The sequence below is a fragment of the Photobacterium alginatilyticum genome, assembly GCF_009910675.1.
In the GTDB taxonomy this organism is placed as follows: Bacteria; Pseudomonadota; Gammaproteobacteria; order Enterobacterales; family Vibrionaceae; genus Photobacterium; species Photobacterium alginatilyticum.
In genome coordinates this window covers 57,672-115,342 of record NZ_RSEJ01000005.1, presented here as the reverse complement: position 1 = coordinate 115,342, position 57,671 = coordinate 57,672, and the positions used below count along the sequence as shown (strand labels likewise).

Annotated in this window: 43 protein-coding genes and 1 other annotated feature (1 of these 44 only partly in view); of the genes, 15 read left to right on the top strand and 28 right to left on the bottom strand. The window is 52.2% G+C overall.

The features are described 5' to 3' along the window. A protein-coding gene (gene ptsP, locus EIZ48_RS06945) for a phosphoenolpyruvate--protein phosphotransferase (RefSeq protein WP_160649610.1) crosses the window boundary here: on the bottom strand, window positions 1–1,004 show its start. It extends 1,252 nt beyond the left edge of the window; 1,004 of the gene's 2,256 nt are visible here — the first part of the coding sequence; the start codon lies at window positions 1,002–1,004; the stop codon falls past the left edge of the window. Between the two features lie 26 nt (window positions 1,005–1,030). Then, entirely contained in the window at window positions 1,031–1,552 is a 522-nt protein-coding gene (gene rppH / locus EIZ48_RS06940; RefSeq protein WP_160649608.1) for an RNA pyrophosphohydrolase, read from the bottom strand. Window positions 1,553–2,361: 809 nt separating this feature from the next. On the opposite strand from rppH, the gene mutH reads away from it, so the two are divergent. After that, on the top strand, window positions 2,362–3,033 hold the full coding sequence (mutH, locus tag EIZ48_RS06935; RefSeq protein WP_160649606.1) for a DNA mismatch repair endonuclease MutH: 672 nt from the start codon (window positions 2,362–2,364) through the stop codon (window positions 3,031–3,033). On the opposite strand, the gene EIZ48_RS06930 is transcribed toward mutH, so the two are convergent. Continuing rightward, on the bottom strand, window positions 3,025–3,327 hold the full coding sequence (locus EIZ48_RS06930; RefSeq protein WP_075762552.1) for a DUF6482 family protein: 303 nt from the start codon (window positions 3,325–3,327) through the stop codon (window positions 3,025–3,027). The genes mutH and EIZ48_RS06930 overlap by 9 nt on opposite strands. Before the next feature lie 192 nt (window positions 3,328–3,519). Between EIZ48_RS06930 and EIZ48_RS06925 the strand changes: the two genes are divergently transcribed. Continuing rightward, window positions 3,520–4,554 (top strand): NADP(H)-dependent aldo-keto reductase, encoded by a 1,035-nt coding sequence (locus EIZ48_RS06925; RefSeq protein WP_160649604.1) that lies wholly within the window; start codon window positions 3,520–3,522, stop codon window positions 4,552–4,554. 114 nt (window positions 4,555–4,668) lie between these two features. On the opposite strand, the gene EIZ48_RS06920 is transcribed toward EIZ48_RS06925, so the two are convergent. The 9 genes from EIZ48_RS06920 to xerD form a co-directional block, all read right to left on the bottom strand. Beyond that, window positions 4,669–4,914 (bottom strand): hypothetical protein, encoded by a 246-nt coding sequence (locus EIZ48_RS06920; protein ID WP_160649602.1) that lies wholly within the window; start codon window positions 4,912–4,914, stop codon window positions 4,669–4,671. A gap of 465 nt (window positions 4,915–5,379) precedes the next feature. Further along, a complete protein-coding gene (locus EIZ48_RS06915; RefSeq protein ID WP_160649600.1) occupies window positions 5,380–6,717 on the bottom strand; it encodes a sigma-54-dependent transcriptional regulator in 1,338 nt (445 codons plus the stop codon). 228 nt (window positions 6,718–6,945) lie between these two features. Beyond that, entirely contained in the window at window positions 6,946–8,220 is a 1,275-nt protein-coding gene (locus EIZ48_RS06910) for a dicarboxylate/amino acid:cation symporter (protein WP_160649598.1), read from the bottom strand. A gap of 431 nt (window positions 8,221–8,651) precedes the next feature. Then, entirely contained in the window at window positions 8,652–9,065 is a 414-nt protein-coding gene (locus EIZ48_RS06905) for a hypothetical protein (protein WP_160649597.1), read from the bottom strand. A 157-nt stretch (window positions 9,066–9,222) separates the two neighbouring features. Next, a complete protein-coding gene (lysS, locus tag EIZ48_RS06900; protein ID WP_160649595.1) occupies window positions 9,223–10,731 on the bottom strand; it encodes a lysine--tRNA ligase in 1,509 nt (502 codons plus the stop codon). A gap of 31 nt (window positions 10,732–10,762) precedes the next feature. Then, a protein-coding gene (gene prfB, locus EIZ48_RS06895) for a peptide chain release factor 2 (RefSeq protein WP_160649593.1) occupies window positions 10,763–11,861 on the bottom strand; the annotation gives its coding sequence in 2 pieces (ribosomal slippage) (window positions 10,763–11,785 and window positions 11,787–11,861; 1,098 coding nt in all). A 235-nt stretch (window positions 11,862–12,096) separates the two neighbouring features. Next, a complete protein-coding gene (recJ, locus tag EIZ48_RS06890) occupies window positions 12,097–13,821 on the bottom strand; it encodes a single-stranded-DNA-specific exonuclease RecJ (protein ID WP_160649591.1) in 1,725 nt (574 codons plus the stop codon). A gap of 252 nt (window positions 13,822–14,073) precedes the next feature. Next, a complete protein-coding gene (gene dsbC / locus EIZ48_RS06885; protein ID WP_160649589.1) occupies window positions 14,074–14,796 on the bottom strand; it encodes a bifunctional protein-disulfide isomerase/oxidoreductase DsbC in 723 nt (240 codons plus the stop codon). Between the two features lie 163 nt (window positions 14,797–14,959). Next, complete coding sequence (xerD, locus tag EIZ48_RS06880; protein ID WP_160649587.1) at window positions 14,960–15,856, bottom strand: site-specific tyrosine recombinase XerD; 897 nt, start codon at window positions 15,854–15,856, stop codon at window positions 14,960–14,962. A 252-nt stretch (window positions 15,857–16,108) separates the two neighbouring features. Here xerD and fldB point away from each other — a divergent pair, with 252 nt between their 5' ends. Next, window positions 16,109–16,627, top strand: a complete 519-nt coding sequence (fldB, locus tag EIZ48_RS06875; RefSeq protein ID WP_160649585.1) for a flavodoxin FldB — start codon at window positions 16,109–16,111, stop codon at window positions 16,625–16,627. A 62-nt stretch (window positions 16,628–16,689) separates the two neighbouring features. Here fldB and brnQ read toward each other — a convergent pair whose 3' ends face one another. Next, window positions 16,690–18,000 carry a branched-chain amino acid transport system II carrier protein gene (gene brnQ, locus EIZ48_RS06870; RefSeq protein ID WP_160649583.1) on the bottom strand — a complete coding sequence of 437 codons (1,311 nt, stop codon included), beginning with the start codon at window positions 17,998–18,000 and terminating at the stop codon, window positions 16,690–16,692. A gap of 359 nt (window positions 18,001–18,359) precedes the next feature. Here brnQ and EIZ48_RS06865 point away from each other — a divergent pair, with 359 nt between their 5' ends. Beyond that, window positions 18,360–19,076 (top strand): tRNA1(Val) (adenine(37)-N6)-methyltransferase, encoded by a 717-nt coding sequence (locus tag EIZ48_RS06865; RefSeq protein WP_160649581.1) that lies wholly within the window; start codon window positions 18,360–18,362, stop codon window positions 19,074–19,076. A 183-nt stretch (window positions 19,077–19,259) separates the two neighbouring features. Next, entirely contained in the window at window positions 19,260–20,516 is a 1,257-nt protein-coding gene (gene srmB, locus EIZ48_RS06860) for an ATP-dependent RNA helicase SrmB (RefSeq protein ID WP_160649579.1), read from the top strand. Between the two features lie 71 nt (window positions 20,517–20,587). Here the strand turns inward: srmB and yaaA are convergent, their stop codons facing one another. Together yaaA and EIZ48_RS06850 are read right to left on the bottom strand one after the other, a co-directional pair. Next, window positions 20,588–21,361, bottom strand: coding sequence for a peroxide stress protein YaaA (yaaA, locus tag EIZ48_RS06855; RefSeq protein ID WP_160649578.1), 774 nt, complete (start codon window positions 21,359–21,361; stop codon window positions 20,588–20,590). A 109-nt stretch (window positions 21,362–21,470) separates the two neighbouring features. After that, complete coding sequence (locus tag EIZ48_RS06850) at window positions 21,471–22,901, bottom strand: alanine/glycine:cation symporter family protein (protein WP_075762566.1); 1,431 nt, start codon at window positions 22,899–22,901, stop codon at window positions 21,471–21,473. A 682-nt stretch (window positions 22,902–23,583) separates the two neighbouring features. On the opposite strand from EIZ48_RS06850, the gene EIZ48_RS06845 reads away from it, so the two are divergent. Continuing rightward, complete coding sequence (locus tag EIZ48_RS06845) at window positions 23,584–23,766, top strand: DUF3545 family protein (RefSeq protein ID WP_160649576.1); 183 nt, start codon at window positions 23,584–23,586, stop codon at window positions 23,764–23,766. Between the two features lie 83 nt (window positions 23,767–23,849). Here the strand turns inward: EIZ48_RS06845 and EIZ48_RS06840 are convergent, their stop codons facing one another. The 4 genes from EIZ48_RS06840 to nfo form a co-directional block, all read right to left on the bottom strand. Beyond that, the gene (locus EIZ48_RS06840) at window positions 23,850–24,383 is read right to left on the bottom strand and encodes a hemerythrin domain-containing protein (protein ID WP_160649574.1); all 534 of its coding nucleotides are present in this window, start codon (window positions 24,381–24,383) and stop codon (window positions 23,850–23,852) included. 122 nt (window positions 24,384–24,505) lie between these two features. After that, entirely contained in the window at window positions 24,506–25,186 is a 681-nt protein-coding gene (gene ung, locus EIZ48_RS06835; protein ID WP_160649572.1) for a uracil-DNA glycosylase, read from the bottom strand. Between the two features lie 103 nt (window positions 25,187–25,289). Next, window positions 25,290–25,424, bottom strand: a complete 135-nt coding sequence (locus tag EIZ48_RS29680) for a hypothetical protein (protein WP_275690359.1) — start codon at window positions 25,422–25,424, stop codon at window positions 25,290–25,292. 206 nt (window positions 25,425–25,630) lie between these two features. Beyond that, the gene (gene nfo / locus EIZ48_RS06830) at window positions 25,631–26,476 is read right to left on the bottom strand and encodes a deoxyribonuclease IV (RefSeq protein ID WP_160649570.1); all 846 of its coding nucleotides are present in this window, start codon (window positions 26,474–26,476) and stop codon (window positions 25,631–25,633) included. Window positions 26,477–26,837: 361 nt separating this feature from the next. Here nfo and grcA point away from each other — a divergent pair, with 361 nt between their 5' ends. Further along, complete coding sequence (gene grcA / locus EIZ48_RS06825; RefSeq protein WP_075762571.1) at window positions 26,838–27,215, top strand: autonomous glycyl radical cofactor GrcA; 378 nt, start codon at window positions 26,838–26,840, stop codon at window positions 27,213–27,215. A gap of 289 nt (window positions 27,216–27,504) precedes the next feature. Then, the gene (locus tag EIZ48_RS06820) at window positions 27,505–28,689 is read left to right on the top strand and encodes a dicarboxylate/amino acid:cation symporter (RefSeq protein WP_160649568.1); all 1,185 of its coding nucleotides are present in this window, start codon (window positions 27,505–27,507) and stop codon (window positions 28,687–28,689) included. Between the two features lie 131 nt (window positions 28,690–28,820). Here EIZ48_RS06820 and thrC read toward each other — a convergent pair whose 3' ends face one another. Genes thrC through thrA form a run of 3 tightly spaced genes read right to left on the bottom strand, consistent with a single transcriptional unit; the run spans window position 28,821 to window position 33,528 of the window. Then, window positions 28,821–30,107 (bottom strand): threonine synthase, encoded by a 1,287-nt coding sequence (gene thrC, locus EIZ48_RS06815; protein ID WP_160649566.1) that lies wholly within the window; start codon window positions 30,105–30,107, stop codon window positions 28,821–28,823. 2 nt (window positions 30,108–30,109) lie between these two features. Next, the gene (gene thrB / locus EIZ48_RS06810; RefSeq protein ID WP_160649564.1) at window positions 30,110–31,066 is read right to left on the bottom strand and encodes a homoserine kinase; all 957 of its coding nucleotides are present in this window, start codon (window positions 31,064–31,066) and stop codon (window positions 30,110–30,112) included. A gap of 2 nt (window positions 31,067–31,068) precedes the next feature. Beyond that, entirely contained in the window at window positions 31,069–33,528 is a 2,460-nt protein-coding gene (gene thrA, locus EIZ48_RS06805) for a bifunctional aspartate kinase/homoserine dehydrogenase I (protein ID WP_160649562.1), read from the bottom strand. 84 nt (window positions 33,529–33,612) lie between these two features. After that, window positions 33,613–33,726, bottom strand: a sequence feature (Thr leader region). 288 nt (window positions 33,727–34,014) lie between these two features. Here thrA and aceK point away from each other — a divergent pair. Continuing rightward, entirely contained in the window at window positions 34,015–35,730 is a 1,716-nt protein-coding gene (gene aceK, locus EIZ48_RS06800) for a bifunctional isocitrate dehydrogenase kinase/phosphatase (protein WP_160649560.1), read from the top strand. 190 nt (window positions 35,731–35,920) lie between these two features. Then, entirely contained in the window at window positions 35,921–36,382 is a 462-nt protein-coding gene (locus tag EIZ48_RS06795) for a hypothetical protein (protein ID WP_160649558.1), read from the top strand. A gap of 86 nt (window positions 36,383–36,468) precedes the next feature. Here the strand turns inward: EIZ48_RS06795 and EIZ48_RS06790 are convergent, their stop codons facing one another. Continuing rightward, on the bottom strand, window positions 36,469–36,972 hold the full coding sequence (locus EIZ48_RS06790) for a putative 4-hydroxy-4-methyl-2-oxoglutarate aldolase (RefSeq protein WP_160649556.1): 504 nt from the start codon (window positions 36,970–36,972) through the stop codon (window positions 36,469–36,471). Between the two features lie 37 nt (window positions 36,973–37,009). After that, on the bottom strand, window positions 37,010–37,414 hold the full coding sequence (locus EIZ48_RS06785) for a DUF3293 domain-containing protein (RefSeq protein ID WP_160649554.1): 405 nt from the start codon (window positions 37,412–37,414) through the stop codon (window positions 37,010–37,012). A gap of 391 nt (window positions 37,415–37,805) precedes the next feature. Between EIZ48_RS06785 and arcA the strand changes: the two genes are divergently transcribed. Continuing rightward, on the top strand, window positions 37,806–38,525 hold the full coding sequence (gene arcA, locus EIZ48_RS06780; RefSeq protein WP_036816827.1) for a two-component system response regulator ArcA: 720 nt from the start codon (window positions 37,806–37,808) through the stop codon (window positions 38,523–38,525). Window positions 38,526–38,579: 54 nt separating this feature from the next. On the opposite strand, the gene EIZ48_RS06775 is transcribed toward arcA, so the two are convergent. From EIZ48_RS06775 to mnmL, 4 genes are all read right to left on the bottom strand, one after another. Next, window positions 38,580–39,182 (bottom strand): hypothetical protein, encoded by a 603-nt coding sequence (locus EIZ48_RS06775; protein ID WP_160649552.1) that lies wholly within the window; start codon window positions 39,180–39,182, stop codon window positions 38,580–38,582. Next, window positions 39,179–41,545 (bottom strand): aerobic respiration two-component sensor histidine kinase ArcB, encoded by a 2,367-nt coding sequence (gene arcB, locus EIZ48_RS06770; protein WP_160649549.1) that lies wholly within the window; start codon window positions 41,543–41,545, stop codon window positions 39,179–39,181. The genes EIZ48_RS06775 and arcB overlap by 4 nt, the downstream gene beginning before the upstream one ends. Before the next feature lie 134 nt (window positions 41,546–41,679). Continuing rightward, window positions 41,680–43,560: a diguanylate cyclase domain-containing protein gene (locus EIZ48_RS06765; RefSeq protein ID WP_160649547.1), complete on the bottom strand. Its 1,881-nt coding sequence runs from the start codon at window positions 43,558–43,560 to the stop codon at window positions 41,680–41,682. A gap of 146 nt (window positions 43,561–43,706) precedes the next feature. Then, window positions 43,707–44,639: a tRNA modification radical SAM protein MnmL/YtqA gene (gene mnmL / locus EIZ48_RS06760; RefSeq protein ID WP_160649723.1), complete on the bottom strand. Its 933-nt coding sequence runs from the start codon at window positions 44,637–44,639 to the stop codon at window positions 43,707–43,709. 615 nt (window positions 44,640–45,254) lie between these two features. Here mnmL and gltB (EIZ48_RS06755) point away from each other — a divergent pair. From gltB (EIZ48_RS06755) to EIZ48_RS06740, 4 genes are all read left to right on the top strand, one after another. Beyond that, window positions 45,255–49,802, top strand: a complete 4,548-nt coding sequence (gene gltB, locus EIZ48_RS06755) for a glutamate synthase large subunit (RefSeq protein ID WP_075762583.1) — start codon at window positions 45,255–45,257, stop codon at window positions 49,800–49,802. Continuing rightward, a complete protein-coding gene (locus EIZ48_RS06750; protein ID WP_160649545.1) occupies window positions 49,795–51,267 on the top strand; it encodes a glutamate synthase subunit beta in 1,473 nt (490 codons plus the stop codon). Before gltB (EIZ48_RS06755) ends, EIZ48_RS06750 begins: the two co-directional genes overlap by 8 nt. A gap of 445 nt (window positions 51,268–51,712) precedes the next feature. Further along, the gene (gene gltB, locus EIZ48_RS06745) at window positions 51,713–56,176 is read left to right on the top strand and encodes a glutamate synthase large subunit (protein WP_160649543.1); all 4,464 of its coding nucleotides are present in this window, start codon (window positions 51,713–51,715) and stop codon (window positions 56,174–56,176) included. 14 nt (window positions 56,177–56,190) lie between these two features. Beyond that, entirely contained in the window at window positions 56,191–57,603 is a 1,413-nt protein-coding gene (locus EIZ48_RS06740; RefSeq protein ID WP_160649541.1) for an FAD-dependent oxidoreductase, read from the top strand. The last annotated feature ends 68 nt before the right edge of the window (window positions 57,604–57,671 follow it).

Genomic DNA, 57,671 nt, shown 5'->3' with positions numbered 1-57,671 from the left:
AGCATAGCCGCTGTCAGTTCACGGGTCAGCAGAACAACCGGTTCATCCCACTGGTGCTCGGCAACATCATCATTATGGAGGAAAAACAACAGGCGCTGGCCCAGCTCGCGAATATCCTGCGCCCGCTCTTTAAGGTAGTCGTCTTTCATATTGGCGAAGCGATCGGAATATGCCTCGACCACCTGACGGATCGCCCACTCGGCCTGATCGCCGGCGGCAATTTTGGCAAACAGATCTTTGCGCAGCATCGGATCATTGAGCAGGTGGCTGAACAGGTCGAAAATCGCCAGCGTCTCTTTGTGCAACTCGCTGTCAAAACGCTTACGCAGCCGGCGGAATTCGGCACTGGCAAGCTCAATCGCGATGCTCAGCCTTTCCTGCTCTGCCTCCAGATCGAGACAGGACGCCGGTGATACCTGTTCCAGTCGCGGCTGGTTATCATCCCACCAGGCACGGGCTACCGCGACCCCGGTCGAGGCAGCCGAACCAATCAGGTGCAGGCCGTCACGTTGATCCGGCCACATCCCCTGGGCCTTGGCATGGGCAAGGATCACCGCCAGCTGCGCCGCCAGCGTAACCATAAAGGACTCTTCGCTTTCATCGAACTCGCGTCGCTGCCGCTGCTGGATAACCAAAACACCCAGCACCTGGCGCTGGTGAATAATGGGAGTGCCAAAGAAGGAGCCGAAAGACTCTTCGCCAATACCGGGAAAATGTTTGAAATGGGGGTGATGCCGGGCATCGGCAACATTGATAGGCTCTGCGCGATTGCCGACCAGCCCCACCAGCCCTTCACCAAAAGCCAGCTGAATCTGGTAGTGGGGTTTGGTGAGTCCCTGCGTCGCCATCAGGGTAAACTGCTGTCGTTCGTGATCGGCAATATAGACAGAGCAACAGTCTGTCTTCATTGCCCGGCAGGTACTGACAACAAGCTGATCCAGCGCTTCAATTAAATTTGGGGCGCTTGCGACTTTTTCAACAATTTCTCTTAGCTGCGTCAGCATAGTAAACCTTATCCGGTAATCCTGAGTTATCCCCGCTTGCCTCTGCGCTTTATCTTGCGCTCTTTTCTCTCTTTGAAAGGCATGGCCATAGCCGCGAACTCCTTTAGTGCCCGCCGGTAGACATCACGCTTAAAGGACACGACCTGACGCACCGGGTACCAGTAACTCACCCAACGCCAACCATCAAACTCAGGCGTGCTGCCACGCTGCATATTCACCTTTGACTCATCACATTCCAGGCTGAGCAAAAACCATTTTTGCTTTTGCCCGATACAAACAGGTTTAGAGTCCCACCTTACAAGACGCTTCGGTAATTTATAACGTAGCCAATGCCGGCTTGACGCCAAAATTCGGACATCTTTCTTGGTAAGCCCTACTTCCTCATACAGTTCGCGGTACATGGCTTGTTCCGGGGTCTCCCCCTCATCAATGCCGCCTTGCGGAAACTGCCAGGAGTGTTGTCCATATCGTCGAGCCCAGAATACTTGGCCATGGCTATTACAGATCACAATCCCTACATTAGGGCGGTATCCATCGCCATCAATCACTGGACGACCTCAAGTATAAATCTCTATTAACAGTGATTTTTTCACAGACGATGCAACGGGTAAACAAACATTCTAATTAATAACCGTTTTTTCCTACCTAGCACTCAGTTTCTGGATAACTTCGAATGGCCGACGACTTTATAAACAGACAAATGAGACCTATGCCACATTTATACACGCTTTCTGTGGATAGATTTGTGCAGAAGCTCTATTTCAGCCTAATTCAAGCCAGTTTTTGTTTCGTGCCATTTCAAATGGCACATCAGAAACAATAGATAAAAACATATAAAAACAATAAATTAAATCATCACACAAAATAATTAACCCATGGTATTGAATGATCATCCATACCAAAAAAACAGATCGGTCAAAGATCAACCAACAACGCGTTTATCCACATCACTCATAGCCAACTGCTGATTTATCACTCAGCACAACGGATAAAATACCAACAAACACCTGGATAAATAACCAGATAGCGAGAAATTAAAATATTTATCCAATTATCCTGTGGATATCTTTGTGAAAGATCCTTACATTTTGCTTGTATAACCCTCTTCCTGCTAAGCCAAGCAGCAATTTGCAATCAATAAAAATGACTTTAAAATGATATTTTTCAGCACCTTAAAAGGAAATCTCATAATCTTCCGTGATGATCATCCACTCCGTGCAATTAGGATCGTGCATAAATTGACCACCCATTTATTCACAGCTGTCCCATCATTTCCCATACTCTTATCAGCATAGAGGGGCTATGCTAGTATGCTCGGCATCAGCGACTATTCACCTTAGAGTACCTTCGTACCGATATGCGTCCAACTCCCCAAACAGAGCAAGAGCTCCTTAGCCGCGCCCATGAACTGGCAGGATTGTCACTCGGCGAACTCGCCCAGGAGGCAGGTATTGTCACCCCTCCCGATCTAAAGCGGGACAAGGGCTGGGTCGGTCAATTGCTGGAGTGGCACCTCGGCGCCACCGCAGGCAGCAAGCCCGTACCGGACTTTATCGAGCTGGGTATCGAGTTGAAAACGATCCCGATCGGCTATAACGGCAAGCCGCTGGAAACCACTTTCGTCTGTGTGGCACCGCTCATTGGCCTTCAGGGACTCAGCTGGGAAAATAGCCATATCCGCCATAAGCTGGCCAAAGTACTGTGGATCCCTGTGGAGGGTGAGCGGGATATTGCCCTGGCCGATCGCCGCGTTGGCTCTCCCTTGCTATGGAGCCCGTCCCCGGATGAAGAACAGCGCTTGCGCCGGGACTGGGAAGAGTTGATGGATATGATCGTGCTCGGCCATGTCGAGAAAATTACAGCACGCCATGGCGAGATCCTGCAGCTTCGGCCAAAAGCAGCCAACAGCAAGGCGCTAACCGAGGCCTATGGTGCCGACGGACAACCGATAAAGACCCTGCCTCGCGGCTTTTATCTCAAGACCCACTTTACAGCAGAGCTGCTGGAGCGTTATTTCATCTTACAGTGAAATCGTCATGTCTTCCCGGCAGTCAGAGACCTTTCCGTCCGGAGAGAACTCATCATAGGGATCCGTCACCCGCAGTATCACCGAGGTGATCCCCAGCGGACGGAGGAGATCCTTGACCTGCTCGATGGACTGAAAGCGGACCATTTCGTCGTTGTCGTCCTTCAGCGGCTCAAGTTGGTGCTTAAACTCCACTTCCATCAGATAGTCCGAGCAACCGGCATAGCTGGTCACAATGCATTTAGGGACTTTGCCATCATCAACTTTAAGCCAGTGCTTCAACTGCGATAGTTTCATTATAGCTCCTCGGATCCTTACCCTGACGATCAAACATTATTGTTATATCAGTCTATAACTATGTGCCACGTTAACCATATCGGCAAGGTGAAACCGATAGCTTCCCCAACAAGCCCAGCATCAATGCCGGCCTTCTCACCCACGGACAGACAGGTTATATTCAATAGATAGCAATCAGTCCAAGGAGGGCTTATGGAATATCATCGACTCCCCCACTCATCGCTCGACGTCAGCAAAATCTGTCTCGGCACCATGACGTTTGGCGAGCAGAACAACGAATCGGAAGCGCACAGCCAGCTAGATTTCGCGTTTGAACGCGGTGTCAACTTTATTGATACCGCCGAGATGTATCCGGTTCCGCCGACGGCCGACACGCAGGGACTGACCGAAACCTATATCGGTAACTGGCTAGCCAAATCCGGCAAGCGAGACAAAGTGGTACTGGCAACCAAAGTGGCCGGCCCAAGGGGACTTCCTTATATCCGTGACAATATGGCACTGGACCGCCGCAATATTCACGACGCTGTCGAAACCAGTCTCAACCGGCTGCAAACCGATTATATCGACCTCTATCAGCTTCACTGGCCGCAGCGGGAAACCAACTGCTTCGGCAGCCTTAACTACCAATATGCGGATGATCATTCCGGCGTGACGCTGACCGACAGCCTGGAAGCCCTGGCCGAGCTGGTGCGAAGCGGTAAAATTCGCTATATCGGGCTCTCCAACGAAACACCGTGGGGCGTTATGTCATTTCTTCGCCTTGCCGAGAAACACAACCTTCCTCGGGTCATTACTATCCAGAATCCGTATAACCTGCTCAACCGTAGCTTCGAGATCGGGTTGTCGGAAATCAGCCATCATGAAGGCGTCGAACTGCTTGCCTACTCCCCCTTGGCATTCGGAACGCTAAGCGGCAAGTATCTCGATGGTGCCCGGCCGGACGGTGCCCGTTGCACCCTGTTCGAGCGATTCTCACGCTACTTTAATTCGCAGGGGCTGGCCGCCACCCAGGCCTATATCGATGTCGCCAACAGGCACGGTCTGGATCCGGCCAGGATGGCGCTCGCCTTCGTCAATCAGCGTCCTTTCGTCGCGTCGACAATTATAGGAGCCACCAACCTCGATCAGCTGGAAGCCAATATCGACAGTGTCAACCTCACGCTCGACAGCGAGGTGCTGGCCGATCTGGAAGCTGTCGGCGTCACCTACTCCAACCCTTGCCCGTAGGCACCTCCGTATAATCCTTTGAAAAAGCAAAGCCCCCGTCAGACGGGGGCTTGATAGTATTGTGCTTTATCCATTACGCCTTGCTCGCTACGTATTAAGAGCAAGGCGTTACGATTATGTCACGAGTCTAGACTTATACTCTCGCCTTAGGTGACGGATCATACGACCGGCTTTATCGGACAACAAGTAGTTTTCCACCCGGTAGTCTTTACCCACACCGATATCTTGCAGCAAGTGCTCAGACAGGTGAGGGATATCCAAACGGATCCGGCGGTGTGCGCGACGCCATGCGGCATCCTCGCGATGGACGTCAAGACGAACTAACAAGACTGCGATACGTAAATAGACAGATTGGCGCATAGTAGTGCTCTCCATTAATTAGATAATAAGAGGGACACGGATACTGCCGTAGTAAGCTGACAATTTGACTCGCCGCGACAGATATCCGCGGCCCATTTACACAGCGAATTGCTGTTAGTGGTTGGTGTACTTCAAGAGATCACCAGCAGGACGCAGACATTTCAAGATACTGATAGTCATCATGTTTTCCTCCTGGTAATAAATAAGAAAGGGATAAAGCTGGGGTAATTTTAACCAGCAGAACGAATAAAACAAGCATATATTAGCACTTAATTGCATAAAAATACTTTATGCTGAGATAACAGGTCCAAACATGGATATCCGCCGGAGATAGCGCCTTTCTGATGAATAATGCAGCATAAAACAATCACTGATTTTTATACAAAAGGGACGTTTGTCTTTATTCTCAATCGATTAACGCTAGCCGCAAACAATAAAAGCGCCCAGAGGCGCTTTCGGCAATCATCAGCTTTGTCGGAAATGCCGGGGGGGCGGTACAAGATCATGCTTATTCAGCAACCGGTACATCGTCGCCCGCGATACGCCCAGCTCACGGGCGGCAGCAGAAATCTGGCCTTTGTTATTCTCCAGTACCGATAGCAACGCACAGCGCTCAGACTCCTCGCGAATCGTCTTCAGACTCTGCTTGTCATCGCTCAGCCGCGGGAGATCCAGGTGATCGGCTTCGATCACCTTGCTCTCCGCCAGCAATATCGCTCGCTTCAGCTGACTGATCAGTTCACGGACATTACCCGGCCACGGGTAGCTCAATATCAGTTTCTGCGCTTCGTCCGACAGGGACTTGGCCATACTGTTATATTGGCGGGCAAACTTCAGCAACAGGTACTCTGCCAGCAGCACGATATCTTCTCCCCTATCCCGAAGAGCCGGTACAGCCAAGCCTAAGACGTTCAGGCGATAATACAGATCCTCGCGTATTTTACCTTCGGCCAGTAACTCTTCGAGCGTATGACGGGTTGATACAATCAGGCGAAGATCCGATGTTACCTGCCGCCCGCACACTGTCGTAAAGCAGCCATCCTGCAACAAGCGCAATAGCTCTTGCTGGCGTTCATCATCCAACATGGAGATTTCATCAAGAAATAATACCCCTTTATCGGCGGCCCCAAAGCAACACCGGCCGGCATTGCTCAGGCTGCCCTCGTCAATCAACCAAGAATCATTAAGTGCCTCGCAGCTAACAGTGACGAAGGCCCCCTTGGCCCGAGTCGAGGCCTGATGGATCGCCTGAGCCACCAGCTCTTTGCCCGTCCCGATTTCACCCTGTACAAATACCGGCATATCAGCGGCAGCCATACGTTTCACCTGATGGCGAAGCTTTTTCATGACAGTGGTATTGCCCTGCAGCCCATGCTGACCGAACTGCCCAAGCTCCGGCCACACCTTGCGTTCCAGCCTCAGCATCCCCAACTGGTGACCAATGGTTTTGAGCAACTGGGACTCAGGTACCGGGGAGGTAAAATAATCGATACAGAAGTTGACGATAAACTGACAGGTCGCCTCGGTATCCAGTTGCTCCTCGCGGACCAGTGCCAGCCAGCGTGCCTGCTTGTTGCGGTTAACCACCCCGGCAATACCATTGAGGCTAAAGTTATCCTGCGTCAGGTCAACCACACCGATACAGGGGCCAACCTCCAATAGCAGCGACTCGGCAGTTCGAAGATCACTGCAGCGATAGCAACGCCACCCCGCCTGTTCCAGTGTCGTTATCCAGGGTATATTGTCGCCCCCTAGAACGATTAATGTTCCCAGGGCTGAAGCTCGCTTCAATTCTGTCTTCATTCCGTTACCGCCTTTCCATCTGCCAGTACTCAAACATCAAATCCGGTTGCGAACGGCTTTGGCCTATCGTTGTAAAAATTCTGCTTATTTGATGATAAGTCGCTCTCGCAAAATAATGCAACTCGTTTACTATTATAATCAATATCTTGGTAATGGTTTCACATTATTTATCGTCCCAAAACGCAAAAAGCGCCCGAAGGCGCTTTTAAATCATCATCTTACTGTGAGTTAACTCACTGTTGCCGTTGCAGGCTGGGCATCGTTTTCCTCAACACCAATTTCGTTTTCACTCTTAGCAACAATGGTGTTGACTGCGGTATCACCGACTACGTTCGAGCTGGTACAGAACATATCATTGATACGGTCAACAGCAGCAACAATCGCCAGACCTTCTGGTGGCAAGCCCAGTTGGTGAAGCAGCACGCCAACCATTACTACACCGCCGCCCGGTACACCACCAGCACCGATAGACAGAAGCAAAATGGTCAGTCCGAGAGTAAACAGGTCAGCACTGTTGATTGGCTGGCCGAATGCATTTGCGACAAAGATAGTCGCCAACGCAATGTAGATGGATACACCAGACATGTTCATGGTCGCACCCAGCGGCACACCGAAACCTGCCACTGACTTAGAGACGCCAATTTTGTCTGTCAGGGTACGCATTGTCACCGGAATCGTCGCGTTAGAGCTAGCCGTTGATAGCGAGAACAGGATCTGCTCGCGAGTATGACGCAGGAACTGAGCCGGCTTGATGCCCGTTGTCAGGCCAACCATCATTGGGTAGAAGAAGAAAATCCAGAATACCAGCATCGCAACAACCAGCGCGACATAACCCGCAACCGACATCAGCGTATTGGCATCCAGCGTTGCACCTAGCTGAATCATCAGGGCAAATACACCATATGGTGCCAGACCCATTACCAGGCCAACCAGCTTCATCATGATTTCGTTTGCCATCTTGAATGTCTTGATGGCAGGGCCACCACGGCTATCAAGCGCCTGAATTGCAAGACCTGTCAGAATCGCCATGAAGATAATCTGCAGCATATCTCCACTTGCAAAAGCTTGTACTGGGTTACTTGGTACGATGTTAACAATCAGTGAGAAAATATCCGGTGTTTCAGTGGTTGTCAGAGTAACCGTTTCTGATACCGTCCCGGCAAGGTTCGCGTCAGCGCCTGGCTGGAAAATCATCCCAACCGTCAGTGCTGCGGTGATCGCAATAATGGTATTAATAATGTAAAGACCAAAGGTTTTACCACCCAAGCGACCAAATGCCGTAATGTCTTTCAGGTCAACGATACCGCAGACGATCGAGACATATACCAATGGCACAACCAGTAGTTTGATCAGTGATACGAACATACCGCCAGCACCTTCAGCCAGGCCAAGTACATAAGTATCCATCAGTGTCACGCCGTTAAACAGGTACTGAATCGCGGTACCTATAATCAGACCAGCAAATAGGCCTGCGAATATTTTTCCTGATAGCGATTTCTTCATCGTCCATCTCCAGTAGGTTGTGCTTGTTAATGTTTCGCTTACTTCCTGTTCCCACTGTTCCTCGTGGGTTGGGCGACATTTTACACAGTTAAATTCGACTGGAAAGAACAAATTTTACAAATAAACTACAATTAAAACACAAAATTAAACACTATTAGATCAGACAAATCACAGCACAACAAACTAATTCATTTAGATATCTGTAACTTATAGACACGAGGAATAGAATAAAATTCGCAGAATATCATTCTGTTAAGACGGTTGAAAAATACTGTTAATGTGAATCCAATCACACACAATAATCCACTATAGGAATAAAAAGTGAACATTTTCCACTATTGGAAATTGGAGAGGAGGGAGGAGAAAAAACAACATTTCCAATGCCGAATGAATACACCTCGGCAAGGGAAAGGTAGGCAGTATTAGCTGTTCTAAGACTGCTCTAGCTGATGACAGGTGCCTTTTGTAACAATATCAGTAGTGAAACCGCCATTGCCGGCATACCAGTAACGCACACCCAGACCATTGTCAATCTCATGGCCAAAGGTCTCACAAACATACGGAAAAATATCCTTTTCCGCTTCCGATTTTCGCACATCCCAATACCAGCGCGGATTAGGTAAGCGATAGATAACCGTCAGCAGGGACGTCTCTTCCTCAAACTGGAACGTCTGGACGCCACCACGAAACGGCGTAGAAGGTAGATCATTTAGATGCTTAAGCTCCTCCTTGTACGCATCAGGCAGATTACCACTGTAATCCGATGGCGGCGGAACCAGTTTTGTCGACATACAGCCAGACAGCAAGACGGCAGAAATAGCCAATGACGCTATACGGAATTTCATGAGGATCCCTTTTAGTTATTGATTGCGTGTATCATTTGAATGCAATGATACACAAACACAATGCAACAAGGGACACTTGACAGTATAAATTGCTGATACACTACATAAAAAAAGCCACCTTTACGGTGGCTTTCGATAATTAAGCTCAGCTTAGCGCTTACTGGCCGTTCTGCGGACGCATTGCCGGGAACAGGATCACGTCACGGATGGTGTGCGTGTTGGTAAACAGCATCGCCAGACGGTCGATACCAATCCCCTGGCCCGCTGTCGGCGGCAGACCGTGCTCCAGTGAAGTGATGTAATCGGCATCGTAGAACATTGCCTCGTCATCACCTGCATCTTTCGCTTCAACCTGTGCCTTGAAGCGCGCATCCTGGTCTTCAGCATCGTTAAGCTCAGAGAAACCATTCGCCACTTCACGGCCACCAATGAAGAACTCAAAGCGGTCAGTAAAGAACGGGTTGTCATCGCTACGGCGTGCCAGTGGCGAAATGTCTGCCGGGTAGCCCGTAATGAAAGTCGGCTGGATCAGTTTCGGCTCAGCCGTTTCACCGAAGATTTCCTCAAGCAGCTGACCACAGGTCCAGAAATCTTCTACTTCAACGTAAACTGACTTGGCAATAGAGACCATCAGCTCGCGGTTCTGCAGATCTTCTTCTGTCAGCGCCTGGATTTGCTCGTGGTTCGGGTTATAGTGCTTGATTGCCTCGAACATGCTCATACGAGTGTATGTGCCGCCAAACTCAACCATTTCGTCACCGTAAGGCATAGACGTCGAGCCCAGTACCTCTGTCGCAACGGCTGACAGCATCTCTTCGGTCAGATCCATCAGATCTTTATAGTCCGCGTACGCCATATAGAATTCCATCATTGTGAATTCCGGGTTGTGACGTGGCGACAGACCTTCGTTACGGAAGTTACGGTTGATTTCGAACACGCGCTCAAAGCCACCTACAACCAGACGCTTCAGGTACAGCTCAGGAGCAACACGCAGATACATATCGATATCCAGCGCATTATGGTGAGTGATAAACGGACGTGCTGTTGCACCACCCGGGATCACGTGCATCATCGGTGTTTCTACTTCCATGAACTGCTTAGAGACCATGAAGTTACGGATAGCCGTTACCAGCTTAGAACGGATGATGAAAGCGGTACGAGACTCATCGTTCACAATCAGGTCAACATAACGCTGACGGTAACGCATTTCCTGATCGGTCAGGCCGTGGAATTTCTCAGGTAGAGGACGTAGCGCCTTAGTCAGCAACTCGTACTCGTTCATGTTCACGTAAAGATCACCTTTACCTGACTTATGAAGCTCACCTTTCACACCGATGATGTCACCGATATCCAGACCCGAGTATTTCTCTTTCAGCGCTTTCTGAACCGTTTTATCTGCATAAGCCTGAATGCGGCCAGACACATCCTGAATCGCCAGGAATGGGCCACGTTTAGCCATTACACGGCCAGCAATCGCAACCACGTTGCCCGCTTCTGCCAGTTCTTCTTTAGATAACTCGCCGAATTTAGCCTGCAGGTCTGCCGCTAGGCTATCGCGACGGAAATCGTTCGGGTGGCCGTTTGCCTTACAGTTGTCGCGGATCATATCCAGTTTCGCGCGACGTTCGGCTATCAGCTTATTCTCATCTTGTACTTGATCTGTCATGGTGAACCCTTAAATAGTTAACCGAATTCGGTTACAGACCTGATTTCAGGCTAGCTTCAATAAAACGGTCTAAATCGCCGTCAAGTACCGCTTGGGTATTTCGATTTTCTACCCCGGTACGTAAATCTTTAATTCGGGAGTCATCCAGAACGTATGAACGGATCTGGCTGCCCCAGCCGATGTCGGACTTGGAGTCTTCGTTGGCTTGCTTCTCAGCATTTTGCTTTTGCATCTCAAGCTCGAACAGCTTCGCTTTCAGCTGTTTCATCGCCTGATCTTTGTTCTTGTGCTGAGAACGGTCATTCTGGCACTGCACCACGGTATTAGTCGGAACGTGAGTAATACGCACCGCCGACTCGGTAGTGTTGACGTGCTGACCACCCGCACCTGACGCACGGTATACATCAATACGCAGATCGGAAGGGTTGATCTCGATAGCGATGTTGTCATCCACTTCTGGATAGATAAACGCAGAGGCAAACGAAGTATGACGGCGGCCGCCTGAATCAAATGGCGATTTACGGACCAAGCGGTGAACACCGGTTTCCGTGCGCAGCCAGCCGTAAGCGTACTCGCCGCTGATGCGGACAGTCGCAGACTTCAAGCCCGCCACTTCACCTTCAGACACTTCAATCACTTCCGTCTTGAAGCCCTTGGCATCAGCCCAGCGCAGGTACATACGCAGCATCATCGACGTCCAGTCTTGCGCCTCGGTACCACCCGAACCCGCCTGAAGATCGATATAACAATCTGATTCGTCGTGATCGCCGGCAAACATACGTCGGAACTCCAGCTTGGCCAGCTTGGCTTCCAGTTCTGCCAGTTCCGGTTCGATCTCGTCAAACGTCTCCTGATCGCTCTCTTCTATCGCCAGCTCAAGCAGACCTTCGACGTCTTCAACGCCCTGATCCAGCTGATCGATAGTATCAACTACAGCCTCAAGGGCTGCGCGTTCTTTACCCAGAGCCTGAGCACGTTCTGGCTCATTCCATACATCTGGTTGCTCTAGTTCTGCATTGACCTCTTCTAGACGCTCACTTTTGGCATCATAGTCAAAGGTACCCCCTAAGGACATCAGTACGTGCTGACACATCCTCAAGTCGGTTTTTAATAGGATTAATCTCGAACATTGCCACTCTTCATAGCCGAAATGGACGTAACCGGAGGATTCTATCGAATTGTTGATAGAATATACAGAGCGGAAGAAAGGTTATCGGTGAATTTATTTTATAAGCACGGTCACAGAAACAGTGTCGTCACCAACTTGAAATATTTTCTTTACCCGCTAGGGCATCAGATAAAGAGTGAATGGGATCACAGGGCAGACAACCGGCTTTCTGCCCCAGGCTAATTACGACTGCAATGCTACTGCGCTTCGATATGTTCAACCATCAGCTGGGCGCTGCAGTTTCCCCGGAACTCATTGACATCCAGACGATATACCAGCTGAACCTGCTGGACAGAGGCATCCGGCCAGCGACGGATATCGATATTGAAGGCAATCCCGTCGATAACATTGCCACCGTCAATGGGCTCCAGCATCATCTTGAGGTGCTTGCCCCCCACCAGCTTCTGGTGCAGAAGGCGAAACTTACCGTCAAACATCGGCTCGGGAAACTGCTGTCCCCAAGGGCCGCCCGAACGCAACAGCTCGGCCGTTTGCAGGTTGAGCTCGTTACGATCCAGCTCGCCGTCAGTCAACAACACACCTTTAAGGGCATCTTCATCCAGCTCGTTACGCACCGCCTGATCAAACGCCTTGCTAAAAGCCGCCAGCTTGTCTTCGGGAATGGTCAGCCCGGCCGCCATGGCGTGGCCGCCGAACTTGGTGATCAGTCCCGGGTTTTGGGTATCAATCAAATCAAGAACATCGCGCATGTGCAGGCCGGGAATCGAACGACACGACCCTTTGATATCGCCGTTTCCGGCATCGGCAAAGGCAATCACCGGCCGGTGGTACAACTCCTTGATCCGGGATGCCAGGATCCCTATCACGCCCTGGTGCCAATCGCGCTGGAACAGCGCCAGGCCATAGGGCATATCTTGCTGGTTGAATTTAAGGCGCTCACAAATAGCCAGAGCCTCTTCTTTCATACCATGTTCGATTTCCTTGCGGGTCTGGTTGAGGGCATCCAGCTCCGAGGCCATTCGTCGCGACGCCTGGATATTGTCGCAAAGCAACAGCTCGACCCCGAACGACATATCATCGAGCCGGCCTGCCGCGTTGATCCGCGGCCCGAGGGCAAAGCCCAAATCACTCGAGACCAGCCTGGCCGGATCCCGGTTGGCCACTTCAATTAGCGCCCGGATACCCGGTCGGCACTTTCCGGCACGGATACGCTGCAGCCCCTGATGGACCAAGATACGGTTGTTACCATCCAGCGCCACCACATCGGCCACTGTCCCCAGAGCCACCAAATCCAGCAATTCGGCCAAGTTAGGCTCTGCAATTCCCTGTTGGGCAAACCAGTCCCCCTGGCGCAGCTCGGCCCGTAAGGCCAGCATCAGATAAAACGCCACCCCGACGCCGCAAAGTGACTTGGACGGAAAATCGCACTCGTGCAAATTGGGATTAACAATCGCATCGGCCTGCGGCAACTCACTCCCCGGCAAGTGGTGATCAGTCACCAGCACCTGTATTCCCTTGGCCTTGGCCGCAGCGACTCCCGAAATCGACGAGACGCCGTTATCTACCGTCATGATCAGCTCGGCCCCCCGGTCCTCGGCCTGGGCCACCACCTCCGGACTTAGCCCGTACCCGTCATCAAAACGGTTAGGCACCAGGTAATCGACGTTACTACAGCCCAGCATCTTTAGCGCCAGTACCGACAATGCCGAACTGGTTGCGCCATCAGCATCAAAATCACCGACGATAATAATTCGACGGTTATCTGCCAGTGCCGACACCAACAGCTTGACCGCCGGCTCAATACCGTGGAGCTGGTTAAAGCCCAGCAGTCCCCGGGCACCTCGCTCGAGATCAGCATCTCCGGCCAAACCTCGGCTGGCGTAAATTCGCTTTAGCAGCGGGTGAATAGCATCGGAAAAACCGGCGGTATCAGCCGGGGGACGGCGTTTTATTTCAATCATAACAGGGCTAAGTCTATGCTGGGTAAGTACCCTGTGCTAAGCACGAGGGATAAGGGTTCTAGGTTCTAGGTTCTAGGTTCTAGGTTCTAGGTTCTAGGTTCTAGGTTCTAGGTTCTAGGTTCTAGGTTCTAGGTTCTAGGTTCTAGGTTCTAGGTTCTAGGTTCTAGGTTCTAGGCATTATAGGCGCTACACCAAATATAAAAAACCCGAATTCGATTTCTCGAATTCGGGTTGTTTATTGAAGTACAAAAGTTAGCTACGGCTGTCCAGCATCTTACGTAACATACCCGCTGGCTGATAGCCCGGGAGCATTGTACCGTCTTCCAGCACCATTGCCGGCGTACCGCTGACGCCCATCGCCACGCCTAGCTGGTAGTGCTTACGTACAAGATCTTCGCGCTGGGCAATGCCGGTAATATCGAACTGGCCGTTCTTCGCCTCGTCCATTGCCTTGGCGGTATCTTTGGCTCCCCAGATAGCACTCATCTCTGCAAAGTTGCGCGAACGCTCGCCACCGCGTGGGAAGGCCAGATAACGAATAGTGATACCGGCATCGTTGTAGGACTGCATTTCGTTATGTAGTTTGCGGCAGTAGCCACAACTGGTATCGGTAAATACAGTAACGACATATTTCTCGTCTTTGGCCGGGTAGACAATCATCTCGCCTTCCATGCCTGCCAGCTTGGCCTTGTTCAACTTGGCCATTTTCTGCTCGGTCAGGTTGACTGGCTGAGCACTATCATTTTGGTATAACTGACCTGCCAGGAAATAGTTACCATCATCAGAGACATAAATAATTCCGCGGTCTGTCACTACCTCATTCAGACCGGCTAGTGGCGATGGTGTAATTGAGACTGGGGCCAGCCCAAGGCCACTGAGTTTCGTCTTGATTGCAGCATCATCAGGTTTAGCCGCTGCTGTAAACGCAGTCAGTGCTACAGCAGTTGCAAGAATCGTACGGCCAAAAAAGTGCATTCGACTATTTCCTTTCAGCAAAATTATGGATAACCAATAAGACCTGTAAGAGTCCAGAAATCTTTCAGAGTTCAAATAATAAATCGACTCTTCCAGTATAACGACCCCAAGTGATAAGCAACCAGTATATCGTATTTTACCGCTTTCCCCCTACGGATGATTATTATGCCCGCGGGTGATGGGTTTCATGCAGTTGCTTGAGTCGCTCCGTTGCCACATGGGTATAGATTTGTGTCGTCGAGAGATCGCTGTGACCAAGCAACATCTGAACTACCCGCAGATCTGCCCCGTAATTGAGCAAGTGTGTGGCAAAAGCATGGCGCATTACATGGGGTGACAACTTATCCGAGTCGATACCCGCCAGTACGGCATAGTGTTTGATCCGGTGCCAGAAAGTCTGCCGCGTCATCTGCTTGGCACGCTTACTGGGAAAGACGACATCGGAGCTTTTCTCGCCCAGCAGCTGCGGACGACCACTCTCGATAAACTGTTCAATCCAGTCGACAGCATTTTCCCCCATCGGCACCAACCGCTCTTTGCCACCTTTACCGGTGACGCGCACCACGCCCTGACGCAGGCTGACATTTTCCATCGTCAGGCTGACCAGCTCGGTCACACGCAGTCCGGTAGCATAGAGCAACTCCAGCATCGCCTTGTCCCGCAGTTCTATCGGATCGTTGGGATCGGGCGCATCCAGCAGTGCATCCACCTGTTCTTCGCTAATATCTTTCGGCAGGCGCTTGGGCAGTTTCGGACTGACCAACATCGCGCTGGGATCATCCTCGCGAATTTTCTCCCGGTGGAGGTATTGGTACAGCCGCCGAATGGCAGACACCATCCTCGCCCTGGAAGTCTGCTTATAGTCAGCATCAAACAACCATTGCTGGTAACGCTGCAAATCATCGACCGACGCCTTTTCCAGGCTCAGTTTTTCCTGCTCGATCCAGCGGCATAGTTTGCTCAGGTCATTGCGGTACGAAGCCAGGGTATTGTCAGATAGCCCCCGCTCCATCCACATTGCATCAAGAAAGCGTTCAATGAGCGTTTCGTCGTTTTCCACCACAACCTCTAACCAATCGACTAATCCATCCAGCTAACACATGGATAAATACACAGTAGTTTGTGCCATAGTAGTCTATTTCAGGACAAAAGTAACTTGTCATTTAACCACGAATTGCCAGGCACCTAGATTGACAAAACCGCTTATTCCCAGCCTGACGCCGGCAGGCCCTACACAGAATTAGTCAACGGGCGTTAACCTAGGTAAAATCCACGCTATTGTTCTAATGCAAAAACCAACTGGACTAGCAGCATGAAAATTGGCTTATTCTACGGCTCAACCACCTGTTACACCGAAATGGCATCAGAAAAAATCCGTGACTGTATCGGCGCGGAGCTGGTCGAACTGCATAACATCAAGGAAGCAGCGCTCAGCACCATGAACGATTTCGACATGCTGATCCTGGGTATCTCGACATGGGATTTCGGTGAGCTACAGGAAGACTGGGAAGCGGTCTGGGAGCAGCTTGACGGGCTGAGACTGGAAGGCAAGACAATTGCCCTGTTCGGGCTCGGCGATCAGGAAGGCTATACAGAGTGGTTCCTCGATGCTATGGGCATGCTGCACGACAAGCTGGTTCCTACCGGTGCACACTTTGTCGGCTACTGGCCCAACGAGGGCTATCAGTTTGAAGCCTCAAAGGCCCTGACCGAAGACCACAAGTTCTTTGTCGGCCTGGCCCTGGACGAGGACAGCCAGTATGAGCTCAGCGACGATCGCATTACCCAGTGGTGCGAGCAGATCCTGACCGAGTATAGCGAAACCCTATAACCTTTTACTTCAGATACTAAAACGGGATGCCATGGCATCCCGTTTTTTAATATCGCTAGCAGTTAAGCCGTCTGGACATTCTGCTGCTCGGCCTCGCCGCCGACAAAGCGGGAGATCACCAGCGCGGCAAAGGTCGGAAGTACCCAGGCCATACCGAAGTCAAACAGTGGCAGTACGTTCAGCGCCGACATGTCGAATCCCATGAACTTCGCTGCATCAATCAGGCTAAAGATAAAGGATACCAACAGTACGATGCGGTACGCGGCACGTGGATTTGGCATCCACTTGCGAACGAACGTCAGCGCAACCAAAGCGACCGCTACCGGGTACAGCGCAAACAGTACCGGAATTGACAGCGCAATCAGCTGGTTCAGACCAACGTTGGCAATCACGGCACACACAACAGCCAGGATCACAGCCCACTTCTCGTAAGACAGCTTGGTCAGCGAGCTAAAGTAGTCAGAACACGCACTGATAAGGCCGATAGCCGTTGTCAGACAGGCAAGCAGTACAATGGTAGACAGGATCATCTGGCCAACCGGACCAAACAGCGCCTGAACATACACCGCCAGGATAGCGCCGCCGTTATCCGCACCCGCTGCAACAGCCGAGCTGGTTGCGCCCAGGTAAAATAGTGAGATGTAGACAAACGCCAGACCTGCCGCAGCAATCACGCCAGCGTAAATCAGGTAAGTACAGGTTGCCTTCTCGTCAGTAACACCCTTCTTGCGGATAACATCGACAATCAGCATACCGAACATCAGTGCCGCAAAGGTGTCCATGGTGTTGTAGCCTTCAAGGAAACCCTTGGTGAATGCCATATCGGCGTAGTCACCCTGCGCCGCCAGGATCTCGCCCTGCGGGTTAACAAACACAGCAATTGCCAATACCACCAGCACAGCAAACAAGGCCGGCGTCAGGAATTTACCGATCATGTCAATCAACTTGCCGCGAGACCATGCAAAGAACAGTGCAACAGCAAAGAAAATCACGGAGAAGACAGTCAGGCTAGCCTGTCCGGCGTCGGCAATAAACGGCTTAACCGCCATTTCGTATGCCACAAGACCTGTTCGCGGTGCTGCAAAAGCGGGACCAATAATAATGAAGATCAGCACGGCCATCAGGGTTGCCACTTTCGGTGGCAGGTCACGAGTCAGTCCTTGCCAGCCACCACCGGCAACTGCAACTGCAATGATACCAATCAGCGGCAGACCCACCGCGGTAGATAGGAAACCGAACATAGCCGGTAGCATGTTTTCACCAGCAGACAAGCCTGCCTGAGGTGGGAAAATGATGTTACCTGCGCCTAAGAAGAACGCAAAGGTCATAAAACCCAGCGCCAGTATATCTGTAATCTTGAGTGATTTATTCAAACTGCACCTTCCACTCGATGTTTGTATGATGTGTTTACATATTTAGAATTATTTGTCACAAATTACTTATTGCTAAATGTGACATGTATCGCAGCATAATGAAGAAAAAGAGAACAATAAGCAACCACCCAGTGAAAAACACCACAATCTTTGGCTATCAACCTTGAAAACCAGCACAACACACCAAAATCAAAAGCCAGTAAGGCATATAACCCTAACAAAATAAGAATATAAAAAAGATAAAAAATAGCATTAATAGCTAAGCAACAACAAATTAACAAAATTAAAAAATTCTGCCGATGCACACTTACTGGCTATAATGCTGCTCAGGTGAAATGACTTAACTTAGCGGAGATAAAATGGCGAAGGGCTTTACTTTCAAACAGTTCCACGTTGATGATTTTGGCTGCGGCATGCCAGTCAGTACCGACGGGGTGCTGCTGGGAGCCTGGGCAGAGCTCAGCCGGCACGGCCAGATCCTCGATATTGGCACAGGCAGCGGCCTGCTGGCACTGATAGCCGCCCAGCGCACCGCCGCTACCGCACCACAGGTCGTGGCTATCGAAATTGATCCTACAGCCGCTAAGGCCGCCAATCAGAATTTCACCCAGTCGCCGTGGTCAACGCGTCTGGAGTGCATTGAGCAAGATGTCGAGAGCTGGGCAGCCCGGCAACCAAGCGGCAACTTTAATACTATCGTCTGCAACCCGCCGTATTTTAACTCGGGCTTGAAAGCTGACAGCCAATCCAGAGCGACAGCCCGTCATACCGACAGCCTGTCCCATCCTGCACTACTGGCTACGATCCGCCACTTGCTCTGTGATACCGGCTCGGCCAACCTGATCCTTCCCGAGTTCGAAGGCCGGCAGTTAGTCAAACTGGCACCGGCATACCAACTCTCCTGCCGCCGGTTATGCGAAGTCCGCAGTACGGAGAAAAAGCCTGTCAGCCGTCTGCTCATCACCCTTTCTCGCCAGCCGGGCGATCGGGAGACTGAGCAGCTCTCCATCCATCACCAGGGGCAGTATTCCGAGCAATTCTCCGCCCTAACCCGTGATTTCTACCTTAAGCTTTGACCATATTGCCGGGGCGCCCTGTGGCAAGATGACTTTATTCCGAAGTTTTTATACTTTAATCGGTGATACTTGCGGCAATAATCTCTATAATGCCGCCCCTTATATCAATGCCTCGTACCATTACTCTCCGCATGTTTTCGAGTAATGGCTGGCGTTAGTCTTAGTCCCGAGGAGAGATGACTGGTGAGAGACTTTACCGAATTAGAGTTAGATAGCGAGCTATTAACAGCGATTGAAGAAATCGGCTATAACCGTCCGACCGTAGTTCAAGCCCAGGCCATCCCTCATGCCCTGGACGGTAGAGACGTTCTTGCTTCCGCTCCGACCGGTACCGGAAAAACGGCCGCCTTTCTTCTGCCTATGCTTCAGCACCTTCAGGACTTCCCGCGCAAAAAACCGGGACCAGCTCGTGTACTGGTACTAACCCCGACCCGAGAGCTGGCGATCCAGGTAGCCGATCAGGCCCGTGCCCTGGCGAAATATACCAACCAGAAAATCTTCACCATCACCGGCGGTATCTCCTACGACGAACATGCGGAGCTGCTAGGCAAGACCCAGGACATCGTGGTAGCCACACCGGGACGCCTGATGGAATACATCGAGGCCGAACGCTTTGACTGCCGGGCAATTGAATGCCTGATCCTGGACGAAGCTGACCGAATGCTGGATATGGGCTTCGGCAAAGTTGTCGAGCGCATCAACAATGAATGCCGCTGGCGTCGCCAGAGCCTGTTGTTCTCGGCCACCCTCGAAGGCAAGGGCGTACGCGAGTTTTCGACCACGATTCTGACCGATCCCGTGGAAGTCAACGCCGAGCCGTCTCGCCGTGAGCGCAAGAAAATTCACCAGCTCTACCTGCGCTGTGATGATATGCCTCACAAGCTGGCATTGCTTGAGAATATCCTCAGCCAGCAGGCCGAGCGCAGCATCGTCTTTATCAAAACCCGTGAGCGCCTGGCTGCATTGCGTGATCAGCTGGCAACCATGAATATCAAATGCAGCTGGATCCAGGGTGAAATGGCCCAGGCTTCGCGCAACAATGCGATTGCCCGCTTCCGCGATGGCGAAGTCAACGTTCTGCTGGCAACGGATGTCGCCGCCCGTGGTATCGACCTGCCGGACGTAAGCCATGTCATCAACTTTGACATGCCGCGTACTGCCGACGTCTACCTGCACCGTATCGGCCGTACCGCCCGCGCAGGTAAGAAAGGCAATGCGATCTCGCTAATTGAAGCGCACGATCAGCCAATGATCGAGCGTGTCAGTCGCTATATGAAAGAAGAAGTGCCGGAGCGATTTATCAGCGGATTACGCCCTGCGAGCAAAAAGGCGAAAACGGTGAAGAAGAAAAAGGTGAAAGTCGACAAGAAGCTCAAGGCAGCCAAACAGAAGAAAGTGGCCAAGAAGAAAAAGAAAGCGGCCAAGCCAGACAGCAAATAAGCCAGATAGATACAGAAAAGGCAGGGAATTCCCTGCCTTTTCTTTACCTGGCGAGTCATCGAGGCTGCTCGCTACTGCTCCTCGCGCTTGAAGACCAGCTCTTTGTCTGTCGATTCCGCCGGTACAAAATAATACCCCGCCACATCAAACTGCTTCAGGTCTTCCACCGAGTTAATCTTATTATCAATAATATAGCGGGCCATCATGCCACGCGCTTTCTTGGCATAGAAGCTAATCACCTTGTAATTGCCGTTCTTGCAATCCTTGAATACCGGGGTGATCAGCTGGGCATCCAGCTTCTTCGGTTTCACCGACTTGAAGTACTCATTCGAGGCCAGGTTAACCAGTATCTTGTCACCCTGCTCGGCCAGCGCGGCATTCAGTTTGTCGGTAATGATATCGCCCCAGAACTGGTACAGGTTGGTGCCTCGCGGGTTGGCAAGCTTGGTTCCCATTTCCAGGCGATACGGCTGCATCAAATCCAGCGGGCGCAGCAACCCGTACAAGCCTGATAGCATGCGAAGATGCTGCTGGGCATAGGCAAAACCTTCTTCAGTCAGGGTTTCTGCTGCCAGTCCGGTATAGACGTCGCCTTTGAAGGCCAGAATAGCCTGACGCGCATTCTCGGTCGTAAACTCTGGCTGCCACTCAGCAAAACGAGCCGCATTCAACCCGGCGATTTTGTCACTGACCTTCATCAGGCTGGCTATGTCCATCGGTGTCAGTTCCCGGCACACCTCGATAAGCTCTGCTGCGTGCTCAGTCAGCGCTGGCTGGGTATAGGTCTGTGTTGCCAGAGGCGATTCGTAATCAAGTGTTTTTGCTGGAGAAACCACAATTAACATAAGGCTTTATTCCCATTAAGGCTAACTGCACGAAAGATTAACACTGATGCAAAAAAAAACCACGCGATAGTCGCGTGGCTGTGGTTATTTTTCTGATAGGCAGGACCAATCAACGTTTGTCAGACTGATCCCAAATCCCTTCTTCCAACTGGGCATGCAGCTCCGGATAGTCGTTGCTATCAAACGTCGGCACTTTACCCAGCGACAACTGCTTGTTGTAGTCCCGGGCCAGCTTTACCACGGTGCCCGACAACAGCACGATAGCAATCAGGTTGATGATCGCCATCATCCCCATCGAGACATCGGCCATCGCCCACACGGTCGGAAGATCCGCCACGGCACCAAACATCACCATCCCCAGCACCACGATCCTAAATACTGTCAGGCCCGCTTTATGGTTATGCTCGAGGAAGATCAGGTTGGTTTCGGCATACGAGTAATTGGCGACCAGCGAGGTGAAAGCAAAGAAAAAGATCGCAACGGCAATAAAGACCGAGCCCCAGCTTCCGACCTGCGAGCTAAGCGCACGCTGTGTCAGCTCGATACCGGTGATCTCGCCGTGTGGTACATACTCGCCAGACATCAGAATAATGGCGACGGTTGCCGAGCAGATCACTATGGTATCCATAAAGACCCCGAGCATCTGCACATAGCCCTGCGAGGCAGGGTGAGGCGGATAGGGTGTCGCCGATGCTGCTGCATTGGGCGCCGAGCCCATCCCCGCTTCATTGGAGAACAAGCCACGCTTCAGGCCATTGATCATGCCCTGGGCAATGGAGTAGCCCAGCGCGCCCGAGGCCGCTTCTTCGAGGCCAAAGGCACTGCGGAAAATCATCAGCAAGACATCTGGCAGCTTGCCCAGGTTGGTAAACATAATAAAGAGTGCCAGCACCAGGTAACACAGCGCCATTGCCGGTACCAGGATCTCTGCGGTACGTGCGATCGCCCGCAGCCCGCCAAAAATAATCACCCCGGCCATCAGCACCAGCACCACACCGACATAAGTCGGGTTCCAGCCGAACGCCACATTCATCGCCAGGGTAATGGAGTTGGCCTGCACCGAGTTAAACACCAGCCCGAATGCAATGATCAGGAAAATCGAGAACACCACACCCATCCAGCGCATGCCGAGGCCTTTTTCCATATAGTAGGCTGGCCCGCCCCGGTAGTTACCGTCATCATCACGAGTCTTGTACAGCTGCGCCAGCGCACTCTCGGCAAAGGCCGTCGCCATGCCCAGCATGGCAATCAGCCACATCCAGAAAATAGCCCCCGGCCCCCCGAGGGTCAGAGCCACCGCAACCCCGGCCATATTGCCAGTTCCCACCCGTGCAGCCAAACTGGTACACAGTGCCTGAAAGGAAGAAATCCCGGCCTTGTCCGATTTACGGCTGTTTTTCATGACGCTGAACATATGGCCGAAATGCCTGAACTGAATAAACCCCAGGCGATAGGTGAAAAAAATACCCACCCCAATCAGCAAGTAAATGAGCACGGAGCCCCATAACAGATCGTTTAGAAAATTAATCTGGCTTGACACGTATACCCCTCGAAAATGATACAAAGGACTATTTCCAGCACATTTTCCAATGGTGCTGAATATAATCAAAAAATAATAGGGTTGCCTGTTGTTACAACCTTAGACGTTCTTTTTTATGTGGTAAATGACAGGTACACGATTCGCTAAACCTCACGATTATGTGCTACCTGAATGCAGCTTATCAGTGTTGTATCACTGCAGATGGCATATGATCATGCAAAGATATTGGCTAAAAATCAATATGCACAAATGGAATATAAGCACATTTACGCCTTGCCGATACGCATTATATTCAAGTGCTTAAATGAAAATTATTAACAATTTCAATGAATAGTGACAACACCGTTACCCTGGCCTAGCACACTATTTTCGCCCTCTCGTTATCCTGTCCGCATATTCTTCTACCCGGCCCCGGTTAAACCTTCTTGTCCTATCAATATTGGCTGAGAAAGCGATAATGCTCTTCAGGAGCAGCCCGATTTGGACAGCCTGAAAAGCGCTTCTTTTCCTTCGAGCATTTGAGTTTAAAATCGACCATTTTTTAATCAACCAAGTGCTAACTGCGAAGTAGCACTCATAAAAAGTTCATAATTAGATAACAAATGCGAAACAGGTCAATTTTATTTTAATTGCCGATATGATATTTAATTAGTGACCAATCTGGTAAGGAAAGAGGTGCTCTATGGATAGCTTTGCATTCGATGACATTCTTGCAACAGATACACCGCGCCGTGCTGCACGCAGCAAACCCGTCAAGCGTAAGTGGCGTGAAATTGAAGCTCTCAAGGACAAGCAGAGACTTCGTAAAGAATTAGAAGATATTGATATGTTCCGCGACTATTCCGACGATATCGATATCGGTTAATTCACTCATCAACGCTAAAAAGCACCGGTGTTATACCGGTGCTTTTTCTATCCGCTCAGGGAACCTGCCTGAATTGTCGCGAGCTATACACTCAGTCGTTCTGCCAGGTTACGGTAACGCTCTGACACCTTGTCTCCGAATAGCGGATCACAATCGCACTCTTGGTATTCAGCCGATACGGCAATCCAGTCTTCGGCCGTAAACGTTTTGCGGATCAAAGGAAGAACATGCTTTTCCTCAAACTCCAGGTGGGCTTTTTGCCTTGCCACAAAAGTGTTGAGCTTCTCGGCAAAGACATCAAGGGGGATGACCGCATCCATCAAGATCATGTCCACGGCATCGGCGAACTCATGGGTTAGCTTGGCCAATTCCTTATGTTCGGCCTCCAGGCTTTGCATTTCGCCACAATGTGCATAATGAGACTGATAATAGCGATACAGCAGATCTTCTTTCGGGTGATGGCAACACTCAGCGTGCTTTTGCAAATATTCGACGATGTCTTTAATCAAACTGTAATTCACCGGCTTGCCATTTTGAATCGCAACCAGCTTTTGCTTCAGGATGTTCAGCAACCGGTTAATATAGCCATGCTCAGTGTGAATACTCTCCAACATCATAGCTCCCTCCCAAATATTCTTCCTTAAACATTATTTTGAGTGTAAGCCGAACAGGGCAAAGTCGCTTTGATCCTGATTACTTAACATTCATTTTAGTTACAAAAAGTTCACATTCCACCCAATCAGATACAATCTTCTAACTTCCAATCTATTGCTGGTTTATTCATCTGCTCAAGTAACATATTGGTCTGGGAGAAATGCTTGCAGCCAAAGAATCCGCGATAAGCTGACAACGGAGAGGGGTGAGCAGAGGTCAGGACATGGTGTTTGCCAGTGTTTATTTTCTTTCCCTTTTTCTGTGCATGCGATCCCCATAACAGAAAAACCACCCCGTCAAGCTGTTGATCCAACTCTTCAATCACCCGGTCGGTAAACGTCTCCCAGCCAATTTTGGCATGTGAATGCGCTTTGCCCTGCTCGACGGTAAGGACAGTGTTCAGCAGCAACACACCCTGGCGTGCCCAGTGCTGAAGATAACCGTGCTGCGGTATCGAAAAGTCCGGAAGATCGGTGGCCAGCTCTTTATACATATTGGCCAAGGAAGGCGGTGTCTTGATACCGGGGCGCACAGAAAAACTCAACCCATGAGCCTGATCCGGACCATGATATGGGTCCTGCCCGAGTATAACCACTCTGACATCTTCAAACGGGGTGGTATCAAAAGCACTGAATACATCTTGTTCTGGCGGGAAGATCACTTTACCCGCTGCGCGCTCGGCGGCGACAAACTGCTCGATATGTTGAAAATAAGGCAGCTCCCGCTCTTGGCGGATAAGCGCCTGCCAGGTCATCACTTGGCTCATTGCTTGCTCCTGATACTAAACTAAGCCGCTTATTTTAATCCCCTTTCAACGAATAATGAAATACGGCCTGCCCTCAGGAGCAATCACTCTGACACCTCACAGCCTACTTCTGCTCGGGCGTATGATGGTTATGGTGCTGAGTCGGTGTCCGCCAGTGACCTCGCCCTTGAACAGGGCGATTCGCCTGGGGAAACCGCATTGCATAGCCAATATACAAGATCATCATGTCGGTATTCATAATAGCCTCCAAGGCCTTTCTACAAATAAAATTAGGTTCATACCAAGCTATGAAAGATCGATGCCAAAAAATCAACAACGAGAAATAACACTTAATAATCAACAAATTATATTTATGGCAACTATATTATATACCGAAGAGAACCGCACCCAATACGGGCAGATGCCCAGTTTAGGTGCGACCGCGTACTGCGAAAAGATGCCGGCCTATTGCGGCACAAACGAACGAAGCGTATTGATCTCTTGCTGCCAGATCTCCGGATTAATGGTCTCCAATACCAGCGGAATACCGTCAAAACGCTGATCCTGCATCAGAAACCGAAAACAGTCCCAGCCAATCTCTCCTTCACCCAGGCTATGGTGGCGATCAAGTCGGCTGCCCAGCCCTCCCTTAGAGTCATTCAGGTGCATACCGCGCAGATAATCCATGCCAACCACCTGGTCAAACTCAGCAAACGTTGCCTCGGTCGCCGCTTCAGTACGCAGATCGTAACCGGCGGCAAACGTATGGCAGGTATCGATACACACCCCGACCCGTGTCTTGTCTTCGACCTGCTCAATGATTTCGGCAAGGTGTTCAAATCGCCAGCCCAGGTTGCTGCCCTGGCCAGCGGTGTTTTCAATCACAGCAACAACCTCCGGTACCTCTTGGTGGGCCAGATTAATCGACTCGGCAATCAGTGCCAGGCAATCACGCTCGGAGATCTTCTTGAGATGGCTCCCCGGGTGGAAGTTAAGCAGGGTCAGCCCCAGTTGCCGGCAGCGCTGCATTTCATCAATAAACGCATTACGCGACTTTTCCAGCTTCTCTGCTTCCGGTGATCCCAGGTTAATCAGGTACGAGTCATGGGGCAAAATTGCGTCCGGTGAAAACCCGTATTGCTGACAGCGCGCCTTGAACGCAAGGATCACATCTTCCTCCAACGGCTTGGCAACCCACTGGCGCTGATTTTTGGTAAAAAGTGCAAATGCATTTGCACCTATGCTGGCGGCATTTTGCGGGGCATTAAATACCCCACCGGCGGCTGATACATGCGCCCCAATTAACTTCATTGCTCTACCTTCTGCTACTGCGTTGTTGTTGGCGGACAGCGTTATTTTCAAACGTTTTCCACTACAAAATGATCTGATATCGGCCACATTATTGCGACCAGCCGTGATTGTACACGCAATAAATTGTTGTAATTTTACTACATTTGATCAATTCAAATATTTTTGAATATATAAAATTCAGATAAATAACCAATAAATATAAAGCTTAGTTGACCTAGCTCAAGAAAACAGCCCTAGTTAATTAAAGGTTTTTTGTTGTTTTTTGATCTAAATCAATACCAATCTCGGGTTAACGAGATATATAATACCCAGCTCGACACAAAATCGAAAAAATTAACGACATCCTTCGGAGGAGTAAGTCATGATCACAGGTATTCAAATCACCAAAGCTGCAAACGACGATCTACTGAATTCAATTTGGCTGCTGGACGGCGAGAAAAATGAAGCGCGTTGCGTAAGTGCAAAAGCGGGTTTCGAGGCCGATCAAATCGTAGCTACTTCTGATCTGGGCGACATCGAGTACCGCGAGCTGCCAATCGAAGCACCTGCAAAAATCGAAGGCGGTCAGCACCTGAACGTTAATGTTCTTAAGCGCGAAACACTGGAAGATGCTGCCAAGCACCCAGAAAAATACCCACAGCTAACTATCCGTGTTTCAGGCTATGCGGTACGTTTCAACTCGCTGACAACTGAGCAGCAGCGCGATGTTATCGCTCGTACCTTTACTAACAGCCTATAATCGCTGGTAAGTAATCGATAATAAAACGGCACTTCAGGTGCCGTTTTTTGTCTCTGCCGATAAGCCATTTCTGCCCCAAATTCATCAATTCCCCTTCTTTTGTTTAGTTTATATTCAACTACAAACGCACAACAAGTTTGATATATACCTCTCACTTCTGACCAAAACTTAGACATTATGACCAGCATTTGCGTACATTGTCAGCATTGCCTGCCGAGACCAGTTATCGATTCAGCAGACAATGCCAACTGATGGAGTCATTCAAACACACATATCAGGAGCCAGCTTAATGAAGTTAATACTAAAACTAATTACAGGTATTTTGGTCGGTATCCTACTCGGATTTTTTGCCCCCGATGCAATCATTCGTGTCCTGCTCACAGTGAAACTACTCGGCGGACAACTCATTGGATTCACTATTCCCCTAATTATCCTTTTCTATATCACCAGCGGTATTGCCAGTCTGCCAAAAAACTCTGGGTCGTTATTAGGCAAAACCGTCGCACTATCATACGGGTCGACCATCATTGCCGGCAGCCTGGCTTTTCTCGTCGCCAGCCTGGTTATTGCCGGTCTGCCAGAGCCAGCCGCAGCCGCTTCGGATGCATCGGATAAACTCGCGAGCTATATCAATCTGGAAATTCCACCACTCTTCGGGGTGATGACAGCCCTGGCCACCGCCTTCTTGTTTGGCTTGGGTATCAGCATTACCAACAGCACGCAGCTGAAAGCCCTTGCCGAGGAAGGGCGCGGGGTCATCGACCTGCTGCTGGCCAAGGTGATCATTCCGTTGCTGCCGTTCTATATTGCTGGCGTCTTTGCCGAAATGTCAGCCGAAGGCACGGTCTTTACCACCCTGAAAACCTTCGGGGTGGTACTGGCACTTGCCATTTTCATGCATTGGATCTGGATCACAATCCAGTACACGATTACCGGTATGGCCGTCGGCCAATCTCCGGTGAAACTGATCAAAAACATGCTGCCGGCTTATTTCACCGCGATAGGCACGATGTCTTCTGCCGCTACAATCCCTGTTACTCTGCGTCAGACCAAGGCAAATGGCGTCGATGACTCCATCGCTAACTTCACGATCCCACTGTGTGCCACCATCCACCTATCAGGCTCGACCATCACGCTGGTTACCTGCTCAACGGCTGTCATGGCACTGAGTCAGCATATTGCCATTCCGTCTTTGATGGATATGCTGCCGTTTATCATGATGCTGGGTATTACAATGATTGCCGCACCGGGTGCGCCGGGTGGTGCGGTGATGGCCGCGCTGGGATTGATGGCAAGCATGCTGGGATTCGGCGAGGCAGAACTGGCTCTGATGATAGCCCTGTATATGGCACAGGACAGCTTCGGTACCGCCTGTAACATCACCGGGGACGGTGCTATTTCCCTGTGGGTGAACAAATTTGCCAAGCGCCAGCCTGAGACAGAATCAGCCCCGCAAGTCCAAGAAGAAAGCTAAAGTCGATAACGCAAAATAAAAAACGCAATAAAAAAGGTAGCCGGAAAGCTCATACTTCCCCTCGGCTACCTTTCTTTTTATTGGCTCTTGTCGGCTCCGGTTATCCCGCACCCGACAACAACAAATAAATCTTAATCCTGAACGCTTCTCAGCACCGCCTTCAGCTGTTCAAAATCATTGTCACGCTCTAGCGACAGCAGTTCCATGGCGTTGTGCTTGGCCAACGGTGCCGGCAGTTCGATGTCTTTTTCAAGGATCTCATCAACCACTTCCTTGAACTTCGCCGGATGGGCCGTACACAGGAACATACCGGTTTCGCCCTCTTCAAGCTGCTCGTTCAGGATTCGATAGGCAATAGCACCATGCGGTTCACACAAGTAGCCTTCGGCATCCATCTGGCGTAGCGTTTCAGCCGTCTGCTCATCAGTAACCGCACCATAACCCAGTTCACCAAGTCCCCAGCCTTTTAGCTTGCAAAGCTCTTCAATACGCGGCCAGTTGTTTGGCTGGCTCACATCCATGGCATTGGAAATCGTCGGGATCGTCGGCTCTGGTGCCCACTCGCCATTTTGGAGGTAACGTGGCACCGTATCGTTGACGTTGGTCGCCGCAATAAAGCGCTTCACCGGCAAGCCGAGAGATTTAGCCAGCAAACCCGCCGTCAGGTTACCGAAGTTACCGCTAGGCACTGCAACCACCAGGTTGTCGCGCTCGGCTTTAGGCAGCTGTGATACCGCCTCGAAGTAATAACAAATCTGGGCCATCAGACGGCTGATATTGATGGAGTTGGCCGAGTTAAGACCCACTTCCTGACGCAGGGCTTCGTCATCAAACGCCTGCTTCACCAGCGCCTGACAATCATCGAAGGTACCGTTAACCGCGACGGTGCTGATATTGCCCCCCAGGGTACAAAACAGCTTTTCCTGCAACGGGCTGATCTTGCCTTTCGGGTACAGGATCACCACCTTGATGTTGTCCATTCCGTAGAAGGCGTGAGCCACCGCTGCCCCTGTATCACCCGATGTCGCGGTAAGAATGGTGATCTGGCCGTCGCTGTCTGTGACTGCCGCCAGTGACTGTGCCATAAAGCGGCCGCCAAAATCCTTGAACGCCAGTGTCGGGCCATGGAATAACTCAAGGGCATACACCCCGTCTTTCACCTTGGCAACCGGTGCCGGGAACTGAAAGGCATTGCCAACCATCTGGGCGACGGTTTCATCAGCGAGCTCTTCTCCAATGAAGGCCGAGAGGATCTTGCTGCTGCGGCTGACAAAATCCATCTCCAGCAAGGCATCAACATCGCCCAGCTCAGGTAGCTCAGAAGGGAAAAAGAGTCCCTGGTTGCGCCCGAGGCCCTGACGGACTGCCTGACCAAACGAAACCTGTTCCTGATGTTCTTTTAGGTTATACAACTTCATTGTTATAGCTCACTTCCTGTTACTTTTGATCCCTGCTCGTCAAGACGACAAACATGAACGAATCCATCTTCATTCTGAACATAATGCTCTTCGAGCCAACGTGCAATACGTTTGGCCACCTCAATGTCATTGCAGACACTGAACATAGTCGGGCCCGAGCCGGAAATACCACTTGCGAGGGCACCGGCTTCCAGGGCGTACTGGCGTGCTTCGGCAAAGCCCGGCAGCAGCCTTTCGCGATACGGTTCTGCTACCACGTCTTTGATCATTGTCGCTGCCAGTTCCGGCTGCTGCGAGTGGCAGGCATGAATAAAACCGCCCAGATAACGCCCGTGGGCAATAATATCCTGGCGGCGGTACTGCGACGGTAAAATCGCCCGCGCCTCTGCCGTCGGCACCTTGATGCCGGGATAGGCCATCACCCAGTACCAGTCATCAAAGCACGGCACCGACTGGCTGATGATCCCCAGCTCTTCCACCATAAACTGCAGGCCACCCAGATAGCACGGTGCCACATTATCATAGTGCAGGCTGCCGGAAATCTCCGCCTCCATCTCGCCCATCAATGCCAGCAGCTCGGTCTCGTCAAGAGGCATATCGTGGTAACGGTTGAGTGCATCCAGCGCGGCAACTACCGAGCAGGCACTGGAGCCCAGCCCCGAACCAATCGGCATGTTCTTCTCAAGCGTCATGGCAACGGGCTTAAGTTGTAGCCCTTTCTTGTCCAGTTCACGGCCATAGACCTGCCAGCAGCGGTAGACAATGTTTTCCTCGGCTACCTGAGGCAGTTTGGCGACAAAATTCCCCACGCACGCCAACGAAAACGGCTGATCGCCAGCGGCTACCTTGACCCGGTCGCCAAGCAAAGAACCATCGACCGGGGACACGGCGGCCCCCAGTACGTCAAAACCGACACTCACATTGCCAATCGATGCTGGCGCATAAACTACAACACTCATTGTTAGACTCCTAGCTTCCAGCCTAATGTACGCATCAAATCGGCAAACACACCGGCGGCAGTCACTTCGGTACCGGCACCGTAGCCGCGCAGCACCAAAGGAATTGGTTGATAGTAACGGCTGTAGAATGCCAGGGCATTTTCACCGTCCTTGATTTTAAACATCGGGTCATCCGGATTTACAGCGGCAATTTTCACCGAGCAGCAACCGTTGTCAATCTCACCGACATAGCGCAATACCTTACCTTCTTTGGCAGCATCGGCTGACAGCTGGCCAAAGTAGGCATCAGCCTCTGGCAGACGGGCCATAAAGTCATCAACCGATCCTTCGGCATCGAAGCCCGGCGGCAGCGCCTGCTCGACAACGACATCGTCAAGTTCCAGTGATAACCCGGCCTCACGAGCCAAAATCAACAGTTTACGCGCCACATCCATACCAGACAGGTCATCACGCGGATCCGGCTCGGTAAAGCCGTTATTGCGCGCCACGGTTGTGGCTTCGCTAAAGCTCATGCCCTCGTCCAGCTTACCGAAGATGTAGGACAATGAGCCAGACAGAATTCCCGAGAAACGCTCCAGCTCGTCACCGGCAGCCATCAGATTCTGCAGGTTCTCGATAACCGGCAGACCTGCACCCACCGTAGTGTCATACATGAACTTACGGCGAGTCGAACGCGCCGCCTGCCGTAGCTGATGGTAGTAGGCCATGCTGGCGGTATTGGCTTTCTTGTTCGGGGTGATCACATGGAATCCGGCCGCCAGGTAATCGGCATATTGCTCGGCGATGCCCTGATCAGAGGTACAGTCGATGATCACCGGGTTGATAATATGGTGACGCTGCACCAGCTGGATCATCCGTGCCAGGCTCAGCGGCTCGCTGGCCTGTCCCATCAGATCACGCCAGTTGTCCAGCGGCAGGCCGTTGCTGTCGAGCAGCAGGCCACTGCTGTTTGCCAGCCCGCAGACCCGGATCACAATGCCGTTGTCAGCCAGTTTCTCTTGCTGACGACGTACCTGATCCACCAGCTCGCCGCCGACACCGCCGACACCAATCACGAAAACATCGAGGAAATGCTTACTGTTAAACAGGTTCTCGTGACAGGCCTTGACCGCTTCGGAGACTTTGGCCACCGGGATCACTGCCGAAATAGCGCGCTCCGACGACCCCTGCGCAATCGCGATAATATTGACGTCAACCTCTGCCAGCGAGGTGAAGAAACGCGAGGCCACACCGCGAGAAGTACGCATACCGTCACCGACCAGGGTCACGATAGCCAAGTCATCAAGAAACTCGACCGGCTCCAGCAGGCCTTCCTTGAGCTCCAGCTCAAAGTTGTTCTGCAAGGCCTGCTGCGCAGTCGCCTTGTCTTCGCTTTCTATACAGAAGCTGATGCTGTACTCCGAGGAAGACTGGGTGATCAAGACAATTGACACACTGGCTGCCGACATCGCGCCAAAGACCCGCGCCGCCATGCCGACCATGCCTTTCATCCCCGGACCGGAGACATTGACCATGGTCAGATCTTTCAGCGTCGTAATGCCTTTGATATCGAGCTTGTCTTCACCGGTGTCCAAGCCAATCAGGCTACCGGCACCCTGCGGGTTGAAACTGTTTTTGATCAGGCAGGGAATCTGGAACTGGGCAATCGGTGCAATTGTTTTCGGGTGAAGTACCGAGGCACCAAAGTAAGACAGCTCCATGGCTTCCTGGTAACTAAGGGACTTGAGCAGTCGGGCATCCGGTACCAGGCGCGGATCGCAGCTGTAGACACCATCGACATCGGTCCAGATTTCACAGCACTCGGCACGCAGACAAGCTGCCAGTACGGCCGCGGAGTAATCCGAACCGTTTCGTCCCAGGGTAACCAGCTCACCTTTCTCGTTACCGGCAGTAAAGCCAGGCATGATATGGACATGCCCCTCGGCCAGCGGATCTTGCTTGAAGTTATTGGTCGAGACTTCGATATCGACATGGGCTTCGAGGTAGTCCCCATGCGCCAGCAGGCGTTCGACAGGATTGATCAGGCTGGCAGGCTGGCCCTTGGCCTCAAGCATGGCCTTCATCGCCACGATGGACAGGCGCTCCCCCTTGCTGATCACCTTGGCATAAACATTGTCCGGGCATAGCCCCAACAGCTTCATGCCATGAACATACTGCCTCAGCTGGCCCAGCGAGCTGGTCAGTTTGGCATCGAGCAAGGCTTTGTCGAACTTAGGCTCCAGTTCCAGCAAACCGGCAAACAACTCTTTGAATACCGCTTCCAGATCCGCAATCTGCAACTCGGCTTCGCCGGTGTTAACGGTGCTTTCAATAACCGAGACCAATTTGTTGGTTACTTTCCCCGGTGCCGACAGCACCACCGATACCTCGCCCTGCTGGGCATTGTTGGCAATGATATCTGCTGCCCGTGAAAAACGGTCCGCATCTGCCAATGATGAACCACCAAACTTTAATACTCGCATTCCCTACTCCAACTTCCTGATTCACTGACGACCGAACCGCATAACTCGCGCTGGTGTGAGCAAACAATATTCCAAATTAAAAGGTAAAAAAAAGCCCGCACTTTTTGAGTGCGGGCTTTTTTCTCAAATCTTATGCGTATCAGCCCGCCCCAACACGCATGGTGCCGGTAATAATAATGGTGGTGGTAATGCTGATCGCTGAAAACATAATAGCCTTAGGTTTAGCCAATATTCTGTATTACTTAACGTTTACCTGATTCCACTGGCTGAGTCAACAAGCTTTTTTGCATTTCTCGAATAAGCTGCTAACAAATAGGTGACAAAACACCCACGTTATCAATCGCTAAAAGGAATAAAAAAACAGGGGATAGATTGAAGTTAAGCGTGCAGCGTTGCATAGTAGTGTTTATGATGAATAATAATTAGCCAAATTTGAGACAGAAAATTTATATTCTCTGTCTACTCTTTAGTTCGGAGGGATCCCGAATGGCAGCAGTAATGGAACAGCTAGTAGCCCACACAATTTTGCAAGGCTTTGATGCCATGTATGGCCGATTTCTGGATGTCACCGCCGGTGCCCAGGAACGTTTTGAAAACCAAAACTGGCCTGCCGTCCATCAGGCTCTCAAAAAACGGATCAGTTTTTACGATCATCATGTCGGGCTGGTCACCAGCCAAATCCAGATCATGCTCGGCGAGCGTTATGCCAACCGGACCTTTCTCATGGCAGTGAAGTCGGCCTACGAAGATCTCCTGTTAGACTACCCGCGATATGACATTGCAGAGAGCTTTTTCAATTCCGTCTACTGCCGGATCTTCGAACACCGCAACATCAACCGGGACAAACTGTTCGTCCACAGCTCGCAGGAAGGGCGAATTCCAACCTACCCGACCTCGCTCACTCGCATCTACAATAACGGCAACGGGCTGAAAAGCGTGCTCGAGAGAATGCTGGACGACACCCCGTTTGCCTTAAGCTGGGAAGACAAGAATCGAGATATCGACCTTATTGTCCAGCGTCTGCAAAACGATCTGGGCTCCACGCTAGGCAACGCTCCGGTCATAGAAATGATCCGGGAGCCCTTCTACCGCAACAAGGCAGCCTACCTGATCGGCCGGATTTATCTCAACGATAACCGTACGGTACCGCTGGTATTGCCCGTGCTCAATAACAGCAGCAGGGAGCTGTATATCGATGCCTGCCTGTTCCATGTCGACAACGTCAGCATTATCTTCGGCTTTGCCCGCTCCTACTTCATGGTCTATGCCCCGGCCCCTGCCGCTCTGGTTCGTTTTCTGGCCGAGCTGATCCCCAACAAGACCAAAGCCGAACTCTATACCGCTATCGGCTGTCAAAAGCATGGCAAAACCGAGCTATACCGGGAGTTTCTCCACCACGTAGAACACTCCGACGATCAGTTTATTTCGGCCCCGGGGATCAAGGGGATGGTGATGTCTGTATTCACCCTGCCCTCGTATGACTTTGTGTTCAAGATCATCAAGGACAAATTTGCGCCGCAAAAAGATATCTGCCACGCCACGGTCAGGGAGAAATACAAGCTGGTCAAGGAGCACGACCGGGTAGGCCGGATGGCCGATACCCAGGAATACCGCAACTTTTCCTTCGAACGTCACCGGTTCAGCGATGAGCTGCTGGAGGAGTTGCTCGAGGTGGCTCCGTCGATCATCAAAGTCACGGATGATCAGATCATTATCAAGCACCTGTATACCGAACGGCGCATGATCCCGTTTAATATCTATATCGAGCAGGCCAATGAGCAGGAGCTTCGCCATGCGGTCGACGAGTACGGCAAGGCCATCAAGCAATTGGCCGCGGCCAATATTTTCCCCGGCGATATGCTATTTAAAAACTTTGGCGTCACCCGGCACAAACGGGTGGTGTTCTACGACTACGATGAAATTAGCTATATGACCGAAATGAACTTCCGCAAGATCCCGCCTCCCCGCTACCCGGAGGACGAGATGGCAGCCGAACCCTGGTATAGCGTGGGGGTCAATGATGTCTTCCCGGAAGAGTTTCGGACATTTCTATTGATCAACCCGACCGTCAGGGCCTTGTTCAATGAACTTCACAGCGATCTGTTTGAGGCCAGCTACTGGCAGCAGCTGCAGCAAAATATAACCAACGGCCAGTATGAGGACGTGTACCCCTACAGCAACAAGCAGCGGCTTAGAAAATAGATCCAGGAACGGATCCTAAAAGGGCGGATAACAGAGCGGATAACAAAATTGCTATGCCTAATATCTCATAAGAGCAATTAATGCGTACCAATCTTAAGAATTCTGTCCTAATATTGATAAGGCTGACTATGACCAGCACAGCATAAAAATAGAATCATAAACAATAACAAGACACAGGGATGGTGGCGCAATGAAAAACTTGCTGATCACAGTTGCCCTGCTGGTAGTGGCATTACCAACAACAGCAGCAGAAAAAGGACTCTTTAGCCTGATCGGACAGAATGTCGATTCTTCCGGCTGGTTTATGTCGTCCCAGTCTAAAAGTGCCGAACAGTTCGATGTCTGGCAGATCGACAGCGGCTATGCCTATTCCCTGAGTGATAACACCGAGCTCTATCTCAGTACACGTCTTAAATCAGGCAACCAGGCCCAGGCTGCCACCCGCGGACTACTCTCCGGGGTGAAATACAGTTTTACGCCGAAAATCAGCCTGCAAAGTGCATTAACCTCTGAAACCGTCCAGAAAGACACAGTGATGGGTGTAGAAGTGTCAAGCCAGTATGAGGTTACCGAACGGGTAAACCTTCATGCGACCGTCGACTACGAGGCACTGGAACAAATCTACCAACTGGGCATCGGGTTTCGCTTCTAGCCCCCTCCGCCCATTTAGCTCAACGAATACAAGCACCGGATGCCTATATTCGTTAGCTGTGCGTTCAACGGTTGCCGGCGGTGAATTTACTCCCCCGCATCAAGAAACGAGAGATCCAGCGGCTTCTGGCTCAGCAAAATCCCGTTCAGATCGGCATACAGCATATCCCCCGGATACACCATGGTATGGGCAACGGTCAGGGTGACATTGCGATCGCCGGTTTGCCTTTTCTCCGTTTTGAGCGGACAGGTCGCCAGCGCCTTCACCCCGATATCCATGGTGGCCAGGGTGCCGACGTCTCGCGCCGCCCCATTCACCACGATGCCTTCCCAGTGATTCTTCTGGGCTAACAGGGCCAGCTGATCGCCCAGCAGGGCCAGCCGGCAGGAGCCGTGACCATCGATAAACAAAACTTTGCCGGTGCCGTCTTCTGAGACAATATCTCGTACCAGGCTGTTATCCTCGAAGCAGCGCAGGGTCACCACTTCGCCATAAAAGACCTTTCTGCCGCCGTAGTCCTGCATTGTCAGAGGTAGCCAACGAACATCCTGTCCAAAGCGATCACACAAATCGGGTAGTAAATCTAGCATCACACTCTCCTTTGTCTTCAAAGCAAGTACCGCACCTCTACTCAGTGTAGAAAAAGTCTTTGATTTCACCCAGTTTTGTTATTGCTACATCTGTCATCAAGGCCGGCACCAGACGCAGCTCCCCCTGCTCAACCCAGTAAAATGCGTTCTGCTGCCAGCGACAGGCCAACTGCCGAGCCTCTGCCATCGTGATGTCGGCGGCAAAGCCAATCTCCTGCCAGCTACCGTCCGGCGCACTGGTTGTCACCCTTTGTACCCCATTTGTCATACTTAGGAGCTCAATTTTCAGTAATTCGTTCCGTTTTAGGTTGTCAGGGTTATTAAGAACAATGCTTCTGGGATTAAATGCTGTTAGAATTGCAAAGCGAGGGTAAACAGGGTGTTGCTCGGCTTTGAACAAAATAGCCTGGTAGCTACACCATAACGAGATGTTTTCACACATTTTCAGTTTTACCTTCAGTGCGACGTAGTATTTTGTAGCTAATGTTAAACAAACTGAAGACTCGTAATAGCATTCATTCTGTTTGATATAAATCAAGAAAGCGCCAAAAAGCAGTCACGAAACAAAGCCGCAATATTGTTAGCGAGCTGTTAAGTGCATACAATCGTCGCCATCCCACGGAGATTGTAGCCAATGCCCCTAATTTTCGGGCTTTTTCAGTACAGATTGTAAGATAACATCTCGCTGAATAAAGGATGGCGTACCAAACAGGCAGTTTTCAGCTTAGAAAATGTATTTTGTCCAATACTTTGCCTGTATGTGAATTTTTTTTATAGAATTTAACTATTCTGTTTTTGACCAGATTCCGTTTTTAGAAATTTAGGTACTGCCAATGCAAACCCCTCACATTCTAATTGTAGAAGACGAGCACGTAACACGTAATACCCTGAAAAGCATCTTTGAGGCAGAGGGTTATACTGTATTTGAAGCCAACGACGGTGCAGAAATGCATCAGATGCTGTCTGAACACCCAGTTCACCTAGTTATCATGGATATCAACCTGCCGGGTAAAAACGGCCTGCTGCTAGCACGCGAACTGCGCGAGCAAGGCGATATGGCACTGATGTTCCTGACTGGCCGTGATAACGAAGTTGACAAGATCCTGGGTCTTGAAATTGGTGCTGATGATTACATCACCAAGCCATTCAACCCGCGTGAACTGACTATCCGTGCTCGCAACCTGCTAACCCGTGCGATGAACCAAGGTTTACCAACCGAAGACAAGCGCCTGGTTGAGCGCTACGAGTTCAACGGCTGGTCTCTTGAGATCAACAGCCGTTCATTGGTGAGCCCTAGCGGCGACCAGTTCAAACTACCACGCTCTGAGTTCCGTGCCCTGCTTCACTTCTGTGAAAACCCAGGCAAGATCCAGACCCGTGCCGAGCTACTGAAGAAAATGACGGGCCGTGAGCTGAAGCCACACGACCGTACTGTTGACGTTACGATCCGTCGTATTCGTAAGCACTTCGAATCTGTTGCCGATACGCCAGAGATCATTGCTACGATCCACGGTGAAGGCTACCGCTTCTGCGGCGATCTGGACGAAGAGTAATTCGTTAACTCGCCCCGTAAAAAAAGGCTCCGAATGGAGCCTTTTTTGCTGAAACTAGAATACCTCTCCCAGCGCCACATCGTGCTGGACAATAATGTGCTCAGCGCCTCCGAGCAAAAAGATCACCGCAATATCGACCCGGCTGCCCGGCGCCCACTCCGGCCCTTCACGCAGTACCACTTCCAGTGTCAGTTCGCCCTCTGCACGTATCTCAAGATTATCTTTCACCAGCCACTGCTTGCCCTCACTCTCAAGTAGCACCTGGAAGATATCGATTCCCTTGGGCAAGGTTTTCATATCACTTGTCTGCAGCTTCACAGACGCATGCAACCGGTTGGACGGCTTGGTACCGTCATCACCGATAAGCGGCATGCTGTTTAACCACAAGTCACTGCTAAGACTCACCGTGGTATCGTCGAAGGTCAGCTCAGTAGGCGACTGCCAGACATCGGTCGCCAGCGGGACCTTGCCCGGTTCGGAATCTGGCACTGCTTCTTGCTCAGTCTCAGTAGTCTCGGCCTCGGGAGCATCCCCTTCAGTGACCGGAGCCTGCACCTCGGTATCAGGCTGCGTAGCCTCATCGGTTTTCTCGGGCTCTGAACAGGCAGCCAGCAGCAGACTGCCTGCGACCAACAGAACGTATTTCAGCTTCATCATGATTTCTCCTGACTTGCCAGCCAACCTTTAAGCACATTCAGATCGTTCTGGTAACCGTCCTTGATTTCATCGACCCAGTCATTAATGTTCTCCCACCAGGCCGGCAACTCTGGCGACTGTGCTTTCTGGGCAACCTGCTGGATATGTTTCAACCCAATCGATCCCGCCGCCCCTTTGATCTTATGAGCCTCAAACTTGATGCCGTCTTTGTCCTTGGCGGTCATGTTGGAGTCGAGGATCTCAATATACTCCGGCATTTTCTCCTCAAACATCGCAATGCTGTCGTAGACGGGTTTGGTACCAACAATCTCAACATAGGAACTCAGCATCTCAAGATCCAGCAGCTGATTGACCATATCCTCGCTCAAGCCCGTATTTTCCGGCTCCGGTTGCAGGTCTTCCATTTCCTCATCCTCATCGATTGGGCAGGTCAGCACCAGGCGCTGGATCACCTCCGTAATCGCTTTCACGCTTAACGGTTTGCTCAGCGCATCGTCCATCCCCTTTTCCAAGTACTCCGCTTTATCCTTGATGACATTGGCCGTTAACGCAACCAGGGCAGGCAGATAGTCATATTTCTCCCGCAATATTCGGGCAATATCAAACCCGGACATATCCGGCAGCTGAATATCGAGTAATACCAAATCATAGGCTTCGGGATCAAACTTCTCCAGCGCCTCATCGCCACGCATCGCGATAGTTACCTCATGGCCGAGGCTTTCCAGCAGCGCCTTGGCCACCGTAATATTCAGTTCAATATCTTCCACCATAAAGATATTCAGGCTGACCTGAGGAGTGGCTGGCATCACCTCTTCCTCTTCCACTTTCTCGACCAGCGGTACGCGGATGGTCACGGTGAAGGTACTGCCCTCGCCTACCTCGGAGGACACCGTAATATCCCCGCCCATCATCTGGACCAGCTGGCGCGACACGGCCAGACCGATACCGGTTCCCACCGCATGAAGGTTGTCACTGCCTTCCTTGACCTGGTAATACATCGCAAAGATCTTATCAAGCTCAGATGACGGAATACCGATCCCGCTATCTTCCACCTCAAAGGTGATCTCGGCCTGCTGATCAACTATCTCACTGCTGACCGACAGGACCACACCGCCGTCCTTGGTAAACTTGGTCGCGTTGCTCACCAGGTTCCACAGCACCTGACGCAGGCGGGTACTGTCAACCTCGATACAGCGCGGTAAATCCGTCAGCCGCTCAAGATCAAAACGCAATCCTTTCTGTTCGGCCATCAAACCGGAAATATTTTCCATCTCCACGACAAACTCTTCGAAGTCGAGAGGTTTTGGCAGCAGCTCCAGACGGCGGCGATCGGATTTATCCATATCGATAATGTCATTAAAGATATTGCCCAGGGTAATGGCACTGACATGGATAGTGCGCATGTAGCCGCGCTGCTCTTTGTTGAGACGCGTTTCCAGCAACATACGGCTTAGCCCGACAATACCGTTGAGCGGGGTACGCAGCTCATGGCTGATTGTCGAGATAAAGGCCGTCTTGTCCCGGCTGGCCTTCTCCTGGGCATCCTGGTACTGCTTGCGCTCGGTGATATCACGGCCAAAGCCCATCAGTCCCAGGCGACGGCCGTCACGGCTGTAGAAAGGCACTTTCCGCAACTCGAAAATAGCCTTGCGGCCATCCGGGTATTCCAGCCATTGTTCATAGGTCAGCGAGACACTCTGGTTAAAGACCTGCTGATCGGTCTCGACGATCTTGCTGGCCACCTCCTCGCTGTAGACATCCCACGGAGTCAGCCCTACCAGCTGCTTCTCGGTTCTGTCCGTCAGCTCTTCCATGGCCCGGTTACAGCCGGAAAACTGGCCTTTTTCATTGCGGTAGTAAATCAGATCCGGCGACGCATCGAGGAAGGACTTCAGCAGCGCACTCTGCTCAGCCAGCTCAAGCTGGGCATTCTCCCGCTGGTAGACTTCATTTTCCAGATCCTGCATTGCCACCTGGCGGGCTTCCTCGGCTTTTTCCCGCTCTTCAATCTCGAGATTCAGCTGGGAGATGTTGTCCTGCAGCTGCTTGTTGAGCTGCATATCCCGCGAACGCATTTCCTCCAGCTTGGTCACCAGCTTGGACAAGCGCTGGCGCGAGTCTTCCAGCTGATCAACGACGACCGATAAGAAATACACCGCCCACGGCGTGATAAGCAGGCCAAAAAAGACCGAGCGCACAATATCAATATCGTGTACCTCGCCCTGCAACACCAGGGTGACACCTACCTGTACGACAACGGCCAGGGCCACCAGGGCCAGCGCCAGCAACAAACTGAACCGTACGATGCCGAGCTTAACCAGCAAGTCGACATAGAACTGGGCCAGTACTTTGATTTGTTTCATTATTCATTCCTACCAATGAAAGGCTTCAACCATGATAATCGTCCCGGCGGCAGAACCAAAGGATTCGCCCCACAGATATACCATTTATAGAAAAGCCTGCAGGAGCAGGCTTGGTTGTCTGTTGATCTATCGTATTAACAATCGCTGTCAGACATCGACATAGTACAGTTGCGTCCGGCCGCCTTGGCCTTATACAAGGCAACATCCGCCATTTCGACCAAGTCACCGTAATCCTGGGTGGGAAGCGGCACAATAGTGGCTACGCCCAGACTGACGGTCAGCTTGGTATCGACATCGGAATAATGGTGAGTGATCTCCTTTTCCGCCATATGCCGATGGACTTTCTCGGCAACCACCTCACCACCTCTGATATCGGTATTGGGCAGCAGGAAAGCAAACTCTTCGCCGCCATAACGTGCAACCTCGTCCGTCTCGCGCCTGACGACCGAGCGGAAGACTTTCGCCACTTCACGCAAGGCAAAATCGCCTTGCTGGTGACCATAGTTATCGTTGAACGCCTTAAAGTTATCGATATCGCAAAGGATCAGGGTCAGCGGCTTCTGTTCCCGTATATGGCTATGCCAGAGCTTGCGCAGCTGCTCGTCAAAGCTACGCCGGTTGGCAACCTTGGTCAGGCTATCGACAAAGCTCATCTCCTGCAGTTCCATAATCGCATCGGCCAACTGCTGCTCAGCCATCTTGCGCTCCGTCACGTCACGGGCCATCACCAGTACCCCGGCGGTTCCGTCCGTCGGATCGCGATAAGGCGACTTCACCACTTCATACCAGATAGGGGTGCCGTCCTCCAGAATCACATAGTCATCCATTTTCATCGCTAAGCCATCCCGGAGCACCTGCTGATCGGTTTCCTGAAACAGTTCCCACTTATCCGGCTCAAGCACCTCAGAAGCAGCCTTGCCCAGCAGCTCCTCCTGTCTGAAGCCCAGCGAGCGGGCAAACGGTTCATTGCACCCCACATAAATGCCATGCTCATTATAGAGACCAATCGGATCCGTACTGGCATTCATGATGCTGTCCAGCAACGTATTGCGCTGGGCCAGCGCCTGCTCGGTGATTTCGCGCTTCTCGATCTCCTGCTTCAGGCTTTCCTGCATCTCATGCCAGTCTGTCACATCATGGCTGATGCTCAGGGTGCCGATCGCCTCGCCGTTATCGCCGATCAGCAAGGTTTTATTGGTCTCCAGCAACCGGCTGGAGCCATCCGGAGCCGTGGTCCAGGTATGGCTTGAGGTATTGGTGATTTTCACGTTGTCCTCGTCATCCATGACCCCTTCGCTGACTCGCCCGCGCCAGAAACGATCAAAGGCCCGGTTGGTGCCAATGATATGACCGCTCTTGTCCTGGAAATACACCAGCTCGGCCAGCGAGTTCAAGACCTGCTGGAAGACCCGCTGCTCTTGCTCCAGTTTGGTTGCCGGGGTTGGTTTCTGTGGTTTGACGATAAACAGCAGCCAGGCAGACTGCCATTGATACCTCACTGACTGACCAGATACCGTCAGCTTCAGCGTCCGCCCGCGGGCAAGCTGTAACTCTTCGCTCACATTGCGAAAACCGCGACGAAAAGGGAACGGACGCAAAAAGTCGAACATCATCTGAGCGCTGATTTCATCAGGGTATAAATAGCGGCCACCCAGCTTGCGGATCCCAAGTAATTCACGACAGCTCTTATTACCATACAACAAGGCACCGTCTTTGCGCCGGATGATGGCAACAGCTATCGGCATATAGGTCAGGGAGGCGTGCAGCTTACGAAAGGAAGAAGAGTCGAGATGGTGCAAAAGCAATACGATCAACCCTCCCCCGACAATAATGACCATCAGCACCAGGGTAAAAACGAGAATAGAACTATTGAGGCTGTCGACCGTTTCCAGTGCCAACCCCGGAAACGGGGCAAAGAGGCTGGCAATGGCAAAGCAAAGGCGTGTCGGTGCCAGAGGGGTTATCCGGCATAGTTTCCGGAGGAAACTCCCTGTTTTTTTCCGGTTGTACGTCATCGAGGTCCCTTGAATACCCGTTGTCCTTAACTGGCGTTCAGGGCAACGGGCTGAATCTAGAGCAATGGCTGGCAGCATGCTATTAATTGAATATTTACTTATTAGACACCTGCTAATCTACCATATTTCTACTTTCTACCAAGATCCTACTTAACAGGCTGATAAATAAATGGCTGCTCCAGGGCACTTCCCTGAGCGCCGTCCTGATCAAGGCGGCGGCCAATTTCCGTCATCGCCAGCCAGCGATTCTCGCACCAGGTAGGGGCCAGCAAGGTAGGACGCCGGGCACTGGCAGAGACCCTATGGTACACCACCTCCGGCGGCGTCAGGCGGATCATCTCCGCGGCAATATCGCTGTAGCACTCCAGGCTGATCTCATCCAGCCTGCCGGCCTTCCAGGCCTGCCCCATCTTGCTTCCCTCGACAATGTGCAGCGGATGCAGTTTGATACCGTCAGTGCCCGCCGCGACAGTACGGACAATCGTATCCAGGTTATCCGCCTTGCTGTCACCCGGCAGCCCGACAATCAGGTGGGTACACACCTTAATTCCGAGTGCCCTGGCCCGCTTGGCAATATTCTCGTAACAGGCAAAGTCGTGGCCGCGGTTTATCCGCTTCAGGGTCTTGTCATTGGCGGTCTGCAACCCCAGCTCAAGCCAGATTTCATAACCCTGCTGGTGATAGCCGGCCAGTAGCTCAAGCACCGCATCCGGCACGCAGTCAGGCCGGGTACCGACACACAGCCCGACAATATCAGCCGCTTTCAGCGCTTCCTCGTACATTGCCTTGAGAGTCTGCACCTCGGCATAGGTACTGGTGTAGGCCTGAAAGTAAGCCAGATAACGCTTGGCTCGGTTAACCTCCCCGGCACGCTGGGCAAGCTGTTGCTGGATAGGCAGGTATTGCGCCTGCTCATCGGCAAACGAGGCAACATTGCAGAAGGTGCAACCACCACGGCCAATCGTGCCATCACGGTTTGGGCAGCTGAAACCGCCATGCAGGGTGAGTTTGTGTACCTTCTCTCCGTAGCGGCGTTGTAAATCCTGTCCAAACGTATTGACTAGCTCGTGCAACTGCATCATGTCACCTAAGGGGTAAAAGAAAAAAGCAGCGCAGACTAACACCAATTGGTCTGCCAAAGTTTGTGCCAAAGCAATAAACTTCGCTTAATCCCGCTTGCTGTAGCACTCCTACAGTGTGTTGACATAAAACTACAAAACTAAATCCGTTCAACAGCCATTACCCGCAATTATCTAGGGGTTAATTCACAGGGGAAAATTCCGCTTATTCATAGTGAGAACCATTATCGAATAAAAAATCAATAAATGGCTCTATAAATTCATATGACTAGCGATTTTATGCTAAGCGACCGCCATTTTTTGTTGGTAATTAACTAATCAAAATTGTAGGATAGTTACAGCTGTGTGCAATTTATGAACAATAATTGTGACGTTTTCACCCCTAAAAATAGTGATTTATGTCACCACCTCTAAGTAGTCGTAGAACTTTTGCAAACCAGAGCAAGGGTGCTACAGAATTTAGTTTGCTAATGATTCGAAACATCATCCCACAGCAAACATGCGTTTCACCGGCTGGACAGGAGTCCATTTTATACCGGTCGCGATGCCAAAAAACAAATTAGGGATAACTCAGTCATCTGGATTGATGTCTGTTGAAACTGGAAGGAAGTATCTATGACAGATCAAGAGCTTAATGCTCAGGGACTTTACGTGCCTGAATTGGAGCACGATGCCTGCGGTATCGGCTTTGTGGCCCACCTGAAGAACCGCAAATCCCATGAAATTGTAACCCAAGCCCTTGATATGCTTGCTCGGATGGAACACCGTGGCGGTCAGGGTTGCGATCCATGCAGCGGTGACGGTGCCGGTATTCTGCTACAGAAGCCCCACGAATTTTTACTGGAAGAAACCGTCAAACAGGGCATTAAACTCCCATCGTTTGATCAGTACGGTGTCGGTGTGGTGCTCTTTCCAAAAGATGAGTACAAACGCCAGCAATGCCGCGATATTCTAGAGCGCAACGCCAAACGCCTGGACCTTGAAGTCATCGGCTACCGTGTACTGCCCGTTGACAACTCGATGATCGGGGACGACCCGCTCAGCACCGAACCACAGTTTGAGCACGTCTTTATTACCGGCGGTGCAAACCTGGATCCAGCCGTTCTCGAACGCAAGCTGTATGTACTGCGTAACTACACGGTACGCGTCTGCCTGGAAAGCATCTCCAATATCGGTGATGATTTCTACATCAACTCGCTGTCTTACAAGACACTGGTATACAAAGGCCAGCTAACCACAGAGCAGGTTCCCCAGTACTTCCTGGATCTGCAAAACCCGACCATGGTGACGGCACTGGCGCTGGTACACTCGCGCTTTTCGACCAATACCTTCCCGAAATGGCGTCTGGCCCAGCCTTTCCGTTACATTGCCCATAACGGTGAAATCAACACCGTGCGCGGCAACCTGAACTGGATGAAGGCGCGCGAGGCGATCCTAGAATCAGATCTGTTCAGCCAGCAGGAAATCGACATGCTGCTGCCGATCTGTCAGGAAGGCAGCTCGGATTCATCAAACTTTGACATGGCGCTGGAGCTACTGGTGCTCTCCGGCCGTAGCCTGCCGCATGCCCTGATGATGCTGATCCCGGAAGCATGGCAAGAAAACAAAAACATGGATCCGAAGCGTCGTGCATTCTACCAGTACCATGCCAACGTCATGGAACCGTGGGATGGCCCGGCATCGGTGTGTTTCACCGACGGTGTCCAGGTAGGTGCAACCCTTGACCGTAACGGTCTGCGCCCTTCTCGCTATACCGTGACCAAGGACGATTTCCTGGTCATGGCATCAGAATCCGGCGTGGTTGAGATCGAGCCGGAAAACGTCCAGTTCCGTGGCCGTCTGCAGCCGGGGCGTATCTTTGTCGCCGATCTGGAACAAGGCCGCATCATCTCTGACGAGGAAGTCAAAGACAGCATTGCCTCGGCGCAGCCATACGAGCAGTGGGTTAAAGACAACCTGCTAACGCTCAAGGCCCTGCCTGAAGCGGATAACATGCACCACCAGCCAACACCTGAACGCCTGCTTCACCATCAGCAAGCCTTCGGTATGAGCTCGGAAGAAGTCAACGATATTATCGTTCCGCTGGCAAAAACCGGTTACGAGCCACTCAGCGCCATGGGTGCCGACTGGCCGCTGGCCGTGCTTTCGCACCAGTCCCAGCACCTGTCGAACTACTTCAAGCAGCTGTTTGCCCAGGTGACCAACCCGCCGATCGACCCGATCCGCGAGCGCATGGTCATGTCACTGAACACCTACCTGGGTAAAGATCAGAACCTGCTGAGTGAAACCCCTGAGCACTGCCAGAAGGTTGAACTGGAATCACCGGTTCTGTCCAATGCCGAACTGGAAAAACTGCGTGCTATCGATAACGAGCACCTGCAGGCCAAGACACTGGATATCGTATTCCGTGCCAACGGCGAACAGGGCAAGCTTGAGCGCGCACTGAAGCGTATCTGCCAGTACTCGGAAGATGCGGTTGTCGACGGCTACTCGATCATTATCCTGACTGACCGTGCCGTTAACTCAAACCATGCCGCTATTCCGGCAATGCTGGCAGTCGGCGCAGTTCACCACCACCTGATCCGCAAGGGCCTGCGTGCCAAGTGTGACATCATCGTCGAAACCGGTGATGCCCGCGAGACGCACCACTTTGCGACTTTGGTCGGCTACGGTGCCAACGCCGTTAACCCGTATCTGGTTACCGAGACACTGGTTGACCTGCAGAACAAGCGTAAGCTTGATCCTGAAGTATCGACCGAAGAGCTGTTCAATAACTACCGCAAGGGCGTTAACGGCGGCCTGCTCAAGATCTTCTCGAAAATGGGGATCTCGACCCTGCAGTCCTACCACGGAGCCCAGATCTTCGAGGCACTCGGGATCAGCAAAGCCGTGGTTGATAAATACTTCACCGGTACCGTTTCCCGGATCCAGGGCCTGACAATCGATGATATCGCCCAGGAAGTCCTGATCCGCCACCGTGTCGGCTATCCGACCCGCGAGATCCCAATCCAGATGCTCGATGTCGGCGGTGTCTACCAGTGGAAGCAGCGCGGCGAGAAGCACCTGTTTAACCCGGAAACGATTTCCCTGCTGCAGCAATCAACCCGCAACAAGGATTTTGCCCAGTTCAAGCAATACGCCCATGAAGTTGACGCGCAAGGCGACAATGCCGCCACCCTGCGTAGCCAGCTGGAATTCATCAAAAATCCGGCCGGCTCGATTCCGCTAGCCGAGGTAGAGCCTGCTGAGAATATCCTCAAGCGCTTTGCTACCGGGGCAATGAGCTTCGGTTCCATCTCCTACGAGGCGCACTCGACCCTGGCCGTGGCGATGAACCGCATCGGCGCGAAATCGAACTCGGGCGAGGGCGGTGAAGATCCGACGCGCTTCGAGAAAAAAGACAACGGAGACTGGGAACGCTCTGCCATCAAGCAGGTCGCATCAGGCCGCTTCGGTGTGACTTCCTACTACCTGACCAACTCTGACGAAATTCAGATCAAGATGGCACAGGGTGCCAAGCCGGGTGAAGGCGGTCAGCTACCGGGCGACAAGGTCGATGACTGGATCGGCGCAACCCGTCACTCCACACCGGGTGTCGGCCTGATTTCGCCACCGCCGCATCACGATATTTACTCTATCGAAGATTTGGCCCAGCTGATCTACGATCTGAAGAACGCCAACCGTGCCGGTCGCGTCAACGTGAAACTGGTATCGGAAGCCGGTGTCGGCACCATTGCCTCCGGTGTTGCCAAGGCAAAAGCGGATGTTGTGCTGATTGCCGGTTTCGATGGCGGTACAGGTGCATCACCGATGTCATCAATCCGCCACACCGGTCTGCCTTGGGAGCTTGGCCTGGCCGAGACTCACCAGACCCTGCTGAAAAACGGTCTGCGTAACCGTATCGTCGTTCAGTCTGACGGCCAGATGAAAACACCGCGTGACCTGGCTGTCGCCACCCTGCTGGGTGCCGAAGAATGGGGTGTGGCAACCGCTGCGCTTGTTGTCGAAGGCTGTATCATGATGCGTAAGTGTCACAAGAACACCTGTCCTGTCGGCATCGCAACCCAGAACAAAACACTACGTGAGCGCTTCGACGGCCGCGTAGAAGACGTCGTGACGTTCTTCCAGTACATGGCGGAAGGCCTGCGTGAAATTATGGCCGAGCTTGGTTTCCGGACTATTGATGAGATGGTCGGCCAGTCACAGAAACTGAAGATCCGTGAAGATATCGGTCACTGGAAATACCAGAACCTCGATCTGAGCCCGGTATTGTTCACCGAGCAAGCTCGTGATGAAGACGGTATCTACAACCAGCGCGAGCAGGACCATAACCTGGAAAATGTGCTTGACCGCAAACTGATTGAAGCGGCAGCCCCTGCCCTTTATGAAGGCAAGCAGGTCGATGCCGAGTTTGACATCATCAATACTGACCGTAGTGCCGGTACCATGCTGTCGAACGAGATCTCCAAGATCTACAAAGACCAGGGTCTGCCTCAGCCACTGAACGTGAAATTCAAAGGCTCAGCGGGTCAGAGCCTAGGTGCCTTCCTTGCCAAGGGCGTGAAGTTCGAAGTCGAAGGCGATGCCAATGACTACTGGGGTAAGGGCCTGTCCGGCGGCACACTGGTGCTGTACCCGGATGCCAACTCTGACATTGTCCCTGAAGACAACATCGTCGTCGGTAACGTCTGTTTCTACGGTGCGACCTCGGGTGAATCATACATCCGCGGTTTGGCAGGCGAGCGTTTCTGTGTCCGTAACTCGGGTGCCAAAGTGGTCGTTGAAGGTGTCGGTGACCACGGTTGTGAATACATGACAGGTGGTGTGGCCGTTATCCTCGGCCAGACAGGACGCAACTTCGCAGCCGGTATGAGCGGCGGTGTCGCCTATGTCTGGGATCAGTTCGATGATTTCGAAACCAAGCTAAACCCAGAGCTTGTCGACCTGGATCCGCTGGAGCAGGAAGACAAAGAATTACTTCATGACATGCTAACCAAACACGTTGAGCTGACGGGCAGTACGGTGGCGCAGACTTTCCTTTCCAACTTCGAGGGCAACCTGCAGAAGATGGTGAAAGTGATGCCGAGGGATTACAAAGCTGTATTGCAAAAGCGCAAAGCGGAAGCAGAAAACAAGGAAGAGTTGGAGGCCGTAAATGGGTAAGCCTACTGGATTTTTAGAATTTGGCCGTGAACTGCCGAAAAAGCTGGATCCAAGCGTTCGTATCCAGGACAACAAAGAGTTCGTTCTTAACGAAGAGTTTGGTGACAAGATCAATACACAGGCGTCACGCTGCATGGACTGCGGTGTGCCTTTCTGTCACAACTCATGCCCGATCGGCAACATCATTCCCGAGTTCAATGATGCGGTTTATCGTGACAGCTGGGAAGAAGCGTGGAACATCCTAAGTTCCACCAACAACTTCCCGGAGTTTACCGGTCGTGTTTGCCCGGCCCCTTGTGAAAGCGGCTGTGTGCTGGGTATCAATCAGGATCCCATCACGATTTGTAATATCGAGAAAACCATTGTCGAAACCGCCTATCGCGAAGGCTACGCCAAACCGAAAACACCGCGTTCCCGGACCGGCAAAACCGTTGCTATTATCGGCTCGGGCCCTGCCGGGCTTGCCGCAGCCGAGCAGCTAAACAGTGCCGGCCACTGCGTGACCGTGTTCGAGCGTGACGAAAAAGTCGGTGGCCTGCTGCGCTTTGGGATCCCGGACTTCAAACTCGGCATGGATATCATTGATCGCAAGATCAACCTGATGGCCGAGGCCGGTGTTAAGTTTGAGGTCAATGCCCATGTCGGTGTGAACATCAATGCCCAGCAGCTGCGTCAGGACTTTGATGTCGTGCTGTTGACTGGTGGCTCGACCGTGCCTCGTGATTTGCCTATCCCGGGACGCGATCTGAAAGGCGTACATTTTGCCATGGCGTTTTTGGGGCAAAATAACCGCCGTGCCAACGATATGGACCTCAAGACCGAGGAAATCCATGCCAAAGGCAAACACGTCGTCGTTATCGGTGGTGGTGATACCGGCTCTGACTGTGTCGGTACCTCGAACCGTCACGGTGCCGCCAGCATCACCCAGGTAGAAATCATGCCGATCCCACCGGAGAAACGCCCGGTCAACCAGCCATGGCCTTCTTATCCGATGATCATGAAGACCTCGACCTCTCACGAGGAAGGGTGTGATCGTCACTGGAATATTCTGACCAAAGAGTTCATCGGTGACGAAGCCGGCAACGTCAAAGCACTGCGTATTGCCGATATCGAGTGGCAAGAAGCCAAGCCTGGCGAACGCCCGGGGTTTGAGGAAGTGGCCGGTTCAGAGCGTATTATCCCATGTGATCAGGCCTTCCTGGCGATGGGCTTCCTGCACCCGGAACCAACTGGTGTGCTGGCTCAGCTGGATATCAAACTCGATGATCGCGGCAACGTGGCGACCGAGGGCTTTGCCACCAACCAGAAAGGCGTGTTTGCCGCAGGTGACATGCGTACCGGGCAGTCGCTGGTCGTTCGCTGCATCAATGAAGGCCGCGAATGTGCACGTGAAATCGACAACTACCTAATGGGTAATTCTAACCTGGAAGCAAAAGCCAATTCACTGATGCTATCCGGCACCTGATTTCAGCCCGATTTATGCTAACAAACAAGCCAGCTCCCAGAGCTGGCTTTTTTTATAATTATTCTTTCGACTTAGCCACATATTGCCACCTTCTTCCTCTCTGAGGGATCACGATATTCTGTGATAACCGCCGTTTTCAGAACACAGCCCAACCCTGAAGCACTTCTAAGAAAGTTCTCATTTTTCATACAGTTCCAAGTACTTTTCAGCCCCAGCCAAATGTAAATAAAGTGTTTAATACCAATCAAAAAAGTCAGAATACCAATGTTTTATACAGAAAAGTGGCGGTAATTCCTGGGTTTAGACCGTTTTGTGATGGAAATTTGACCTTTTTGTAAATTATCGTTAACTTCAAATATTGCTGGAAGCAGAAATGGCGATCAGGGAGATTGCCATAAATATGCAGTAATCCTGCTCGAATGAGCAGAAGCAAGGGAGAGTTGCAATGACACTGTATGACCCAACGCTGGAAAAAGATAACTGTGGTTTTGGCCTTATCGCCCATATCGAAGGGGAAACCAGCCACAAACTTGTCCGTACAGCTATATCCGCATTGGATCGTATGACCCACCGTGGCGGCATTGCCGCGGACGGCAAGACCGGCGACGGCTGTGGTCTGCTGATGAAAAAGCCTGACGGCTACTACCGAATTGTCGCCGAAGAAGCAGGCTGGAAGCTCGCCAGAGAATATGCCGTGGGCATGATCTTCCTCAGTCAGGATCCCGTCAGGGCCGAGCAGGCCCGCACTATCATCAATGAAGAGCTGGCGAAAGAAACCCTGTCAATTGTTGGCTGGCGAGAAGTGCCGGTCAACCCGAACGTCCTGGGCCCGATTGCCTCCGAGTCACTCCCCCAGATAGAACAGGTCTTTGTCAATGCACCGGCGGGCTGGAAACCCCGCGATGTCGATCGCCGACTGTATATTGCCCGTCGCCGGATAGAAAAACGCATCAGTGACGATCCTGACTTCTATATCTGTAGCCTGTCGACCCAGGTCACTGTCTATAAAGGGCTGTGCATGCCGGCTGACTTGCCGAAATTCTACCTGGATCTGGGCGATCTGCGCCTGGAGTCTTCAATTTGTCTGTTCCACCAGCGCTTCTCGACCAACACCCAGCCCCGCTGGCCGTTAGCGCAGCCATTTCGCTATCTCGCCCATAACGGCGAGATCAATACCATTGCCGGTAACCGCCAGTGGGCCAGGGCCCGGGCCTATAAGTTTTCCTCGCCGCTGCTGCCGGATCTGCAGACCGCGGCCCCTTTTGTCAACGAAACCGGATCGGACTCCTCCAGCCTGGATAATATGCTGGAGCTGTTTTTGTCTGGCGGTATGGATTTGTTCCGCGCGATGCGCATGCTGGTTCCGCCGGCATGGCAGAACCACCCGGACATGGATCCGGAGCTGCGTGCCTTCTATGATTTCAACACCATGCACATGGAGCCCTGGGATGGCCCGGCAGGTATCGTGATGTCCGACGGCCGATATGCCGCCTGTAACCTCGACCGCAACGGCCTGCGCCCGGCACGCTATGTGATCACTAAGGATAAGCTGATCACTCTGGCCTCCGAAGTCGGGATCTGGGACTACGCACCGGACGAAGTGGCCGAAAAAGGCCGGGTCGGCCCCGGTGAGTTGCTGGTGATCGATACCAAGTTCAGCAAGATCTGGCACTCGGCCGATATCGACAGCGAGCTGATGAGTCGCCATCCCTACAAAAACTGGATGGACAGCCATGTCAAACGCCTGGTGCCGTTTGAGGCACTTGGCGAGGAGCAGGTCGGTAACCGCTCACTCGATAATGCCGAGTTGCAAACCTACCAAAAGCTCTTCGGTGTCAGCAACGAAGAGCTGGATCAGGTACTGCGTGTGGTAGGCGAAAACGGTCAGGAAGCCACGGGCTCGATGGGCGATGATGCCCCGATGGCCGTACTGTCATCAAAAGAACGAGCAGTCACCGACTACTTCCGCCAGATGTTTGCCCAGGTCACCAACCCGCCGATCGATCCCCTGCGGGAAAAACACGTGATGTCGCTGGCAACCTGTATCGGGCGTGAAATGAACGTGTTCTGCGAAACCGACGGCCACGCCCACCGCGTAGCCTTCAGCTCGCCGGTTCTGCTGTACTCTGATCTGGTCCAGCTGCTGGAGCTCGATAACCAGTACTACCGCAACAGCATTATTGATATTAACTACGATCCGAACGAGAAGGATCTTAAGCAGGCCATAGTCGATATCTGTGATCAGGCCGAGCGGCTGGTCCGAAACGGTACCGTTCTGGTGGTGCTGTCCGATCGCGGTATCAACAAAGACAAGCTCCCTATCCCCGCGGCCATGGCTGTTGGCGCAGTACAGACCCGGCTGGTCTCGACCAACCTGCGCTGTGATGCCAATATCGTTGCCGAAACAGCTACTGCCCGCGATCCGCACCAGTTCGCCGTCCTGCTCGGCTTCGGCGCAACGGCGGTGTATCCATACCTTGCCTATGAGTCACTCGGCAAGCTGACCGACAGCGGAGCGATTAACAAGCCATATCGCGACGTCATGATTAACTTCCGTAACGGCATGAACAAAGGCCTGTACAAAATCATGTCGAAAATGGGGATCTCGACCATTGCCTCCTACCGCTGCTCGAAGCTGTTCGAGGCCGTCGGGCTCAGTGATGAGGTGGTCGAACTGTGCTTCCAGGGTGTATCCAGCCGGATTGCCGGGGCAGATTTCAGTGATTTCCAGCAGGATTTGTTTAACCTCTCGCGCCGCGCCTGGCTGAAACGTAAACCCATTGAAAACGGCGGCTTGTTGAAGTACGTTCACGGCGGAGAATTCCACGCCTATAACCCGGATGTCGTCGGCACCTTGCAACAAGCGGTTAAAACAGGTGACTACCAGGACTATCTGGCCTTTGCCAAACAGGTCAACGAACGCCCTGTCGCGGCACTGCGTGACTTATTAAAGCTGAAAGACACCGACAGCCCGATCGATATTGATAGTGTCGAGGCGGCCACCGAACTGTACAAACGCTTTGACTCGGCCGCCATGTCTATCGGTGCCCTGAGTCCGGAAGCCCACGAGGCCCTGGCCATTGCCATGAACCGACTGGGCGGCTACTCCAACTCCGGCGAAGGCGGGGAAGATCCGCGCCGCTTCGGCAACGAGCGAAACTCGCGCATCAAGCAGGTGGCTTCCGGCCGCTTCGGGGTAACGCCTCACTACCTCGCCAATGCCGATGTCATCCAGATCAAAGTGGCCCAGGGTGCGAAACCGGGCGAAGGCGGCCAGCTGCCCGGCCATAAAGTGACGACCGAAATTGCCAAGCTGCGCTTTGCCGTACCGGGGGTCACGCTGATTTCACCACCGCCCCACCATGATATTTATTCGATTGAAGACCTGGCCCAGCTGATCTTCGACCTGAAACAAGTCAACCCGAAGGCCATGGTCTCGGTGAAACTGGTGTCGGAACCCGGTGTCGGTACCATCGCCACCGGTGTCGCCAAGGCCTATGCCGATCTGATCACCATCTCCGGCTATGACGGCGGCACCGGTGCCAGTCCGCTGACCTCGGTCAAATACGCCGGTAGTCCGTGGGAGCTCGGCCTGGCCGAGACCCAACAGGCGCTGGTGGCCAATGGCCTGCGCCATAAAATTCGCCTTCAGGTTGATGGCGGTCTGAAAACCGGTCTGGATGTCGTCAAGGCAGCGATTCTCGGGGCCGAGAGTTTCGGCTTCGGCACCGCGCCTATGGTTGCTTTAGGCTGTAAATACCTCCGTATCTGTCACCTCAACAACTGTGCAACGGGCGTCGCCACCCAGGATGAGAAGCTGCGTCGCGATTTCTTCAAGGGGCTGCCCGAGCAGGTGATGAACTACTTTGTCGGTCTGGGCCAGGAAGTCCGCGAACTGCTGGCACAACTTGGCGTCGAAAAGCTCACCGACCTTATCGGGCGTACCGATCTGCTCGAGGTGCTGGAAGGCTACACCTCCAAGCAGAGCAAGCTCGAACTCGATGGCCTGCTGCATGCACCGACGCCGGTAGCCGGCAAAACGCTGTATTGCAGCGAGCCAAACACCCCGTTTGATACCGCCGAGCTCAGCAACACCTTGCTAGAGGAAGCCTTACCGGCAATAGAAAGCCGCAGCGGGGCCGACCTGTACCATGACATTCGCAACACCGACCGCTCCATTGGCGCCCGTCTGTCCGGAGAGATCGCCCTGCGCTACGGTAACCAGGGCATGGCGGCCCAGCCCATCAACCTGCACCTGTCAGGCACTGCCGGTCAATCGTTCGGGGTATGGAACGCCGGCGGCCTGAACCTTCATCTTACCGGTGATGCCAACGACTATGTCGGCAAAGGGATGACCGGCGGCAAGATCAGTATCCGTCCACCGGTTGGTTCTGCCTATAAATCGAACGAGGCAACCATTGTCGGCAACACCTGTTTGTACGGGGCCACCGGCGGCAAGCTCTTTGCAGCCGGAACCGCGGGCGAGCGTTTCGCGGTACGTAACTCGGGTACAATCGCCGTGGTCGAAGGGGCCGGCGATAACGCCTGTGAGTACATGACAGGAGGCATCGTTGCCATTCTCGGCAAGACTGGAGTGAACTTCGGGGCAGGCATGACAGGAGGTTTTGCCTATATCCTTGATGAAGACGGTGACTTTGCCGGGCGCGTCAATCCGGAGCTTATCGAAGCACTGCCGCTGGGCGGACTGAAGATCCATCAGGAGCACCTGCGCGGTTTGATTGACCGTCACCTGGAAGAAACCGGTTCGAGCCGCGCCCAGGAAATCCTGGCCGATTTTGACCGTTGGATCCCGATGTTCTACCTCGCCAAACCCAAGTCTGCCGACGTGAATACCCTCTTGGGTCACCAAAGCCGTTCTGCCGCTGAACTGCGTGTTCACGCACAATAAGGGAGGGAAACCGTATGAGCCAGAACATATACCAATTTATCGATGTTGCGCGGGTAGATCCGGCAAAGAAACCGCTCAATATCCGCAAAATCGAATTCGTAGAAATCTATGAGCCTTTCACCCAGCAGCAGGCCGGCGCCCAGGCAGATCGCTGTCTGGGTTGTGGCAACCCGTATTGTGAATGGAAATGCCCGGTCCATAACTACATCCCGCAGTGGCTCAAACTGGCCAACGAAGGACGGATCATCGAAGCGGTCGAGCTGTCGCACCAAACCAACACCCTGCCGGAGGTCTGTGGCCGGGTATGCCCACAGGACCGCCTGTGTGAAGGGGCCTGTACCCTCAATGACGATTTCGGTGCCGTTACCATCGGCAATGTCGAGAAGTACATTACCGACAAGGCGTTCAAAATGGGCTGGAAACCCGACATGTCCGCAGTCGAGTGGACAGACAAGAAAGTGGCCATTATCGGTGCCGGTCCAGCCGGCCTGTCCTGTGCCGACATTCTGGTCCGAAACGGGGTCAAACCTGTGGTGTTTGACCGTTACCCGGAAATTGGCGGCCTGCTAACGTTCGGGATCCCCTCTTTCAAACTGGAGAAAGAGGTAATGATCAACCGCCGCGAGATCTTTACCGAGATGGGGGTCGAGTTTCAGCTCAATACTGAAGTCGGCAAAGACATCCAGATGGAACAGTTGCTGAGTGATTATGATGCCGTATTCCTCGGCGTCGGTACCTACAAGAACATGCGGGCAGGATTGGAAAACGAAGATGCCGAGGGCGTTTACGATGCCCTGCCATTCCTCGTATCCAACACCTACCGGGTGATGGGGCTGGACGGCAACAAAGACTTCACCGACATGAAAGGAAAAAAGGTCGTAGTACTCGGCGGCGGGGATACCGCAATGGACTGTGTCCGCACCTCGGTTCGCCAGAGCGCGACGGAGGTCATTTGTGCCTATCGCCGTGATGCGGCCAACATGCCAGGCTCCAAGCGCGAGTATAAGAACGCCCGCGAGGAAGGCGTCAAGTTCATGTTCAACCTGCAACCGCTGAGCATCAACATCAACGAGCAGGGGCAGGTTACGGGGATCAACATGGTCAGAACCGAGCTGGGATCACCGGATGAAGCCGGTCGCCGCCATCCCGAACTGGTCGAGGGCAGCGAACATGTCATCGAGGCCGATGCCGTGATCATGGCCTTCGGTTTCCAGCCTCACAGCATGCCATGGCTGGAGCAGTATAATGTCGAGCTGGATCAGCGCGGCCGTATCAAGGCACCATCGGAAGGGGCTTTCCAGTTCCAGACCAGCAATGCCAAGATTTTTGCCGGGGGCGATGCCGTACGAGGCTCTGATCTGGTCGTTACGGCGATCGATGAGGGACGCAAGGCGGCCGAAGGGATCCTCGACTACCTGGAGGTATAACGGTGTAGTCTCTTCTGCAGCTCCAACAACGCGGGAATGCCCCTCAGGCCATTCCCGCTTTTTATTGG

What these genes read in the sequence shown, in the direction of transcription:
- mutH (WP_160649606.1), top strand. Translation starts at nt 2,362, where the DNA reads ATGCGTCCAACTCCCCAAACAGAGCAAGAGCTCCTTAGCCGCGCCCAT.
- EIZ48_RS06930 (WP_075762552.1), bottom strand. Translation starts at nt 3,327, where the DNA reads ATGAAACTATCGCAGTTGAAGCACTGGCTTAAAGTTGATGATGGCAAA.
- EIZ48_RS06925 (WP_160649604.1), top strand. Translation starts at nt 3,520, where the DNA reads ATGGAATATCATCGACTCCCCCACTCATCGCTCGACGTCAGCAAAATC.
- EIZ48_RS06920 (WP_160649602.1), bottom strand. Translation starts at nt 4,914, where the DNA reads ATGCGCCAATCTGTCTATTTACGTATCGCAGTCTTGTTAGTTCGTCTT.
- EIZ48_RS06915 (WP_160649600.1), bottom strand. Translation starts at nt 6,717, where the DNA reads ATGAAGACAGAATTGAAGCGAGCTTCAGCCCTGGGAACATTAATCGTT.
- EIZ48_RS06910 (WP_160649598.1), bottom strand. Translation starts at nt 8,220, where the DNA reads ATGAAGAAATCGCTATCAGGAAAAATATTCGCAGGCCTATTTGCTGGT.
- EIZ48_RS06905 (WP_160649597.1), bottom strand. Translation starts at nt 9,065, where the DNA reads ATGAAATTCCGTATAGCGTCATTGGCTATTTCTGCCGTCTTGCTGTCT.
- lysS (WP_160649595.1), bottom strand. Translation starts at nt 10,731, where the DNA reads ATGACAGATCAAGTACAAGATGAGAATAAGCTGATAGCCGAACGTCGC.
- recJ (WP_160649591.1), bottom strand. Translation starts at nt 13,821, where the DNA reads ATGATTGAAATAAAACGCCGTCCCCCGGCTGATACCGCCGGTTTTTCC.
- dsbC (WP_160649589.1), bottom strand. Translation starts at nt 14,796, where the DNA reads ATGCACTTTTTTGGCCGTACGATTCTTGCAACTGCTGTAGCACTGACT.
- fldB (WP_160649585.1), top strand. Translation starts at nt 16,109, where the DNA reads ATGAAAATTGGCTTATTCTACGGCTCAACCACCTGTTACACCGAAATG.
- EIZ48_RS06865 (WP_160649581.1), top strand. Translation starts at nt 18,360, where the DNA reads ATGGCGAAGGGCTTTACTTTCAAACAGTTCCACGTTGATGATTTTGGC.
- yaaA (WP_160649578.1), bottom strand. Translation starts at nt 21,361, where the DNA reads ATGTTAATTGTGGTTTCTCCAGCAAAAACACTTGATTACGAATCGCCT.
- EIZ48_RS06845 (WP_160649576.1), top strand. Translation starts at nt 23,584, where the DNA reads ATGGATAGCTTTGCATTCGATGACATTCTTGCAACAGATACACCGCGC.
- EIZ48_RS06840 (WP_160649574.1), bottom strand. Translation starts at nt 24,383, where the DNA reads ATGATGTTGGAGAGTATTCACACTGAGCATGGCTATATTAACCGGTTG.
- ung (WP_160649572.1), bottom strand. Translation starts at nt 25,186, where the DNA reads ATGAGCCAAGTGATGACCTGGCAGGCGCTTATCCGCCAAGAGCGGGAG.
- EIZ48_RS29680 (WP_275690359.1), bottom strand. Translation starts at nt 25,424, where the DNA reads ATGAATACCGACATGATGATCTTGTATATTGGCTATGCAATGCGGTTT.
- nfo (WP_160649570.1), bottom strand. Translation starts at nt 26,476, where the DNA reads ATGAAGTTAATTGGGGCGCATGTATCAGCCGCCGGTGGGGTATTTAAT.
- grcA (WP_075762571.1), top strand. Translation starts at nt 26,838, where the DNA reads ATGATCACAGGTATTCAAATCACCAAAGCTGCAAACGACGATCTACTG.
- EIZ48_RS06820 (WP_160649568.1), top strand. Translation starts at nt 27,505, where the DNA reads ATGAAGTTAATACTAAAACTAATTACAGGTATTTTGGTCGGTATCCTA.
- thrC (WP_160649566.1), bottom strand. Translation starts at nt 30,107, where the DNA reads ATGAAGTTGTATAACCTAAAAGAACATCAGGAACAGGTTTCGTTTGGT.
- thrB (WP_160649564.1), bottom strand. Translation starts at nt 31,066, where the DNA reads ATGAGTGTTGTAGTTTATGCGCCAGCATCGATTGGCAATGTGAGTGTC.
- thrA (WP_160649562.1), bottom strand. Translation starts at nt 33,528, where the DNA reads ATGCGAGTATTAAAGTTTGGTGGTTCATCATTGGCAGATGCGGACCGT.
- aceK (WP_160649560.1), top strand. Translation starts at nt 34,015, where the DNA reads ATGGCAGCAGTAATGGAACAGCTAGTAGCCCACACAATTTTGCAAGGC.
- EIZ48_RS06795 (WP_160649558.1), top strand. Translation starts at nt 35,921, where the DNA reads ATGAAAAACTTGCTGATCACAGTTGCCCTGCTGGTAGTGGCATTACCA.
- EIZ48_RS06790 (WP_160649556.1), bottom strand. Translation starts at nt 36,972, where the DNA reads ATGCTAGATTTACTACCCGATTTGTGTGATCGCTTTGGACAGGATGTT.
- EIZ48_RS06785 (WP_160649554.1), bottom strand. Translation starts at nt 37,414, where the DNA reads ATGTGTGAAAACATCTCGTTATGGTGTAGCTACCAGGCTATTTTGTTC.
- arcA (WP_036816827.1), top strand. Translation starts at nt 37,806, where the DNA reads ATGCAAACCCCTCACATTCTAATTGTAGAAGACGAGCACGTAACACGT.
- EIZ48_RS06775 (WP_160649552.1), bottom strand. Translation starts at nt 39,182, where the DNA reads ATGATGAAGCTGAAATACGTTCTGTTGGTCGCAGGCAGTCTGCTGCTG.
- arcB (WP_160649549.1), bottom strand. Translation starts at nt 41,545, where the DNA reads ATGAAACAAATCAAAGTACTGGCCCAGTTCTATGTCGACTTGCTGGTT.
- EIZ48_RS06765 (WP_160649547.1), bottom strand. Translation starts at nt 43,560, where the DNA reads ATGACGTACAACCGGAAAAAAACAGGGAGTTTCCTCCGGAAACTATGC.
- mnmL (WP_160649723.1), bottom strand. Translation starts at nt 44,639, where the DNA reads ATGCAGTTGCACGAGCTAGTCAATACGTTTGGACAGGATTTACAACGC.
- gltB (WP_075762583.1), top strand. Translation starts at nt 45,255, where the DNA reads ATGACAGATCAAGAGCTTAATGCTCAGGGACTTTACGTGCCTGAATTG.
- EIZ48_RS06750 (WP_160649545.1), top strand. Translation starts at nt 49,795, where the DNA reads ATGGGTAAGCCTACTGGATTTTTAGAATTTGGCCGTGAACTGCCGAAA.
- gltB (WP_160649543.1), top strand. Translation starts at nt 51,713, where the DNA reads ATGACACTGTATGACCCAACGCTGGAAAAAGATAACTGTGGTTTTGGC.
- EIZ48_RS06740 (WP_160649541.1), top strand. Translation starts at nt 56,191, where the DNA reads ATGAGCCAGAACATATACCAATTTATCGATGTTGCGCGGGTAGATCCG.